We start from the raw sequence: 57,671 nt of genomic DNA, 5'->3' as shown, positions 1-57,671 counted from the left end.
TCGTCGTGCCCCTCTTCGTCCAGCTGATCGAACAGCGCCATGTACTGTTCCGCGTTCCACTCCAGGGACGGCAGCGCCAGGATCACTTCCCGCAGGTGGGCGCCCATGGTGTTGTTGGCCAGCAGCAGATCCTCGACCGGATAGATGTCGGACATGCCCGGCACCAGGATGCGGCAGGCGTAGACGCCGAGGTGCTCGTAGTCGGCGATGTAGACCGGTTGCTCCAGCTCGTGGAAGATGCCGATCAGGTGATCGAACTCCTGCTGGGAGGTGCCACGGAAGTCCCAGTCGGCAAATTCGAAGTCGGACTCCTGCTTGAACAGATCCCAGCTGATGAGACCGGAGGAGTCAATGAAGTGAGTTTCCAGGTTGTGGTGATCCGCCACCTGCTCGTTGTCGAATGACGGCGGCACGAATACGTCCAGATCCTTCAGGCCACGGCCCTGCAGCAGCTCGGTGACGGTCCGCTCGAACGCCACTTCGAAGCGCGGGTGGGCGCCGAAGGAGGCAAAGCAGGTGCCATTGCTCGGGTTGAGCAGCACCACGCAGATGACCGGATAGCGTCCGCCGAGCGAGGCATCGAAGCTGTAGATGGGGAAACCTTCGGCCTCCAGCGCCTCGATGGAGGCCTTGATGCCGGGATAGCGGGCGATCACCTCGCTCGGGATCTCGGGCAGGCTCAGGGCCTCGGCGATGATCTTGTTCTTCACGTGGCGCTCGAACACCTCGGACAAGCCCTGGGTGCGGGCCTCGGTCTTGGTGTTGCCGGCGCTCATGCCGTTGGAGACATAGAGGTTGCCGATGATGTTCATCGGGATGTAGACGGTCTGATGATCGGACTGGCGCTCGAACGGCAGGGCGACGATGCCACGCTCCTCGTTGCCGGACTGCAGGTCCACCAGCATGTCGGCGGTCACTTCGCCGTCCGGGTTGTAGAACTTGCGGGTGAAGCTGTCGAGCAGACCGGCAGGCAGTTGGTCACCCTGGATGGGGAACCACTTCTCGTTCGGGTAGTGGACGAAGTCACCGTTCGCCACCTGCTCACCCAGATAGAAGTCGGCAAAGAAGTAGTTGGTGGAGAGACGCTCGAAATACTCCCCCAGGGCCGAAGCCAGGGCAGCCTTCTTGCTGGCTCCCTTGCCGTTGGTGAAGCAGAGGGCGCACTCTTTGTCCCGGATGTGCACGGACCAGACGTTGGGCACGGGGTTGAGCCAGGAGGCCTCTTCGATATCAAAGCCCAGGGCCTGCAGCTTGGTCTGGAAGCGTTCGATGGAGTCTTCCAGCGCCGCGTCCTTGCCGGGAATAAAAGTGTGGTCGGTCATCACAATATCCTGATTTTTATTGGCTCATGTTCGGTCGCAGATAATAGCATGAGTGGCGGGAAAAGCGGCCAGGACAATCCCATTCCAGGTGCGGGTCAGGGGGCTGTCGGTGGCCTGAATAGGCTGGGTTATTAGCTCTCCTGAACAACATTAAGAAAAAGTAGTTTTTTTTATGTCATGCCGTCGCCCATCATGGGGTCGACTTGTTTCTTCGTGGTGACAAGCATCACGGGCCTGCCCTCCGGGCATGGGGTATGTGGCCTCGTCTGCCGTTATTGCCTTCACCACGGATCATTTATTGGGAGTTGCTATGCCATTCATGACACCACAGATTGATGCCAGGGTGACCAGGCTGGCCCCGGGATTCCGGGCCCTGAGCATTCAGGTCGACGGGGCCAGCATCGTCGATCGCAACGTCGGCGCACAAGCGCTTGCGCGGGCCTGCCAATCCGTCGCGGCGGGCGGTGCCCCCTGGGCACAGGCGCATCTGTCCGCCTGGGGCGAGGTGTTCAAACGCTTCGGTGCCAAGCCCCAGCGCACCCCCTGCTCGGCACAGGCGCTGCTCAAGCGGGTGCAACGCGAGGGCAGCCTGTCCTGCATCGATCCCGTCGTCGATCTCTACAACGCCATCAGCATCGAGTACGCCATCCCCGTCGGTGGGGAGGATCTCACCGCATATGAAGGGTCGCCCCGGCTGATCATTGCCGATGGCACCGAGCTGTTTGACACCATGAAGGAGGGGGCCCCTGCCCACGAGACCCCCGAACCTGGCGAGGTGGTCTGGTGTGATGACAGAGGCGTGACCTGTCGCCGCTGGAATTGGCGTCAGGGGACCAGAACCCGGCTCAGTGCTGAGTCCGGGCAGATGTGGTTCATTCTGGAGAGCTTGCCTGAAATGCCGCTGGCGGCACTGCAGGAGGCCGGTGATCGGCTGGTAGAGGGGTTAAGGCAGATGATGCCGGGCGCCCGGATAGAGAGCGTGCTGATAGGAAACCCCGGCGGGGCATGAGGAGAACATAATGGCCACCCTGGGTGGCCATTTTTATACGTGCTGGTGGGACGTCGTGGGACGAAGCTTCCATCTCGTTATCAGCCGATCAACTTGAGCCCCAGGATACCGCCGATGATCAGCAGCAGGCAAAGCACACGGGCCAGGGTGGCCGGTTCGTTGAACAGCCAGATCCCCATCAGCACGGTACCGACCGCGCCTATGCCGGTCCAGACCGCGTAGGCGGTGCCAAGGGGCAGCTGCTTGACCGCCATGGCGAGCAACAGCACGCTCACCCCCATGGCAGAGAGAGTCAGCAGGGTAGGGAGGGGACGGCTGAAACCGTCGGTGTACTTGAGGCCGATGGCCCAGGCGACCTCGAACAGGCCGGCCAACAGCAGGAGTAACCAGGGCATATGAGTATTCCAGGCGGGGCAGGGTCGTCCCTGCGAGTCAAGAAGGCCTTGGGGTCGTCCCCAGGGGGCAGTGGTTGCCAGTCGGACATCATGATGCCTGACCGATGGGGAGTCCGCCAAGCGCGGTAGCCCGGAACCCATGGTTATTGCGGCAAATGACACAGAATATTGCGCAATTCGACTTGCGCCCGTCGCCACAATCCGTAATGTGGACAGACGCATTAATTACACATCATGCTTGTGACCAATTTGTGAACGGCCCCCCGTCCGGCAAGGGATCACGGCATATGAGACTTCATTTTTACAGCAGCTATCCAGGGTAGGACATTATGAAAAAAGTTGGTTTGGTCGGTTGGCGTGGCATGGTGGGTTCGGTACTGATGAGCCGGATGCAGGAAGAGAAGGATTTTGCCCGCATTCAACCCACCTTCTTCACCACCTCCCAGGCCGGTGAGGCCGCCCCCAATTTCGGCGTCGATGCCGGCACCCTGCAGGACGCCTTCGATATCGAGGCGTTGGCCGCGCAGGAGATCATCATCACGGCTCAGGGTGGCGACTACACCAAGGATGTCTATCCCCGTCTGCTGGCCGCCGGCTGGCAGGGTTATTGGATTGATGCCGCCTCCTCCCTGCGCATGGAGAAGGACGCCGTCATCATCCTGGATCCGGTCAACGGCGACGTGATCGACGAGGCGCTGGACAAGGGGATCAAGACCTTCGTCGGCGGCAACTGCACCGTCAGCCTGATGCTGCTGGCCCTGGGTGGCCTGTTCAAGGCCGATCTGGTGGAGTGGGTGAGCGTGGCCACTTATCAGGCCGCATCGGGCGGTGGCGCGCGTCACATGCGCGAGCTGGTCACCCAGATGGGGCTGCTGCGCGACGAAGTGGCGGTAGAGCTGGCAGATCCTGCCTCCGCTATCCTCGACATCGAGCGCAAGATCACCGAGAAGACCCGCTCCGGCACCCTGCCGGTGGACAACTTCGGCGTACCGCTGGCCGGTGGCCTCATCCCTTGGATAGACACCAAGCTCGACAACGGTCAGAGCCGCGAAGAGTGGAAGGGGCAGGCCGAGACCAACAAGATCCTCGGTATCGAGAACGCCGCCATTCCGGTGGATGGTCTGTGTGTGCGCATCGGTGCCCTGCGCTGCCACAGCCAGGCCTTCACCATCAAGCTGAAGAAAGATGTGCCGCTCCCCGAAATCGAGGCCCTGCTGGCCGCCCACAACGACTGGGTCAAGGTGATCCCCAACGATCGCGACATCACCGCCCGCGAGCTGACCCCGGCCGCCGTTACCGGCACCCTCAGCATTCCGGTAGGCCGTCTGCGCAAGCTCAACATGGGCCCGGAATACCTGGCGGCCTTCACCGTGGGTGACCAGCTGCTGTGGGGCGCCGCCGAGCCGCTGCGCCGCATGCTCAACATCCTGCTGGCGCGCTGACAGGGATAGCTCGCAAGAGCACACAATAAGGAAGGCCTGGCCTTTCTTATTGTGTCGACATATCGAGCGACATAAAAAACGGCATCCTTGCGGGATGCCGTTTTTCAATTTATCCAGTTTGACTCTTACATGTTCTGTGCTTCGTTTGGCACGATGACAGAGGCGTGATTTCCTTTCGGCCCCTGCTGCAGTTCGAAGTTGACTGCCTGACCCGCTTTCAAGGTCTTGTAACCTTCCATTTGAATCGTGGAGTAGTGAGCGAAGATGTCTTCACCACCGCCTTCCGGACAGATAAACCCAAATCCTTTTGCGTTGTTGAACCACTTGACTGTTCCGGTTGCCATACATCTACATCCTTTTATTGATTACCCTGAAGTCGTTGAGTAACCTGCGCCAGCCTTATATAACTAGAGCATCACCCCGTAGCAGACGGGCGCCGATTAGCAAGTAACCAATCTAGTCCAACTTTTAAGCGAGTCAAGAAGTTGTTAACAACCGATGTGATCTGGTTAACAAGTCTATTGACAATCTTGAGCGAGACGGTAGTAATCTAGAGGTACCAAAGCGCAATTATGAGCAAGCAGAAAGAACTCTTTGCTAATGAAGAGATTGCAGAAGCAGAGAAAACGAAGCTGCAACCGCCACCCATGTACAAGGTCGTCTTGAACAACGATGACTACACACCGATGGAGTTCGTGGTGGAGGTGCTGCAAAGGTTCTTTGGTATGGATCTGGAGAAGGCCACTCAGGTCATGCTGAGCGTGCATTATAGTGGTAAGGGAGTCTGCGGCACATTTACCGCCGAGATTGCCGAGACCAAAGTGGTCCAGGTCAACACCTATTCACGTAACAACGAACATCCACTGCTATGTACCATGGAAAAGGCTTGAATCTGATGACTTGATGGCGATAACGACACCGCATTGTGGCTGTACTGAGGGGAGGTGCCTATGTTGAACAAAGATCTAGAAAAGACGCTGAACGAGGCTTTCAAGCTGGCCCGTGACGAGCGCCACGAATTCATGACCGTCGAGCACCTGTTGTTAGCCCTGCTGGATAACAGTTCAGCCCATGAGGCGCTGAATTCGTGTGGTGCGGATGTGGAGCAGATGCGCAAGGAAATACGCGCCTTCATCAATCAAACGACCCCGCTCATCCCCCGTGATGACGAAGACAGAGAAACCCAACCGACCCTTGGCTTCCAGCGCGTGCTGCAACGTGCCGTGTTCCATGTCCAGTCGTCGGGCAATACCGAGGTGAGCGGTGCCAATGTGCTGGTCGCCATCTTCAGCGAGCAGGAGTCCCAGGCCGCTTACTTCCTGAAAAAAGCCGAGATCAGCCGGCTGGATGTGGTGAACTTCCTCTCCCACGGGGTGCGCAAAGACAGCAAGCCCGAGAGTGGCGGCAATAATGCCGAGTCCGATGACGAGGTCTCCTCCGCCCAGATCGAGAGCTTTGCCACCAACCTCAACCAGCTGGTACTGGAGGGGCGCATCGATCCGCTGATCGGTCGCGATCAGGAGCTGAGCCGCACCATTCAGGTGTTGTGCCGTCGCCGCAAGAACAATCCCTTGCTGGTGGGGGAGGCTGGTGTGGGCAAGACCGCCATCGCCGAGGGGCTCGCCTATCGTATCGTCAAGGGTGACGTGCCCGAGGTGATAGCAAACAGTACCATCTATTCTCTGGACATGGGTTCCCTGCTGGCAGGGACCAAGTACCGTGGTGACTTTGAGAAGCGTCTCAAGGTGCTGCTCAAGCAGATCGAGCGTCAGGAAGGGGCCATCCTCTTCATCGACGAGATCCACACCATCATTGGGGCGGGTGCAGCCTCTGGCGGTCAGCTGGATGCGGCCAACCTCATCAAGCCGCTGCTCTCCAATGGTCTGCTGCGCTGTGTGGGGTCAACCACCTATCAGGAGTATTCCCAGATCTTCGAAAAAGATCGGGCTCTGGCGCGCCGCTTCCAGAAGATCGACATCGTCGAGCCGAGCATAGATGACACCACCCGCATCCTGATGGGGCTCAAGAGCCGTTATGAGTCTCACCATGGCGTGCGCTACACCGTCAAGGCCATCCGCGCTGCGGTCGAGCTCTCCGCCAAGTACATCAATGACCGCCACCTGCCGGACAAGGCCATCGACGTGATCGACGAGGCGGGGGCGGGGCAACGTCTGCTGCCGGTCAGCAAGCGTAAAAAAGTGATCAATGTGCCGGAAATCGAGGCCATAGTCGCGAAGATTGCCCGCATCCCGGAGAAATCAGTCTCCTCCTCCGACAAGGAGGTACTGAAGAACCTGGAGCGCAACCTCAAGATGGTGGTGTTCGGCCAGGACAAGGCCATTACCGTATTGACCGACGCGATCCGACTGTCGCGTTCCGGCCTTGGCAACGAGCGTCGCCCTGTGGGCTGCTTCCTGTTTGCCGGCCCGACCGGGGTGGGCAAGACCGAAGTCACCCAGCAGCTCGGCAAGGCGCTCGGGGTCGAGGTACTGCGCTTTGATATGTCCGAATACATGGAGCGCCATACCGTCTCCCGCCTGATCGGGGCGCCTCCCGGCTATGTGGGCTTCGAGCAGGGGGGCTTGCTGACCGACTCGGTGCTCAAGCATCCCCATTCGGTGGTGCTGCTGGACGAGATCGAGAAGGCGCATCCGGATGTCTTCAACTTGTTGCTGCAAGTGATGGACAACGGCACCCTGACGGACAACAACGGACGCAAGGCCGATTTTCGCAACGTGATCCTGGTGATGACTACCAACGCGGGCGTGCAGGAGACCCAGCGCAAGTCCATTGGCTTCCAGCAGCAGGACATGAGTCACGACGCCATGGCGGTGATCAACAAGACGTTCAGCCCGGAGTTTCGCAACCGGCTCGATCACACCATCTGGTTCAACCATCTGGACATGGCGGTGATCCATCAGGTGGTCGACAAGTTCATCGTCGAACTGCAGGTACAGCTGGATGCCAAAGGGGTATCACTGGAGGTATCTGAAGAGGCGCGCCACTGGTTGGCCGAGAAGGGTTATGATCGGGCAATGGGTGCAAGACCCATGGGACGGGTCATTCAGGAGCACCTCAAGAAGCCGTTGGCCAATGAGATCCTGTTCGGCTCACTGGTCGATGGCGGAGTAGTGAGAGTGGAGCTGGTGAATAACAGCCTCAGCTTTGACTTCCAGGTCAATGTTGAAGCTGTCTCTCACTAAATGTGATTGAGGCCAGAAACGACAAAAAACCCCAACCGCGAGGCTGGGGTTTTTTGCTGAATTCCTGGCTTAGCGAGAGCGGAAAACAATACGTCCCTTGGAGAGATCGTACGGAGTCAGAGCCACCGTTACTTTGTCCCCAGTCAGGATACGGATGTAGTTTTTGCGCATCTTGCCGGAAATATGAGCGATAACCACGTGACCATTTTCCAGTTCCACACGGAACATGGTATTGGGCAAGGTTTCGAGAATGGTACCCTGCATCTCAATACTGTCTTCTTTAGCCATTGAATCCTCTTGATAAGCCACAACAAAAAACCGCTGGATCATGCCGGATTTAAGGCTATGTGTAAAGTTTACTCGGGCTTGGTGTCGATATTTTTCCATTCTCCCTGCACCAGCAGCTCGTGGGGAAGGTACTGGCGCTTGTAATTCATCTTGCGGCACGCCTCCACCAGATAGCCCAGATACAGCCAGCTGCGACCGGTGCGCCTGGCCAGTTCCAACTGGCTCAGAATGGCAAAGGTGCCCAGAGAGCGGTCGGCATAATCGGGATCGAAAAAGGTATACATGGCGCTCATGGAGTGGGGGAGCAGGTCCGTGGTGGCCACCCCGATGAGGCGTCCCTCCTTGCGTATCTCCATGTAGAGCGGTGGCATCCAGTCGCAGTGCAGGAATCCCTTGTACTGGGTGCGGCTCGGTGGGTACATGCTGCCATCGTGGTGGCGCTCGCGGATGTAGCGCTCATAGAGCTGGTAATACTCGGGTTTGTCGTCGTAGCTCAGCACCAGCTCGAGATCCCGGTTCAGCTGACGAACGCGTTTCTGGCCGCGGTTAGGCACGAAACGCTCGCTGTGGATGCGCAGTGACTGGCAGGCGCTGCAGGCCGGGCAATGGGGGCGATAGATGTCGTTGCCACTGCGCCTGAATCCCGCCGTCAGCAGCCGCTCGTAACCGGCCGCATTGAGCAGCTCATGATCCATCAGTACCAGCAACTGCTCCTGCTCATGGCCGAGGTAGCTACACGGGTGTCTGGGGGTCAGGCCTACCTTGAGGATCACTTCTTCGGTCATAGGCTGATTCTCCTCTGCTGCCAGCAACCGTCTTGCAGTGGTTGCTTGATCAGGCTCGCCAATGTGGTCAGAAACCGGCTTCTTGGCCACTCCTGGACTCCCAGGGTGGCCAGGAAGTCGTTCTGCATCTGGCAGTCGATGAGGGCACCCCCATGGCGTGCGAAGTGGCGACAGAGCGCCACCATGGCCAGTTTGGCGCCGTTATCGATGCGGCTGAACATGGATTCACCGCAGAAGAGGCGGCCAAGGGAGAGACCATAGAGCCCCGCCTGCAACTGACCATCCTGCCAGATCTCGACGGAGTGGGCATGGCCCAGGCGGTGCAACTGCCGATAGGCGTCGATCATGGGGGCGCTTATCCAGGTGCCGCTGGCGCTGCGACGGGGGGCGGCGCAGGCCGCTATCACCTCATCGAAGGCATGATCGATGGTAATGTCGAAGGGGGTGCGGCGCAGATACTTCTGCAGGCTGCGCCCTATGTGCAGCTCATCGGGCACTATCACCCCCCTGGGATCCGGCGACCACCACAGCAGCGGCTGATGTGGCTCATTCCACGGAAAGATCCCGCTGTGATAAGCTGCCAGCAAACGGGCAGGGGAGAGATCTCCCCCAATCGCCAGCAGGCCATTGGGTTCTTCCAGCGCATGGCTGGGGGAGGGAAACCAGCACAGCTCATCATCCAGTTCGGTGAGATAGCGAGACATAAGACAGAGGTTCACAGATGAAGGCCATTATCCTGATAGTATCCAGCTTGCTGGGCTTTGTCACGGCGCCCGCCTGGGCTGCACCCTACGAGCGCAATACGGCTCGCCCCGTCGATCAGGTGGTGTTTGGCCAGGTGGACACGGTGCGCAACATCACCCAGCGCCAGGTGCTGGAATCCGAGCATACCGGCTGGAAAACCCTGGGTGGCGCCGTGCTGGGGGGACTGCTTGGCAACCAGTTTGGCGGCGGTCATGGGCGGGAGATCGCCACCGCCGTGGGGGCACTGGCGGGGGCTGCTGCGGTGCAGCACTACCAGTCCGGTGGCAGCGTGGTGGAGAACCAGCTGGTGGAGCTCTTGATCCGCAATGAACAGAACGGGCTCATCAACGTTATCCAGGACTACGATCCGGCCATGGTGTTTGCGAGCGGAGACAAGGTGCGCATCCTCTATTTCAGCGATGGGGTGCGGGTCGACAAGACCTATTGAGGAAACCCGTGAGCGGGTAGAGTGCAATCAGAAGGGGGAATAACCCGGCGGCCGCAAGGGGCGCCGGGCGGTACTACACGGAGTGTCTCTTTCGAGACTCGCTCAGGCGTCCTGGCAGACTATTTTGTCGCGACCTGTGTTCTTTGCCTGATACAGCTGGCGATCTGCCTCACTCAGCGCCTCGTCCATGGAGAGCCGCCCGACCTTGATGACGCCAAAGCTGGCGCGCACAAAGAGCGGTACTTCCCGTGACAGCGGCTGCTGACGCAGCTGTTGCCGCAGCCCTTCCAGCCGCTTGAGCAGCACGGGAACCGGACAGTGGGGCACCATCAGGGCAAACTCCTCGCCACCGAAACGGGCTATCATGGCATCCGGGAAGAACTGGGTGAGCAGCCGGGTCAGGTGGCAGAGCAACTGATCGCCGATGGCATGGCCCCAGTGATCGTTGACCTGCTTGAAATGATCCACGTCCAGCACGCACAGGGCGAGCTGCGCCTGCTGACGTTGATGCTCTTCGAACCACTTCTGCCCCTCGTTGAACCAGTAACGCCGGTTGTAGAGCCCGGTCAGGTAGTCGCGGTTGGCCGATTCCTGGATGTTGTTGAACTGCTCGAGCGCCTCCAGATTGTGGCTGACCCGGCACTGCAGCTCCTCGGGCTCGAACGGCTGGTTGAGAAAGTCGTTCGCCCCCTGCTTGAGGTAGCGGGCAGAGAGGCCGTGCTTGTCCGACACCGAGATGCCGATGATGGCGAGCTGCTGCTTGCTGTAACGCTCACGCAGCATCCGCACCAGGCTGATGCCGTCTATCTCCGGCATGTAGTAATCCACCAGCATCAGGCGAATGGCCGGGTGCTGCTCGAGCAGGGCCAGGGCATCCCGGGCGCAGGTTGCCTCGTGCACCAGCAGCAGCTGTTTGCGCAACTGGGCAGCGGTGCGATGGCGGGAGGTGCGGGAGTCATCGACCACCAGCACCTCGATAGCCTGATTGAGGTAGAGGCGGTGCACCAGGCTGACGGCGTATTGCAGGGAGTGGCGTGAATCCTTCATCACGTAATCCAGCACACCGGCCTCCAGCCAGGCTTCCCGTTTCTCCTCGCTGATGTCGGCGGTGAGGATCACCACGGGCAGACCACGTTCCAGCAGCACATTGACGGCTTCTCCACTCGGGGCATCCGGCAGGGTGAGATCCACCAGGGCGACCACGTACTCTTCGCCCTGACAGTCGCGGGCGCCTTCAAGGGTATCGAACGCATCAATCTCCAGCCCGGTTTGTTGCGAAATGGCCTGAGTCAACATGCGGCGAATCGTCAGGCTGTCTTCCACAATCAATATTTTCCGTTTCATCCGGCTCCTTAAAAGAAAAGGGCATGCCACTTGGCATGCCCTTTATATCCTTGTGCTTATTGTGCGTCCAGATATCGCTCGGCATCCAGGGCTGCCATGCAGCCGGTACCGGCTGAGGTGATCGCCTGACGGTAGACGTGGTCGGCCACGTCGCCGGCGGCAAACACGCCCGGGATGCTGGTCTGGGTCGCGAACCCTTCCAGGCCGCCACGCACCTTGAGGTAGCCGTTTTCCATCGCCAGCTGGCCTTCGAAGATCTGGGTGTTGGGCTGGTGACCGATGGCGATGAAGACCCCCATCAGCGGCAGCTCGGAGGTGGAGTCGTCCCGGGTGCTGCGCAGGCGCACGCCGGTCACGCCCATGTTGTCACCCAGCACCTCGTCCAGGGTCTGGTGAGTGTGCAGCACTATGTTGCCGCTCTCGACCTTGTCGTGCAGACGTTTGATCAGGATCTTTTCGGCGCGGAACTCGTCGCGGCGATGGATGAGATGCACCTTCTTGGCGATGTTGGCCAGATAGAGCGCCTCTTCCACGGCGGTGTTGCCGCCGCCGACCACGGCCACTTCCTGGTTGCGATAGAAGAAGCCGTCACAGGTGGCACAGGCGGAGACGCCACGGCCCTTGAAGGCCTCTTCGGAAGGCAGGCCCAGGTACTTGGCGGAGGCGCCGGTGGCGATGATCAGCGCGTCGCAGCTGTATTCACCGTTGTCACCCTTGAGGCGGAACGGGCGCTGGGTCAGCTCCACTTCATTGATGTGATCAAACAGAATGCGGGTATCGAATTTTTCCGCATGCTCTTTCATGCGCTCCATCAGGGCCGGGCCGGTCAGCCCTTCCGCGTCCCCTGGCCAGTTTTCCACCTCTGTGGTGGTGGTCAGCTGACCACCTTGCTGCATGCCGGTGATGAGCAGGGGATTGAGGTTGGCGCGGGCGGCGTAGACGGCGGCGGTATAACCCGCCGGGCCGGAGCCCAGGATCAGCAGTTTGCTATGAGTAACTTGGCTCATGATGTGATTTCCGAGACGTGATGAGTTTGCGCGATTGTAGGTAATTCGTGATCCGGGGTCAAAGGCCAGGGCATCGATTGTGGCAATCGCCAAAGAGAGGAAAGGATGGCTGGATTTGAGCCATAAAAAAACCGCCCATCGCGGGCGGATTTTCACTCATCGACGCTCCCTGGCGGGGGCGGGATCAGTTCAGCAGGGTCAGGGGATCCGTGTAGGCCAGGTTGTGCGCCACGGCGACCTCCTTGCAGGTGATCTTGCCCGCCATCACGTTCAGGCCGTGCAACAGGTGGGGATCACTGAGCAGTGCGCCGCGATAACCCTGTTCCGCCAGCTTGATGATGAAGGGCAGGGTGGCGTTGTTGAGGGCCACGGTGGAAGTGCGGGCCACGGCGCCCGGCATGTTGGCTACGCAGTAGTGCACCACCTCGTCGACGATGAAGGTGGGATCCTCGTGGGTGGTGGCGTGAGAGGTCTCGACGCAGCCACCCTGATCGATGGCCACATCCACGATGGCGGAGCCCGGCTTCATGCGCGCAATGTGGTCACGGCTGACAAGTTTTGGCGCAGTGGCGCCCGGTACCAGCACGCCGCCGATGACCAGATCCGCCGCCAGCAGGTGGCGCTCCAGGGTCTCGCGATTGGAGTAGACCACCTTGGCCGCCCCCTGGAACTCGCTGTCGAGACGACGCAAGGTGTCGATGTTGTTGTCGAGTATGGTCACGTCGGCACGCAGGCCGATGGCCATGCGGGCTGCGTTGGAACCCACCACGCCACCACCGATGATCACCACCTTGGCCGGTTCGACGCCGGGTACGCCGCCGAGCAGCACACCGCTACCGCCGCGGGACTTCTCCAGCGCCTGGGCACCGGCCTGAATAGACATGCGTCCGGCCACTTCCGACATGGGGGCCAGCAGGGGCAGGCCGCCACGGCCGTCGGTGACGGTCTCGTAGGCGATGCAGACGGCGCCGCTGTCGACCAGCTCCCGGGTCTGGGCCAGGTCTGGCGCCAGGTGCAGGTAGGTAAAGAGGGTCTGGTCCGGGCGCAGCATGGCGCGCTCGACCGCCTGGGGCTCCTTGACCTTGACGATCATCTCCGCCTTGGCGAAAACGTCTGCCGCGGAGGCCAGAATTTCGGCTCCGGCAGCCAGATAATCTGCGTCACTGAAGCCAATGCCATTTCCTGCGCCGCTTTGGACGAAAACGGTATGGTTTCGTGCTGTCAGTTCACGTACACTGGCCGGAACCATGCCTACGCGATATTCATGGTTTTTTATTTCCTTAGGTACACCGATAATCATGCTATCCCTCGTCTATCGATTGGTGGTTTATGTTGCCCAGATGTTAAGCAACATTTGCGCCTAGTATATTCAGGTATTGACAGGATTTGTGACCATTATTATAAAATGACTGGTGATTCTTACCAAAAAATAGCCAAAGGATGGAATTAAATGATGGAAGCTAAGAGTCGGCTAAAGGATTTGGACAGGATTGACCGCAACATTCTGAATGAACTGCAAAAGGATGGCAGGATTTCGAACGTTGAGTTGTCCAAACGAGTTGGCCTGAGTCCCACACCGTGTCTGGAACGGGTTCGTCGCCTCGAGCGTCAAGGCTATATCGAAGGATATGCCGCTATTCTGAACCCTCATTATCTGGATGCGTCTCTGCTGGTGTTCGTGGAAATTACCCTCAATCGTGGCGCCCCCGACGTGTTCGAACAGTTCAACAAGGCTGTTCAGGTGCTCGAAGAGATCCAGGAGTGCCATCTGGTGTCAGGTGATTTCGACTATCTGCTCAAGACCCGCGTCAGCGACATGTCGGCCTACCGCCGCCTGCTGGGGGAAACCCTGCTGCGTCTGCCCGGCGTCAATGACACTCGCACCTATGTGGTGATGGAAGAGGTCAAGCAGAGCAGTCGTCTGGTGATCAGCACCCGATAAGCGGGATTGTGCTGTGACTTGCATGCACCACGACGAGTCACGATAGTCAGAAACGAGCGGCCGGTCCGCTCGTTTCTTCTTATTACTGTATTCATGGCCCCGCCCTCAGGCACTGGCTGACAATCGGTGGGCTTTTCAGGGATACTAGGCCCCCTATCCCCGCATTACATGTTTTCAGAAAGGAGCCGGAGTTTGGCCGATAAAAAGCTGTTTACTCCTTTGTCAGGTACGCAACGGATCTTCGAGGCCGTCTTGATCGCCATCACGCTGATGGCTGCCTATCTCTTGCTTGCCCTGTTGACCTACCATCCCGCCGATCCCGGTTGGTCCCAGACCTCCTGGCAGGGAGAGGTGAAGAACCTCGCGGGCAGCGCCGGTGCCTGGCTCGCCGACATCACCATGTTCACCTTCGGGGCCTTCTCCTATCTGGTACCTCCCCTGGTGGTACTGCTCGGCTGGAGCCTGTTCTGGCGCCCGAGCCGGCTGCTGGAGGTGGACTATCTCACCCTGTCGGTGCGCATCATCGGCTTTGTCTTGACGGTGCTCGGGATGTCCGCCATCGCCAGCATGAACTTCAATGACTTGCAGAATTTCTCCGCAGGCGGCCTGGTGGGGGATGTGATCGCCTCCGCCGTGGTGCCCCTCTTTGGTGGGGTCGGGGCCAACCTGATGTTGCTCTGCTTCGTGGCCACCGGCATCACCCTGTTCACCGGCTGGTCCTGGCTCACCATAGTCGAGCGGATCGGGGCCACCTGCACCGGCAGCGTCAGCGCCATCTACCATTTCCCGACGACCCTGGGTCGCTGGCTCACCGGCGGCTGGCGCCAGCCCCGTTTTGAGGGGCCGGATCCCCTGCTGGAGGGGGGCGTGGGCGCCCTCGATCTCGACGACGAAGAGGACGAGCCCCATAGCAGCTGGACGCGCAACCCCAAGGCCAAGGGGAGCCAGAAGTCAAAATCTGACGAATGGCTGCCGGAGCTCGATGACGACACCTTCCAGTTCGATCCGCAATTCGATGATGAAGAGGACGAGCCGGCGCCCGTGGCCAGACCCAAGCGCGCCGCCGTTGCCAATGCCCGCCGTCAGCCGGCCCTGGCCGATGACGGGGATGACGAACTCGATCTGCCCTGGGCGGAAGGGGAGGAGGCTGCCGCGCCTGCGGTGGTCGCACCGGTCAAGCCCAAGCGTCGCCCCCAGCCCGCCATGGCGCCGCTGCCGAGCATAGAGCTGCTCGACCGCCCGCCCGCCAAGACCCAGATGATGAGCAAGGACGAGCTGGACCGCATGGGCCGGCTGGTAGAAGCGAAACTCGCCGACTACAACGTGCAGGCCAAGGTGGTCGGCGTCTATCCGGGCCCCGTCATCACCCGCTTCGAGCTGGATCTGGCGCCGGGCATGAAGGCGAGCAAGATCACCAACCTCTCCCGGGATCTCGCCCGTTCCCTCTCCGCCAGCAGTGTGCGGGTGGTGGAGGTTATCCCGGGCAAGACCTTTGTCGGCATCGAGCTGCCCAACCGGGTGCGCCAGACCGTCTACCTGCGTGAGACCCTGGACTGCGAGGCCTTCTCTGGCAGCCACAATCCGCTGACCATGGGGCTGGGGCAGGACATCGCGGGGGAACCCGTGGTGGTGAACCTGGCCAAGATGCCTCACCTGCTGGTGGCCGGTACCACTGGCTCGGGCAAGTCGGTGGGGGTCAACACCATGATCATCTCCATGCTCTACAAGTCGACGCCGGACGATCTGCGCTTCATCATGATCGACCCCAAGATGCTGGAGCTCTCTGTCTACGAAGGGATCCCCCATCTGCTGACCGAGGTGGTCACCGACATGAAGGATGCCGCCAACGCCCTGCGCTGGTGCGTGGGCGAGATGGAACGTCGCTACAAGCTGATGTCCGCAGTCGGGGTGCGCAACCTCAAGGGTTACAACGACAAGGTGCTGGCCGCGGCCGCCGAGGGCGAGCCCCTGCGGGATCCCTTGTGGCGTCCGGGTGACTCCATGGATCAGATGCCGCCTGAGCTGGAAAAACTGCCCCACATAGTGGTGGTGGTGGACGAGTTCGCCGACATGATGATGATCGTCGGCAAGAAGGTGGAAGAGCTCATTGCCCGTATCGCCCAGAAGGCGCGGGCAGCCGGTATTCACCTCATTCTCGCGACCCAGCGCCCCTCGGTGGATGTGATCACCGGCCTCATCAAGGCCAACATCCCGACCCGGATCTCCTTCCAGGTGTCGAGCAAGATTGACTCGCGCACCATCCTGGATCAGGGCGGCGCCGAATCCCTGCTCGGCATGGGGGACATGCTCTACATGCCCGCCGGCACCTCCAACCCGACCCGGGTCCACGGCGCCTTCGTCGATGACCACGAGGTGCACAAGGTGGTGGCGGACTGGAAACTGCGCGGCGAGCCGAACTACATCGAGGAGATCCTCTCCGGTGAGTCGGATGGCGAGGGCGGTGGCGGCGAGTACGGCGGCGGTGGTGACGAGGAGCTGGATCCCCTGTTCGACGAGGCGGTCGCCTTCGTGGTGGAATCCCGCCGTGGCTCGACCTCCAGCGTGCAGCGCAAGTTCAAGATTGGTTACAACCGGGCGGCGCGTCTCATCGAGCAGATGGAAAACCAGGGCATCGTCAGCTCTCCGGGGGGCAACGGCCAGCGCGATGTGCTGGCACCGCCCCCGGTGCGTGATTAAGCCTTCATATCATCCTGGCCATGTCTGCGGACATGGCCTTTTATCTGGCCCTCTTCAACGGGAATCGCGATGAAAAAAGCATTATTGATGGGTTCTGTACTGTTGCTTGCCAGCAGCCAGGTGTGGGCCGATGCGGCCAGCGATCTCAAGCAGAAGCTGACGGGTGTCAGCCTGTTCTCGGCCAAGTTTGCCCAGACCGTCTATGACAGCAAGGGCAAGGAGCTGCAGAAGGCGAGCGGCACCCTGCTGGTGCAGCGCCCCAACCGCTTCAACTGGCACACCACGACCCCGGACGAGAGCCTGATCGTGGCGGACGGCAAGGATGTGTGGGTCTATGACCCCTTCGTCGAACAGGTCACCGCCCTCAAGATGAAGGATGCGGTACTCAACACCCCCTTCGTGCTCATCGCCGGCAATGATGTCGGGCTCTGGAAGAACTACGACGTGACCCAGGAGGGGGACGTCTACACCGTCACCAGCCGCAACAAGGACGAGCTGATCGCCTCCTTCCGCATCACCTTCGACCGTCAGAACAACATCAGCCGGTTCGACGTGAAAGAGGCGCAGGGGCAGTGGAGCGAATTCACCTTGAGCAGCTTCAACCGCAAGCCGGTGCTCAAGGGCAACGAGTTCGTGTTCAAGACGCCTGCGGGGGTCACGCTGGACGATCAGCGCTGATGAGCAGGCGGTCGCTGGATTTTTCGCCAGTGCGTCTGTCAACGGCGGCGGGCGTGACGCAGGGGGTCAATACAGATGAGTAACCTCTTATTGGATTTCTCGTCGGACTTTCGTCCGCTGGCGGCCAGGATGCGGCCGCAGAACCTGGATCAGTACATAGGCCAGCAGCACATCCTGGGGGCTGACAAGCCTCTGCGCAAGGCGATCCTGGCGGGGCACTGCCACTCCATGATCCTGTGGGGACCGCCCGGCACCGGCAAGACCACGCTGGCCGAGCTGATGGCCCACTACTGCCAGGCCGAGGTGGAGCGGCTCTCCGCGGTCACCTCCGGCATCAAGGAGATCCGCGCCGCCATCGACAAGGCGAAGGAGAACAGCTGGCGCGGGGTGCGCACCATCCTCTTCGTGGACGAGGTGCACCGCTTCAACAAGAGCCAGCAGGATGTGTTCCTGCCCCACATCGAAGACGGCACCATCACCTTCATCGGCGCCACCACCGAAAATCCCTCGTTCGAACTCAACAACGCACTGCTCTCCCGGGCCCGGGTCTACCTGCTCAAACGGCTGGAGGAGGAGGACATCCTCGCCATGATCGATCAGGCGATGACAGACCCCCGTGGCCTCAATGACCCCAGCCTCACCTTTGCCCCCGGCGTCAAAGCGGCGCTGGCCAAAGCCGTGGATGGGGACGGGCGCAAGTCCCTCAACTACCTGGAGATCCTGGCCGACATGGCCGAGGCCAATGGGACAGGGGAGAGGGTGATCGACAGCGCCCTGCTCGCCGCCGTGGTGGGGGAGCACGTGGCGCGCTTCGACAAGGGCGGCGATCACTTCTACGACCTCATCTCGGCGGTGCACAAGTCCATTCGCGGCTCGGCGCCGGATGCGGCCCTCTACTGGTATGCCCGCATGGTGAGTGCCGGTTGCGATCCCCTCTATATCGCCCGCCGCTTGCTGGCGATTGCCTCGGAAGATGTGGGCAATGCCGATCCCCGTGCCATGCAGGTGGCGCTGTCTGCCTGGGACTGCTTCCACCGCATAGGTCCGGCGGAAGGGGAGCGGGCCATCGCCCAGGCCATCGTCTACCTCGCCTGCGCTCCCAAGAGCAATGCGGTCTACACCGCCTGGAAGGCGGCGCTCAATGACGCCAAAAACCTGCCGGACTTCGAGGTGCCGCCGCACCTGCGCAACGCCCCCACCAAGCTGATGAGCGAGCTCGGCTATGGCGCCGAGTACCGTTACGCCCACGACGAGCCCGGCGCCTATGCCGCCGGCGAGGAGTACTTCCCGCCAGAATTGGCCGGCAAGCACTACTACCAGCCCACCGATCGGGGCCTCGAGAAGCAAATCACCCAAAAGCTCGATTACCTGCGCGAGCTGGACCGGCAGAGCCCGCGTCAAAGAGACAAGTAAAGACACGTTGTCCGGGCAGCATGGCGATCCCTCGGATCGGCGAAGATAAGCCTGCCGATGCCGTCAAACTTGGCAAAAACGACAGCAATACGCCCTGTTCGGGCGGGGGGGCGGTCTGCTACACTGCCCCTCTGACCCCGCTTGTCTTGGCCTTGCACCATCTTCTTGATTTAGAAGGCCCGATTCCGAAGACATAGGGGTGCGCCAACCGACGTTAACTTCCGGATCTGTTTTCTCGCCAGGGCGGATGACCCAGGCCCAGATCCCATTAAAAAAGTAGGTAAACCATGCTGGATCCCAAATATCTGCGCAGCGATATCGAAGAAGCTGCCGCTCGTCTGGCGACACGTGGCTACGCGCTGGACGTAGCGGCTGTCAATGCTCTGGAAGAGAAACGCAAGGATCTGCAGTCCCGTACCCAGGAGCTGCAGGCCGAGCGCAACGCCCGCTCCAAGTCCATCGGTGAGGCTGCCCGTCGCGGCGAAGATGTGGCTCCGCTCAAGGCCGAAGTGACCAAGATCAACGACGAGCTGGAGACCAGCAAGGTCGCGCTCGAGGCTCTGCTGGCCGACATCAAGGCCATCTCAGACGCCATCCCCAACCTGCCGAGCGACACCACCCCGGTGGGCCGCGACGAGAACGACAACGTGGAAGTACGCCGCTGGGGCACCCCGCGCGAGTTCAGCTTCCCAGTGCGCGATCACATCGATCTGGGTGAAGCGGCCAAGGGCGTGGACTTCAAGAACGGCGTCAAGCTCTCCGGTGCCCGTTTTGTGGTGATGAAGGGTCAGATTGCCCGCCTGCACCGCGCGCTGGCGCAGTTCATGCTGGACCTGCACACCCTGCAGCACGGCTACACCGAATGCTACGTGCCCTATCTGGTGAACCCGGACAGCCTGTACGGCACCGGCCAACTGCCGAAATTCTCCCAGGACCTGTTCAACACAGGTATCGAGGGCGAAGGGGAAGACGAAGGCAAGGTGCGCAAGTTCTCCCTCATTCCTACCTCCGAAGTGCCGCTCACCAACATGGCCCGCGACGAGATCTTCGACGAGCAGGAACTGCCCATCAAGATGACCGCCCACAGCCCCTGCTTCCGCTCCGAAGCCGGCTCTTATGGCCGTGACACCCGCGGCCTCATCCGCATGCACCAGTTCGACAAGGTCGAGATGGTCCAGCTGGTGCACCCGGAGAAGTCCTGGGATGCGCTGGAAGAGATGGTGGGTCACGCCGAGAAGGTGCTGCAACTGCTGGAGCTGCCGTATCGCGTGATGGCGCTCTGTACCGGTGACATGGGCTTCTGCGCCGCCAAGACCTACGATCTGGAAGTGTGGCTGCCGGCCCAGAACACCTACCGCGAGATCTCGTCCGTCTCCAACTGTACCGACTTCCAGGCGCGCCGCATGCAGGCCCGCGTGCGTGTCGACGGCAAGCCGCAACTGCTGCACACCCTGAACGGCTCCGGCCTGGCGGTAGGGCGCACCCTGGTGGCGGTGATCGAGAACTACCAGCAGGAAGACGGCCGTATCGCCATCCCGGCGGCGCTGCAGTCCTACATGGGTGGCCTGACCCACATCGGCTAAGTCCCCCTTGCTCAGCACAACGCCATGGCCATGCCATGGCGTTGTGCATTTGGGCGCCAGTCGCCCTCTCGGCAGGGGACGAGAGTGGTCTCTTTCGGCGCTCAGTTGAACCTTTAACACATTTTTATCAAGCATTGCGCAATCGTTTTTGTTAGACTGCGCCGCAATTTCGCAGGACATCTTTTTCTATGGTCTGGATTGATTACGCCATCATCGGCATCGTCGGTTTCTCTGCCCTCATCAGCCTGGTGCGCGGCTTCCTGAAGGAAGCCATGTCCCTCGTCACCTGGTTCGTCGCCTTTTTCATTGCCAGCCATTTCTATCCGGATCTCGCCGTCTACTTCACCTCTTTCTCCGACGCCATGGTGCGCAACGGCCTCGCCATCGCCGCCCTGTTCGTGGCGACCCTGATCCTGGGGAGCGTGGTCAACTACGTGGTGGGCCTGCTGGTGGAAAAGACGGGACTTTCCGGCACCGACAGAGTGTTGGGGGTCTGTTTTGGCGCCATTCGCGGGGTACTGATCGTCAGTGCCCTGCTGTTTTTCATGGATACCTTCACCAGCCTCTCCCAGAGCGACTGGTGGGTGGCGTCCAAACTGGTTCCCGAGTTCAAGCCGGTGATCCAGTGGTTTTTCGGGTTCATGCTGAACTCGTCCAGTTTTCTTCAACAGGTACAGTGACTTCGAGGTAGCAAAGACATGTGCGGTATTGTCGGTATAGTTGGCACCACCCCCGTCAATCAGGCCCTCTACGACGCCTTGACGGTGTTGCAGCACAGGGGACAGGATGCCGCCGGGATCGTGACCATTGACAGTGGAAACTTCCGGCAACGCAAGGCCAACGGCCTGGTGAAGGATGTGTTTGAAGTGCGCCACATGCAGCGACTGAAGGGGCATATCGGCATAGGACATGTCAGATATCCCACCGCAGGCAGCTCCAGTGCCGCTGAAGCCCAACCCTTTTACGTGAACTCTCCCTACGGCATGGTGCTGGCCCATAATGGCAACCTCACCAACGCCAAGGATCTCAAGGAGCAGCAGTTCAAGGTGGCCCGCCGCCACATCAATACCACCTCCGATTCGGAAGTGCTGCTGAACGTGCTGGCCCACGAGCTGGATCTGTGCGACAAGATGGCGCTGCGGCCGGAAGACATCTTCTCTGCGGTGCGCAAGGTGCACCAGCAGATCCGCGGCGCCTATGCGGTGGTCTCGCTGGTGATTGGCCACGGTCTCATCGGCTTCCGCGATCCCAACGGCATCCGCCCGCTGATCCTGGGTCGTCGCGCTGACGAGCAGGGCCAGGTGGAGTACATGCTCGCCTCCGAGAGCGTGGCGCTTGACGCCATCGGTTTCGAGACGGTGCGTGACGTCGCTCCGGGCGAGGCCATCTACATCACAGAGCAGGGCCAGCTCTTCTCCGAGCAGTGTGCGGAAAACCCGCAGATGAGCTCCTGCATCTTCGAGTACGTCTACTTCGCGCGCCCCGATTCGTGCATCGACAAGGTCTCCGTCTATGCCGCCCGTCTCAACATGGGCCGCAAGCTGGGCAAGAAGATTGCACGGGAGTGGGAAGATCTCGACGTGGACGTGGTCATCCCCATCCCCGAAACCTCCTGTGACGTGGCGCTGGAAATCGCCCATACCCTGGGCCTGCCTTACCGTCAGGGCTTCGTGAAGAACCGCTACATAGGTCGTACCTTCATCATGCCGGGCCAGACCCAGCGCAAGAAGTCGGTGCGTCGCAAACTCAACGCCATCAGCTCCGAATTCAAGGGCAAGAAGGTGTTGCTGGTGGATGACTCCATCGTCCGTGGCACCACCTCCGAGCAGATCATCCAGATGGCCCGTGAAGCAGGGGCGGCCAAGGTCTATTTCGCCTCGGCGGCACCGGAAATCCGCTTCCCCAACGTCTACGGCATCGACATGCCCACCGCCAACGAGCTGATCGCCCATGGCCGTGAAGTGGAAGAGGTGTGCAAGTTGATCGGCGCCGATGGCCTGATCTTCCAGGATCTGGAAGATCTGGAAGAGGCGGTGCGGGAGATCAACCCCGAGCTGCGCCACTTCGAGACCTCGGTGTTCAATGGCCACTACGTGACCTCGGACGTGGATCAGGGTTATCTGGACCACCTGAACGCCCTGCGCAGCGACGACAACAAGGCGGTGCGCGAGTGGCAGGAAGGGACCAGCAACCTGGAGATCTTCAACGAAGGCAGTTAAACGTTTTCTGACTGTCGTCGACATGAAACAGAGATGGAGGCCCGGGCCCCCATCTCTGTTTTTGTCTCTGTCGCAAGCCGCCCCTTACTCTGCGGGGCGGCCCTCAGGCCAGATCTTCCCCGTTGCTGGCGATGACCTTCTGGTACCACCAGAACGACTTCTTGCGCCTGCGCGCCAGGGTGCCCTGGCCGGCATCGTCCCTGTCCACATGGACGAAGCCGTAGCGCTTGCTCATCTCGCCGGTGGAGGCGGAAACGAGATCGATGCAGCCCCAGCTGGTGTAGCCCAACAGCGGTACCCCGTCTTCGATGGCATCCCCCATGGCGCGGATGTGCGCGCGCAGGTAGTCGATGCGATAGTCGTCCTCTATCTCGCCATAGGTGTTGATCTCGTCCACGGCTCCCAGGCCGTTCTCCACCAGGAACAGGGGTTTCTGGTAGCGATCGTACAGGCTGTTCATGGTGATGCGAAGGCCGAGGGGGTCTATGCCCCAACCCCACTGGCTCACCTCGATGTGGGGATTGCGCAGGGACTTGACCACGTTGGCGGCGCTGGTGTTGCCCGCATTCATGTCGGCCGAGGCGCAGCGGGAGGCGTAGTAGCTGAAGGAGACGAAATCGACGCTGTGTTTGAGGATCTCATCATCCTCCGGCGCCTTGACGAGCTGGATCCCCTTCTCGCGAAACACCCGGGCGGCATAGGCCGGGTAGGCGCCTCTTGCCTGCACGTCGATGAACAGCAGGTTCTCACGCTCCTTTTGCAGCGCGGCCCAGACATCTTCCGGCTTGCAGGAGTAGGGGTAGAAGCTGCCCCCCGCCAGCATGCAGCCCACCTGGTTGGCCGGGTTCACCTCGTGGGCAATTCGGGTCGCCAGGGCGCTCGCGACCAGCTCGTGGTGGGCGGCCTGGTATTTGACCTGCTCCTGGTGCTCCCCTTTCTCGAACACCAGGCCGGCGCCGGAGAAGGGGCTGTGCAGCAGGATGTTGATCTCGTTGAAGGTGAGCCAGTACTTCACCAGGCCGTCGAATTGCTCGAAGCAGGTGCGGGCATAGCGGGTGAAAAAGTCCACCATCTGGCGGTTGCGCCAGGAGCCGTACTCCACCACCAGGTGCATGGGCACGTCGAAGTGGCACAGGGTCACCAGGGGCTCGATGTTGTACTTTCTGCACTCCTCGAACAGCGCCCGGTAGAAGGCGATGCCCTCGGGGTTGGGTTCTTGCTCGTCGCCGTTCGGGTAGAGCCGGCTCCAGGCGATGGAGGTGCGAAACACGGTGAAGCCCATCTCGGCCATCAGGGCGATGTCTTCCTTGTAGCGGTGGTAGAAATCTATGGCCTCGTGGCTTGGGTAGAACTCGTCATCCCGCAGGGTGAAGCGCTTCTCCTGGCCAAGCTTGACCGCCATGCGGTTGGCGCCATGGGGGATCATGTCGACCGTGGTCAGCCCCTTGCCCCCCTCGCGATGGCCGCCTTCCGCCTGGTTGGCGGCCAGGGCGCCGCCCCAGAGGAAATCCTGGGGAAATCTGGTTATCGACATCGGTTACCTCTTGTCATGTCGGATGATTTGAATTCACAGGCTGGTGGCCGGCTGGCCCGGCATGGCCGCGTCGGCCTGGGCTGGCGTCTGGGGTGCCTGCTCCTGTACCGGTATGTCTTCAAAGCCCATCACCAGGGTCAGCACGAAGGAGAGCACCACGGAGAGCGCCATCACGGCGAACACCCAGGCGATGCTTATGGGGTTGGCCGGATCGAAGAACTGCACGCTGGTGAAGAGCCCGGGGGCCGCCATGGAGTGGCTGGCGAGCCCGGCCATGCCCGCGACGGCGCCGCAGATGAAACCGCTGATGAGGCTGGCGATGAGGGGGCGCTTCAATCGCAGGGCGACGCCGTAGAGGGCAGGTTCGGAGATCCCCGCCATGATGGCGGAGGCGGCCGCCGCCAGTGCAGTCTGGCGCAGCTCGGGGTTTTTGGTGCGCCAGGCGACGGCCAGGGAAGAGCCGCCGAGGGAGAGGTTAGCGCCTATCTCAGAGGGCATCACCATGCCTTCCTTGCCGGTCTCGGCGATGGTCTGAATGATGGTCGGGGTGAAGACGCGGTGCATGCCGGTCATCACCAGCAGAGGCCAGAGCGCGCCCATGATGGCCACCGACAGCCAGCCCAGGTAGTCGTGGACCGTGTAGACCAGGCCCGAGATGGCGGTGCCAATCCAGATGCCGATGGGGCCAATGAGCAGGATGGCGAGCGGCGCCGCAATCAGCACTATCAGCATGGGCTTCAAGAAGTTCTTGGTCACCGCCGGGGTGATGCGATCGATCCAGCGCTCTATGTAGGAGAGGCACCAGGTCATCACCAGGGCCGGGATCACTGTGTAGGTGTATTTCACCGCGGTGACCGGGATCAGGGCGAAGGTCACCTGTTCACCCTCGGCGGCCCTGGCCATCAGCTCGATGAAGCTGGGGTGCACCAGCACGCCGGCGATGGCGATGGCGAGCGACATATTGGTCTTGAACTTGACGGCGGCGGAGGCGGCCACCATCAGGGGCAGGAAGAAGAAAGCGCCGTCACCGGCCACCGCGAGTATGGTGAGGGTCGAGGAACCTTTCTCCAGCACGCCGGTCATCTCCAGCACCATGGCCAGCAGCTTGAGCATGGAGCCACCGATGATGGCCGGGATGAGCGGCGACATGGTGCCGATCAGGGCGTCGAGGATGGCGGCGCCCATGCGGCGCAGGCTGAAACCTGGCTTGGCCGCTGGCACGTCTCCCTGTGCGCCTTCCGGCAACTGGGCAAGCACCTCGCGATAGGCGTGGGAGACCATGTTGCCGATGATCACCTGGCACTGGTTATCACTGCTGACCACCCCAAGTACCCCGGCAGTGGCCTTGAGCATTGGACTGTCCACCTGGGTGGGGTCTTGCAGCACGAAGCGTAGGCGCGTCATGCAGTGGGTCACGGCGATTATGTTGCCGGTTCCGCCGAGGGCCGTGATGACCTTGCCGGCCAGGGCCGCGTAGTTCTTTGACATCTAATCGTATCCTTTTTACCAAATGAGGCCTGTCGAACCCCGTCATTGACGACGGGAAGGACGGGAATGAAACTGCATTGTGGAACCGGTTCCACACAGCATGCTCAGTTTCATACTCACAGACAAGACGGTCGCACCGCCATTGTGCAGAAGCGTGAATGGGATCACTGAAAGGGGGGGCTGCGCCCATTCTCGTTAGCACAAGCGGGTCCCGTGCAGTACACTGCGGCCCGTCGAGAAGAGGGGAAGATGATGACGACTATGCTGGAGGTGGCGAAGCGGGCAGGGGTGTCGAAGGCGACTGTCTCCCGGGTACTGTCGGGCAATGGTTATACCAGTCAGGAGACCCGGGATCGGGTGTTCCAGGCCATAGAGGAGAGCGGCTATCGCCCCAACCTGCTGGCCAGGCAGCTGGCCACCAAAAACACCCAGACTCTGGGCTTGGTGGTGACCAACACCCTCTATCACGGCGTCTATTTCAGCGAGCTGCTCTCCCACGCGGCGCGGCTGACCGAAGATCGGGGCCGCCAGCTGATCCTGGCCGACGGCAAGCACAGCGCCGAGGAGGAGCGACAGGCCATCCAGTACCTGCTCGACTCCCGCTGTGACGGCGTCATCATCTACCCGCGTTTTCTCAGCGTCGAGGAGATGGACGAGCTCATCGAGCAGCACTCCCAGCCCATCATGGTGCTCAACCGGCGGCTGCGGCGCCACCCGGCGCACTGCGTCTACTCCGATCAGCAGGCTGCCGCCGCGGCCGTGGTGGAGAGGCTGGTCGGGATGGGGCACAGCGACATCGCCTTCATCACGGGCTCGGCGGATTCCCCCACCGGCATGGAGCGCCTCGCCGGCTACCGCGAGGCCCTTGCTCTGCACGGTATTCCCGTGCAAGAGGCGCTGATCGCCCCCGGCAAGTGGACGCCCGCCTGCGGCGCGGCCGCCGTCTCGACCCTGCTGGCGCGCGGGATGAGCTTCACTGCCCTGATCGCCAGCAATGATGACATGGCGATCGGTGCCATCAAGCAGTTGCACGAGTGCGGCGTGTCGGTGCCGGAGCAGGTCTCCGTGGTGGGGTTCGACGACATCGCCCTGGCTCCCTACGTCATTCCGTCGCTGGCCAGCGTCAAGATGCCGGTGACCGAGATGATCCAGGAGACCATCAGCCGGCTGATCACCATGGTGGAGGAGGGGGAGCCCGAGGCGCTGCCCTCTTTCAGTGGCAAGCTGGTCCGGCGCGATTCCCTCAAACGCCTGCTGGAGTGAGGCTGCCTCTGTGCTGGGCAGGCGGGGCGGGATCCGTTAGCATGGGCCCCCTTCGCGGGCTTCGCCCGCCGTATCAAGCCGCATCAAAATATGCCAATCAAGACCAACCAGAGAGTACAAGAGTTCAGATGGATGACCTGCTAGCCCCCGTTCGCCAGTTCCTGTATTGCGAGACCCCGGATGAGTGGGTGGAGATGGCGCGGGACCCCGCCCAGTTGCCGACCCTGCTCATCGATCACGCCAACTGCGAGAACAAGGCCGCCCTGACGGCCCACAGCCTGGTGCGCCGCTACTGCCTGCCCAAGGAGAAGCGGCACCTGCTGCCCAAGCTCGAATTTTACCGTGAGCTGGACGCCATCCCCGAGAAGGCCGAGATCCTCGGCAAACGCACCATGGGCGAGTCCGACAGAAGCGTGTTCGCCGAGCTCGAACGCAATCCCCTGCTGTTCCCCATGGTGCGGCTCATTCAGGAGGAGCTGCACCACTTCGAGCAGGTGCTGGAGATCATGCAGGCCCGCGGCATCCCCTACGGCCCCGTCACCGCCTCCCGCTATGCCCGCAGCCTGCTGGCCCACGTGCGCACCTACGAGCCGGCGGCCGTGGTGGACAAGATGATCATCGGCGCCTACATAGAGGCGCGCTCCTGCGAGCGCTTTGCGAAGATTGCCCCTCACCTTGACGAGGAGCTGGGCCGCTTCTATGTCTCCCTGCTGCGATCGGAGGCGCGCCACTACCAGGACTATCTGGCACTGGCTGAGCAATATGCCGGGGAGGATATCAGCGAGCGGATCGCCTTCTTTGGTCGTCTCGAGGCCGAGCTTATCTGCTCACCGGACCCGCAATTCAGGTTCCATAGCGGCCTGCCTGTCAGATCTGACAGTTGTTGAGCCCAGAGGGGCTGCCTACTATCTCGGTGTTCCTACTACGAGCGACGCAATCACTTTTTTGAGCGCAATCCCCCGGCGACTGATGTGACATCAGGCCGGGTTTTTTTATGCCCGGCCCATGGGCCTGAGGGGGAACGGCTGGGGATCAGCGGCGGTATTCGTTGTTGTAGTTCTGGATGAGGCGGCGGGTCACGTCGTGCTGGGGATCGGCGAAGACCCGCAAGGTCTTGCCGCGCTCCACCACCCGGCCCTCGTGCATCACCAGCACCTCGTCGCTGATGTGGCTGACGATGCCCAGATCGTTGGCCACCAGCACATAGCTCAGCCCCATGGTCTCCTGCATCTCCAGCAGCAGGTTGATGATCTGGGAGCGCACCGAGATGTCCAGGGTGGAGAGCGCCTCATCCGCGACCACGATTTTCGGGTTGAGGATCAGCGCACGCGCCAGCCCCACCCGCTGCTGCTGACCGGCGGAGAGCATCTGTGGGTAGAAGAGGGCGTGATCTGCCAGCATGCCCACCATGCGCAGGGTCTGGATCACCTTCTCCCGACGCTCCTCCTCGCTCAGGGCCGTGTTGAGGCGCAGCGGCGTCTCCAGGATCTGGCCGACCCGAATTTTTCGGTTGAGCGAGGTGTTGGGGTCCTGGAAGATCATCCGCAGCAGCTTGCAGCGGGTCTGATAGTCACCGTGAACCAGGGGCTGCCCCTCGATGGCGATCTCGCCGCCGCTCGGCTCTATCATGCCGGCCAGGATCCGCGCCAGCGTGCTCTTGCCCGAGCCTGCCTCCCCGACGATGGCTAGGGTCTGGCCCACCCCGAGATCAAACGACAGGGGCTTGATGGCCTCCACCGCCTGGCGCCGAAACAGGCCGGTGCGGTTCTGATAGGTCTTGCACAGGCCCCTGACCTGCAACAGGGCGGGTTCGATCACAGGCTTGGCTCCTTCATGACAACATTCACGTTCAGGCTCATTTCTTTGGCTCTTCCATGTTCAAGGGGAAGTGGCAGCTGGGGCATGGATGTCCCTTGGCCTAGCTGATTGGGCATGGAATGGTGATGACTCGGGTTCATTTCTTCGGCTCTTCCATGTTCAAGGGGAAGTGGCAGTTTAGAAATGGATGTCCCTTGGCCTTGCTGATTGGGCATGGGCTGGTGATGACTCGGGCTCATTTCTTCGGCTCTTCCATGTTCAAGGGGAAGTGGCAGCTAAATTGGTGTCCCTTTACCTTGCTCATCAGCGGGGTCTGCACGCACTGCTTCTGGGCATAGGGACAGCGGGGGCCGAGGCGGCAGCCGATGGGCAGGTGCTGCAGGGGGGGGATCACCCCGGGCAGGGTCTCGAGCCGGGACTTGTGGCGCACCAGCTTGTCGAAGTCGGGAATGGACTTGAGCAGGGCATCCGTATAGGGGTGACGGGGGGATTCGAGGATCTGATCCCGGGTGCCCACCTCCACCATCTGGCCGCAGTACATGATGTTGATGGTGTCGGTCAGGTTCGCGATAGCGGCGATGTCGTTGCTGATGATGAGGATGGTGGTGTTGCCCAGCTTGTTCATCTTGTCCAGCAGCCGCAGGATCTGGGAGTGGGTGGTGGACTCCATGGCGCTGGTGGGTTCATCCGCCACCAGCAGCCGCGGCTGATTGGCGATGGCCATGGCGATCATCACCTTCTGGCACATGCCGTCCGACAGCTCGTGGGGATAGGCCCGCATCACCTTGCGGTGATCCTTGACCCCGACCCGGTGCAAGAGGGCGATGGCCCGCTTCTTGCGCCACTGGAAGCGCTGCCAGAACTTGCCGGCGAAGGCGCTGGTGGGAATGGCCTCTTCCAGCTGGGTGCCTATCTCTTCCGAGGGGTCGAGACAGCTGATGGGGTCCTGGAAGATCATGGCGATCTCGCGGCCCATGATGCGACGCCGCTCCTTGGGGGCCATGGTCAGCAAGTCCATGTCGTTGAAGCGCATCCGGTCGGCACGCACCGTCCAGTTGTCCTTCTGGATGCCGACGATCACCTTGGCCACCAGGCTCTTGCCCGAGCCCGATTCTCCTACCAGGCCGCGGATCTCCCCCTCGTTCAGGGTCAGGCTGACCCTGTCCACCGCCTTGACCTTGCCCTGGGGAGTGTCGATCTCGATGGTCAGGTTGCGTATATCAAGCAAGGGCATGATGATTTCCCCCTTTTAACGGCGCGAGGGTGACTGTATCGGCTCGTGACGGCTGGGCCTGAACGCTGTACCGGCGTGAACCCGGAACCATGAGGCTGCCTCTCTTCAATGATACCCCCATCAGTCGTTCCCCTCTTTAAGCGCTTCGCGAATGCCTTCACCCACCAGGTTGGTCACCAGCACGCTGAACAGGATGGCCATGCCCGGCAGGGTCACCGTCCAGGGGGCCAGATAGATGAGATCGCTCGAATCCGCCAGCATGGCGCCCCACTCCGGCTGGGGTGACTGGGCCCCGAGGCCGAGGAAACCCACCGCCGAGATATCCAGGATGGCGGCAGAGAGGGTGCGGGTGGTCTGGGTCACCAGGGTTTCCACTATGTTCGGCAGTATGGCCAGACGCATGATCCGCAAGGGGGGCGAGCCGTCAAGGCGGCTTGCGATGATGTACTCCTTCTGCATCTCGGCGTGGACGGCGTTGTAGGTCGCCCGGATGAAAGGCGGTATCAATGCCAGCGTGATGGCGATCAGGGTATTGAACAGCCCGGGCCCCAGGATGGCGACCACTATGATGGCCAGCAGCAGGGAGGGGATGGAGAGCAGGGTATCGAGCAGGTGATGGAGCACGCTCGACTTCACCCCCTTGCTCATGCCGCCGAGGATGCCGATGGCGGAGCCGACGAGGAGCGCTATCACCACCACCAGCAAGGCGTTGCCGAAGGTGAGGCGGGCCCCCACCACCAGGCGGGAGAGGATGTCGCGGCCCAGATCGTCGGTGCCGAGGAAGTAGTCAATGTTCCCCGTGCTGGCCCAGGAGGGGGCCAGCAGCAGGCGGCCGCTGTGCTGATCATCGATGCCGTAGGGCACCACCAGGGGGCCCACCAGGGTGATGAGCAGCAGCAGGCCGAAGCACCAGAGCCCCCCCATGGCCAGCGGATTGCGGCGATAGGAGGCCCAGGTCTGCTCCAGGGGGGAGAGGATCTTGAGCTCCGGATAGATGTTCGATTTATCGTGCATGATGCAGGCTCCAGCCCTGGCCCCAGTTCAGGCAATAAGCGAGTTCAGTCTTGTTTTGCATAGAGTTCTTTGCGTCGTGCCGGATACATGATGGTGGTCAGCAACTCGGTGCTGACGCTGATGAAGATGACGAAGCTGGCCACCACCAGGAAGGCGCCGCGGATGGCGGCATAGTCCTGCAGCGCTATGCTGCTCACCAGCCAGCGGCCGATCCCGGGCCAGTCGAACACCACCTCGGTGATCATGGCGGAGGTGAGCACGCTGCCGAGCTGCAGGCCGAGCAGCGGCAACACCGGCGGCAGGGCATTCTTGAGGCCGTGGCGCCAGACGATCTGGCGGCGGGAGAGGCCGCGGCTGGCGGCGGCCTTGATGTAGTTCTGCTTCATCACGTCGATGAGGGAGCTGCGCACGTGGCGGATCACCTCTGTGGTGGGCACCACGGCTAGCACCAGAGACGGCAGCACCAGGTGACGCAGGGCGTCATGCAGCGCCGCCTCGCGCCAGGGCTCCTGGCTCATCAGCACGTCGACGATGGCGATCCCCGTGATGGAGGGAACGTCGTAGAGCAGGCTGATCTGACCCGAAGAGGGCAGCCAACCGAGATCCAGGGAGAAGAACATCACCATCAGCAGCGCCAGCCAGAAGACGGGCACGGCGTAGCCGATGAGGCCGGCGGCCATGATGGAGAGATCCAGACCGCGCCCCTGATAGAGGGCCGCCAGGGTCCCGAGCGGGATCCCCACCAGCAGCGAGATGGTAAAGGCCGCGAGACAGAGGGTCAGGGTCGCCGGGAAGTAGTGGCGGATCTCGTCCAGCACCGGCAGGCCGGAGACGCTGGAGAGGCCGAAATCCCCTTCGACGATGCGCTGCAGAAAGTCAGGATAGCCGTGCCAGAAGTCCAGCACCTGGCCGATGAGGCGAAACTCCAGCAGATAGGCCCCCAGCGTCAGCACCAGCAGGGTGATCACCAGCAGGGTGATGCGGCGCAGAATATAAAAAAACATGCTTATGCCTCCGCGTGCGGGTGCGTCGATGGGAAGGGAGGCCAGATGCCACCTGTGGGATGGATGTCAGCCATGTTCACTCCCGATGGGCCTGGTTGAAGGTGGTGCCGCCAAAGGGCATGAGGGTCAGCCCCTGGATGTCGCTGCGGCTCACCTGGGTGCGCAGGGCATGAGCCAGCGGGATGAGCGGCAACTGTTCGTTGAGCAGCGACTGGGCATAGTAATAGTTGCGCAAGCGGAACGCGAGTTGCGGGGTGGTTACCGCATCGTCCAGCAGTTGATCGAAGGCGGGGCTGCACCAGCGGCTGTAGTTGTTGCCCCGCTCGACGGCGGCGCAGCTCAGCAACTGGCGGAAGAAGTTGTCCGGATCCGCGTTGTCGGCGATCCAGCCGGAGAGCAGGCTGTCATATTGTCCCTTGGCGAGCCGGGTCTCGATGACCGGCCAGGCCTGCTGCACTATCTTGAGCTTCACCCCTATCTTGGCGAGATCGCTGCGCATCAGCTGGGCGGTCTTGAGGCCGTCCGGGTTGTAAGGGCGGGCACCGGGCTGCACCAGTACCTGCATCTCGAACCCGTTCGGGTAGCCAGCATCCCTGAGCAGCTGACGGGCGAGCGTCAGGTCTGGCTTGCGCTGGGTCAGGGAGGGGTTGTAGCCCCAGGAGAGCGGCGGCAGCAGGCTGGCGGCAGGCTGGCCGGTCTCGAAATAGACCGCCTGCAGCAGGTTTTGCACGTTGATGGCGCTGGCCAGCGCCTGGCGCACCTGTACCTTGTTGAAGGGGGCCTTGCGGGTGTTGAGGGCGAGGAAGGCGACGTTCATGCCCGACTGTACCGACAGGTTGAGGTGAGCGTCCCTGTCGATCACCGACAGCTGGCTGGCGGAGGGGGTACTCATCACGTCGCACTCGCCGGTCAACAGCTTGGCGAGCCGCTTGGACGACTTGGGGGTGATGTCGTAGATGAGCTGCTCAATCTTCGCCTCGCCGCCCCAGTAGCCAGGGTGGCGCAGGTAGCGCACGAACTCGTTGTGACGGTACTCCTTGAAGCTGAAGGGCCCGGTACCTATGGGTTGGCTGTCCAGCAACTCGGGGGTGCCGGCCTTGTCCATCTGCTCGCCATATTCGGCCGAGAGCACGATGGCGTAGTCGCTGGCCAGGGTCGCGAGGAAGGAGGCATCCGGCCGGTTCAGCTCGAACACCACCTCATGGGGGCCCTTTTTGTAGACCCGCTTGATGAGGCTGGTCAGCCCCAGACTGTGAAAATAGGGGTACTCGCCACCCGAGATGCGGTGGAAGGGATGCTGTTCGTCCAACAGGCGATGATAGGTGAACAACACGTCGTCGGCGTTGAAATGGCGTGTCGGATTGAACCAGGGGGTGTGATGGAAGGTCACGCCCTTGCGCAGGGTCAGGGTATAGGAGAGGCCATCTTCGCTGCTGCGCCAGTGGGTGGCGAGGCCCCCCTCGATGCTGAGGGTATTGGCATTGACCTCGAGCAGGCGATCGTAGAGCGGGCGGGCGCTGGCATCCAGGGTCGCCTCGGCATTGGCAAGCTGCGGGTTGAAGGATCTGGGCGCCCCGTCGGCACAATAGATGAGCCCGGTCCTGGAGGCATCGTCTTGTTTCTGACAGCCGGTGACCAGTACCAGGAGACTGAGCAGCAGTGGTGTGAGCATTCTCATGTTGGAACCATGTTTTCAGACAGAGTTGCCCGCCAGAGGGCGAGCGCGTTGCGGGATCCTGTCGGGCAGGGACTCCCATCGGGATGTGCGAACATCCCGTTCGTCAATTCCCTCGAGCAGCTGGCATTGGCTCCTGAAGGGGGATGGCTCGGGGTCAGTCGTTGTCCGCATTGCCATTGTTATCATCCCCGTCGAGCAGCTGGTATTTACGCAGCATGCCCCTGAACTGGTGGTAGCTCAGGGTCAGCAATTGGGCGGCTTTGCGCTGATTATACTGGGATTGCTGCATCGCTTGCTTGAGTAAATTAATCTCGTACTCCGCGACCGCCCCCTTGAGATCCAGCGGCAGGCTGATGGCCTGGGGGCCGCTTGTCGAGGCCGCCTCGCTGGCAACCGGGGACGGGGTGCCGGTCCGGGGGCGCCAGGGGGAGTCGAAGGGGTTGATCACCAGCTCCGAGAGCGGCAACTGCGGGTTGCCCTGACGATACAGGCTGCGCTCCACCACGTTCTTGAGCTCGCGCACGTTGCCGGGCCAGGGGTAGTCTTGCAGCAACTGGGTCGCCTTGCGGGAGAAGCCGGCAAACAACGGATACCCCAGCTCCCGGGTCATGCCGTGGGCGAAGTGCTCCGCCAGCATCAGTATGTCCTCCCGTCGCTCCCGCAGCGGGGGCAGGGTGATGACATCGAAGGCCAGCCGGTCCAGCAGATCGTGACGAAACTGTCCCCGGGCCGCCAGCTGCGGCAGATCCTCGTTGGTGGCGCACACCAGGCGCACATCCACCTTGAGCGCCTTGGCACCGCCGACGCGCTCGAATTCACCGTACTCGATGACCCGCAGCAGCTTCTCCTGCACCCGGGCGCTGGTGGTGGCCAGCTCGTCGAGGAACAGGGTGCCGCCATCGGCTCGTTCGAACCGGCCCTGATGACGCTTGGCGGCGCCGGTGAAGGAGCCCGCCTCGTGGCCGAACAGCTCGGTTTCCAGCAGGCTCTCGCTCAAGGTGGCGCAGTTGATAGTGACAAAGCTTTGATCCCAGCGATCCGAGAGATAATGTAGGCGGTGGGCGATGAGCTCCTTGCCGGTCCCCCGCTCGCCGATGATCAGCACAGGTTTGCGCAGGGGGGCGAGTCGCGAGGTCTGCTCGATGATTTCTAGAAACGCGTTGGACTCACCCAACAGACTTTCCGTGGCCGTGGTCATCCTGATCCCTGTTCGTTGAAAAATCTGGTTAATCTTACCAAAAGTTGGTTATTTTTATCATCTCTTGTTCCGGGCATCTTGAAACTCATGGAGAGTGCCCATATAAATCAACAAGTTAATTATTGTTCCAGATTGGCACACAAGTTGCCATTGTCAATGGAGAAACAACCCAATGCCCATCACAGGAGTAGAACCATGAGTATTTTTTCCCGCCTGGCCGACATCATCAATTCCAATCTGACGTCCCTGCTCGACAAGGCCGAGGATCCCCAGAAGATGGTGCGCCTGATCATCCAGGAGATGGAAGATGAACTGGTGAAGGAGCGCTCCAACCTGGCCCGCTTCCTCGCCAACCAGAAAGAGATCGGCCGTCAGGTCAGCCGCCATCAGGAGCGGGTGAACGAATGGCAGGCCAAGGCCGAGCTGGCCCTGACCAAGGGGCGCGAGGATCTGGCCCGTGCCGCCCTCATAGAGAAGAACAAGCAGAGCGAGTTGGCCGAGGCGCTCTATCGCGAGCAGCAGGCGGTGGACAGCGGCATCGACAAGCTGGGCGACGAGATCCGCCAGCTGGAAGCCAAGCTCGAAGACGCCCGTGCCCGCCAGAAGGCGATGGCCATTCGCAGCGAAGCGGCCAGCAGCCGCCTGAACGTGCAAAGCCAGGTGGCCCGTGGCGACAGCCAGGCCGTGGTCAGCAAATTTGAGCGCATGGAGCGTCGCATCGACGAGATGGAAGCCCGTGCCGATCTGGGACAGTCCGACAAGGCGCTGGCCCAGCAGTTTGCCGAGCTGGAAGCGGACGATCAAATCAGCAAAGAGCTCGAGGCCATGCGCCAGAAGTTGGGTCAAGGCGATACCACGCCGAAACAGGGGGAGTAACAGATGGAAGATCTGCTGGGTGTATTGATGGTTCCCATGGTGGTCTTCATGGTGGTGGTGGCCCCCATCTGGCTTGTGCTGCACTACCGCGCAAAGGGACGCATTGGCGCCGGTCTTGCCGATGGCGAGCGTGAACAGCTGCAGGGGCTGCTGGTGCGTGCCGAGAAGATGCAGGAGAGAGTCGGGGCCCTGGAGTCGATTCTGGATGCGGAAGTGCCGGGCTGGAGGAACAAGGTATGACACAGTGGAGCAAAGAGGGGCGCAACCTCTATCGTGATCCCCAGCGCGGCAAGATAGCCGGGGTCTGCGCCGGCCTTGCCGACTACTTCGGGGTGGAGACCTGGATAGTGCGACTGCTGGCCATCAGCGGCCTCATCTTCGCCGGTTTCATCACCTTCACCGCCTACATAGCCGCCTGGTTTCTGCTCGACAAGAAGCCAGTTACCCTCTACGCCCAGGAGGATGCCGATTTTGCCGAGGTGCGCATGAAGGCGCGCAGTTGGCAGGCCGGTGTCACCCCCCATCAGGCGCTCGGTCGCATCGCCCAGGAGCTAGACGCGCTCGAGCCTAGGGTGCAGCGTCTCGAGAAGCTGGTGACCTCCAAGGAGTTCACCCTGCAGCGCGAGTTCAGCAAACTCTGAGTACCACAGGGCTGCGGGGCCATGGCCCCGGCCCTTATCCCCATGGTTCGGCTGTGACAGGAGAAAAAGACCCGCCTTGATACGCAACAAACTCGAACAGTCATGGTCTGTGCTTCAGCACAAAGCCTTTGAGGTGGTGAACCGGGCTAGGGATCGCCACATCCGGCTGGCGGTCACCGGCCTGTCGCGCAGCGGCAAGACCGCCTTCATCACGGCGCTGGTGAACCAGCTGGAGCACGCCGCCATCGACGGCCGTCTGCCCCTGTGGGATGCCCATCGTCAGGGGCGGATCCTCGGTGCTCGCCGGGTTCCCCAGCAAAACGCCCACATCCCCACCTTCCCCTACGAGCGGGGCCTCGATGCCCTGTTTGGTGATCCCCCCGCCTGGCCAGAGCCGACACGTGGGGTGGCCGAAGTGCGCCTGGAAATCCGCTACCGCACCCGCCACCCCTTGCGCCGGCACCTGGGGGAGATCTCCACCCTTTATGTGGATCTGGTGGACTACCCAGGCGAGTGGTTGCTGGACTTGCCGCTGCTGGATCTGAGCTACGAGCAGTGGAGCGAGCAGGTGGCAAACCAGTTGCGTCGCCCCGAGCTGCAGGCCCTGGCCGCCGACTGGCTGACCCCCGGCTGGCAGGCCGAGCAAGCCTTCGAGGAGCGGCCAGCGAGCGAGCTGGCGGCCCGTTACACCGACTATCTGCATGCCTGCAAGCAGGAGCTCGGGCTGCACCTCATCCAGCCGGGCCGTTTCGTGCTGCCGGGGGAGTATGCCGGGGCGCCGCTGCTGCAATTCGTGCCCTGGGTGTGGGACAAGCCAGCCCGGGAGCCCGCCGATGGCACCCTCTACGCCACCTTCAAGCAGCGCTTCGAGCAGTACAAGCAGCATCTGGTGCAGGGCTTCTACGAGCAGCACTTCGCAGGCTTCGATCGCCAGATAGTGCTGGTGGACTGCCTGGCGCCCCTCAACGCCGGGGCCGCCAGCTTTGGTGACATGCAGCAGGCCATCGCCCGCATCATGGAAAGCTTCGCCTATGGCAAGAGCAACTGGTGGCGCCGGCTGTTCTCCCCACGCATCGACAAGCTGTTGTTCGTGGCGAGCAAGGCCGATCACGTCACCCCGGAGCAGCACGCGCCCCTGGTCTCCTTGCTCCAGCATCTGGTGAGCAGCGGCCGGGGTCAGGCCCGCTTCGAGGGGATAGAGACCGAATGCCTGGCGCTGGCCGCCATCAAAGCCACCGAGGTGGGCAAGGGGGTCGCGAATGGTCGCGAGTTCCCGGCCATTCGCGGCACCAGCCTCGCCGGGGAGCCGCTCTTGCTCTTCCCGGGGGAGGTGCCACCCCATATTCCACCCGTTCAGTGGTGGAACACCCAGGGCTTCGATTTTCAGGCATTTCGCCCCATGCCCATGAGCGCCCATCAGGCGCTGCCCCATATCCGGCTGGACGCGGCACTGGAGTTCTTGCTCGGGGATCACCTCGAATAACCGGCGCCGCACCAAGGAGCAGACAACAAGATGAACGATCAGACAACACAGAAGGTGCCGCTGCAAGGCAAGGTGATCCTGGAGCCGACCCTGTCGGTGGCGAGCGAGACGCCGCCCCCGGCACCGGCCCAGCGGCTGGAAGAGGAGAGCTTCGAGCGACTCGAGGCGCTGGACGAGCTCACCGAGGTCGAACCCGCGCTCACTGTCAGGCCTCGCCGTCGTCATCGCCTGCTGGCCTGGGGGTTGGGGGCGGTCGGTCTGCTCTCCCTGGGCCAGTTTGGCGCCTTTCTCTACGACCAGTTTCTCACCACCCCGCTCTGGGGCGGCGCCTGGCTGCTGGCTTCGGGTCTGGTGGCGGTGGGCACGGCCGGCGTGGTCGGGCGCGAGTGGCTGCGGCTGCGCACCCTCAAGCGGCGCCAGGATGTGCGCTCAAGGGCCGAAGATCTGCTCGCCCATCAGGGGGTGGGGCAGGGGCAGGCATTCTGCGAGGCCCTGGCCGAGAAGAGCTGCGACAAGGGGCGGGAGGGATATAGCACCTGGCTGGCCCAGCTCGATGAGAGCCACAGCGATCGGGAGGTGCTGACCCTCTACAGCCAGCTGGTGCTGGGGGAGCGGGATAAACTCGCCCAGGCCCGGGTCGCCAAGTGGTCCGGGGAGGCCGCGGTGCTGGTGGCCCTGAGCCCGCTCGCCACCGTCGACATGATGCTGATGCTCTGGCGCAACCTGCGGATGATCGAGGACATCGCCGATGTCTACGCCATCGAGCTCGGCTACTGGAGCCGCATTCGCCTCATCCGCCAGGTGTTTCGCAACATGCTCTATGCCGGCGCCACCGAGCTGGTGACCGAGGTGGGGATGGACTTGCTGGGGGCCGAGCTGACCGCCAAGCTCTCCGCCCGCGCCGCGCAAGGGGTGGGGGCCGGCCTGCTCACCACTCGCCTTGGGCTGCGCACCATAGAGGCGTGCCGCCCGCTGCCCTGGTGTGCGGACGAGAAACCCAGGCTCGGGGAGCTGCGCAAGCGGCTTGTCGGCCAGCTGGCGGGCTATCTTCGCAAGTCATAGTGCCATTCAAGGGCGGGGATCACCCTGCCTGATCTCTCCCCGTGCGGGTCGTTTGCGCCACCACAGCGCCCCGGGAAAGTAGATTTGGATGTCACAAATTATTTACATCTGTGGCAGGCAGCCGACCTCGGGGTCGGCTGCTTTTTTGATGGGCAAGCCGTTACAGTGATCCTGAAGAGCAACGACAAGGAGCCTCTAGGGGCAGGAGATGACAGGGATCATGGCAAGTAGCTACACAGCACACCAACCGGACGAGCAGGGCGTCATCCACTACTCGGAGGAAGAGCAGGGGACCTGGCAGATCCTGATCGCGCGCCAGCTCGCGGCGCTCGAGGGCAAGGCCTGCGACGCATACAGGGCGGGGCTGGCTCGGCTCGCACTGCCTCGGGATCGCATCCCGCAACTGGGGGAGATCAACGCCGCCCTGACCCCCGTCACCGGCTGGTCGGTGGCCGCCGTGCCTGCCCTCATCTCCTTCGATCGCTTCTTTGCCCTGCTCGCTGATCGCCAGTTTCCGGTGGCCACCTTCATCCGCCGCCGGGACGAGCTCGACTACCTGCAGGAGCCCGACATCTTCCACGAGATCTTCGGCCACTGCGCCATGCTGACCAACCCCGCCTTCGCCCACTTCACCCACCTCTATGGCCAGCTCGGGTTGAACGCCAGCAAGGAGGATCGGGTCTATCTGGCGCGGCTCTACTGGTTCACGGTGGAGTTCGGGCTGGTGCAGGAGGGCGATGACCTGCGCATCTACGGCGGCGGCATCCTCTCCTCCATCGGCGAGACCGCCTATGCCCTTTCCGGGCAACCGGTGCTGCAACCTTTTGATCTGCTGGAGGTGCTGCGCACCCCTTATCGTATCGACATCATGCAGCCCACCTATTTCGTGTTGCCGAACCTGGCGTGTCTCTACCGTCTGGGGCCACAGGAGATCATGGCGGCGGTGGCCGAGGCCCGTCGCCTCGGTCTGCGTCCGCCCCGTTTTGCCCCGGCCCCTGGCCGGCAGGCGAGCTGAACCCGTTTTCAACCCATTCCACAACATGATTGATGAAAGGAGTCCCGAATGTCTGAACTGGCAACCCAACGGTGCGAAGCGTGCCGCGCCGATGCCCCCAGGGTGACCGAGCAGGAGCTGAGCGAGCTGATGCACGCCATCCCCGACTGGCAGCCCCTGGTGGTGAACGGCGAGCTGCAACTGAGGCGCGAATTTGCCTTTCGCAACTTCAAGGAGGCGCTGGCCTTCACCAACCGGTTGGGGGAGCTGGCGGAGGCCGAGTTCCACCACCCGGCGATCCTGACCGAGTGGGGCAAGGTGACCGTCAGCTGGTGGACCCACAAGATAGGCGGCCTGCACCGCAACGACTTCATCATGGCGGCGCGCACCGACGAGTTGATGACGTAACCGCGGCTTGACGCGAAGAAACAGGGCCTGCCCGGTGAAAACGGGGCAGGCCCGCATTTTTATGGGGGAGCGCTCGCACTGGCGGGATCGAGTCTGTATCATCAGGCTATTCAGAATGTTAGCTAGGAAGTGTGTGCCGAATGCGTCTTGAAGTCAGCTGTGAAGACCGTCTGGGCCTGACCCGGGAACTGCTCGACCGACTGGTGGAGCACAACATCGATCTGCGCGGCATCGAAATCGATACCTCAGGCATCATCTATCTCAATTTCCCCGAGCTGGAGTTTCGCGATTTCCAGCATCTGATGCCGGAGATCCGCCGCATTCCCGGCGTCTATGACGTCAAGACCATCCCCTACATGCCCTCCGAGCGAGAGCATCACGAGATAGAGGCCCTGCTCAAGGCGCTGCCGGATCTGGTCTTCTCCCTCGACAGCAAGGGACGGGTGACCCAGGCCAACCAGGCCGCCCTCACTACCCTGGCGCTGCCGCCGGAAGAGGTGCGCGGTGTGGCGCTCGCATCCCTGGTCAAGGGTTTCTCCTTCGCCCGCTGGCTGGAGGCGAGCGAGATCAAGCCCCAGACCTGCAAACTCAGCCTCGGCGGTGAGGAGTACCTCGGCGATCTGATGCCGTTGTTCGTGGCAGAAGAGAAGGGGAAGCAAGCCCTGGCCGGCGCCGTGGTGGTGCTCAAATCCGCCCGCCGGGTCGGCATGCACTTCAGCGCGCTCCATGCGGTGGAGGTGGGGGGCTTCGAACACCTGCAGGCCGAGAGCCAGAAGATGAAGGAGGTGCTGGCCCAGGCCGCGAAACTCGCGATGCAGGACGCCCCCCTGCTCATCGTCGGCGAGACCGGCACCGGCAAGGAGCTGCTGGCCCGCGCTTGTCACGGTGCCAGCCTGAGATCCAGCCACCCCTTCATGGCCCTGAACTGCGCTGCCATGCCGGACAACGTGGCCGAGAGCGAGCTGTTTGGCTACGCTCCCGGCGCCTTTGGCAACAACACCGAGGGCAAGCGCGGGGTACTGGAGCTGGCGAGCGGCGGCACCCTGATGCTGGACGAGATCGGCGACATGTCACCCCATCTGCAGACCAAGTTCCTGCGGGTGCTGCAAGACGGGGTCTTTCGCCGGGTCGGGGACGAGCAGGAGGTGAGGGTCAACGTGCGCTTCATCTGCACCACCCAGAAGCAGTTGCTGGATCTGGTGCACGAGGGCAAGTTCCGGGAAGATCTCTACTACCGCCTCAATGTGCTGAGTCTGGCGCTGCCCCCCCTGCGTGAGCGCAAGGCGGACATCATGGCGCTGGCCCAGAAGTTCGTCTCCCGCTTCGCGAGCGAGTTGCAGCGCCCGCGCCCGCGCTTTACCCGCAACATGGCCGAGTACCTGACCGCCTACCGCTGGCCCGGCAACGTGCGCCAGCTGCGCAACTGCCTCTACCGGGCCATGACTCTGCTGGAAGGGGACGAACTCGGCCCCGAGCACGTTGACTTGCCGGTGGCGGCGGATGCCATGCCCCTCATCGACGAGTGGTTCGAAGGGGGGCTCGACGAAGCGGTGAAACGCTTCGAGAGCCGGCTGCTGGAGCGGCTCTACCCGGCCTTCCCCTCTACCCGCCAACTGGCCAAGCGGCTCGGGGTCTCCCACACAGCCATCGCCAACAAGCTGCGCGAATACGGGATTGGTAAAAAGTAACTCCGAAGGCGGTGTGTACCCAGGACGCCCCTCCTGGTGTGGGCGGTCGCCATCGCTGCGACGCCAGATGACGCAGCCGGTGTGTGTCCGGATGGGGAGCCGCCGCGCGGCTGGTAAGCTCGGTGCGACTCCTCTCTGGCACTCCCTTCATGGGCGTCGGCCCATCCCGGTACCGACGTGGATTTAAGCGCGGGCATCATGCAGTTGTTTTGTTTCATCCGGATTTCCATGTGGTTGCTGCCACTGTGTTGCATGCTGGCACTGGCCAACGTGGCAGTGGCCGCGACCTCGGCCGAGATCCGCAGCGACATGGTGCGTCAAACCGTGCTCGATATCCTCAGCTACACCCGTTGGCCCAGCGAGCCTGCCACACTGCGGCTCTGTGTCGCCGCGCCCACGGCATATGCGGCGTCGCTGCTGACCATCAGACAACAGGCCAATGGTCGCCCGGTCGATGTGCATCGCTACGAGCTCGACGACGAGGCGTTGTTTCGGCGCTGCGATGTGATCTATCTGGGAGTGCTGACCCCCGAGCAACGCCTCGCCCTGTTCGAGCGTCTGCATGGTCACGCCATCCTCAGCATCAGCGAGCAGAGCCGCGAGTGCATCGCCGATGCGGTGTTCTGTCTGCAGGCAGGGGAGCGGGTGCGCTTTCGGGTCAACCTGGATGCGCTGGCCCGCAGCGGCGTGCGGGTGCACCCGGCCGTGCTGAAGCTCGCCAGGGCGGATGAGGACGCGCGATGACAATCAATCACGCAAACCCTCGACTCACGCTGCGACAGAGCCTGGGGCGTACCCACATGATGATCTCCCTGACCGCCGTCTGCATGGCGGGCCTCTTCCTGACCATCACGGCGCTGCTGGCCCTGCGCCTCTATGCGGATCACAACCTCAAGCTGGTGGCGCGTGCCATCAGCTACACCACGGAGGCGGCCGTGGTGTTCGATGACAAGGATGCGGCCAAGGATGCCCTGGAGACTATCACCTCCCGGGAGGACATCGCCAGCGCCAGTATTCTGCTGCCCGACGGTCAGGTGCTGGCGAGCTGGCGGCGGGACATCACGACCCCCTGGACCAGCCTGGAACAGCAGTTGGCCCGCTTGATCCTGCCGGGGCAGGTGGAGCTCTCCATGGTGCGGGAGAACAAGGAGATTGCCCGGGTCCACCTGGTCGGTCACGGACAATACCTGTTGCGCTTTCTCTTGCAGACCCTGATGGCGACCCTGGTGTGCCTGTTGCTCAGCATCCTGGGGGCGCTCTATGTGGCGCGCCGGATGCAGCGTTCCATCACGGCACCCCTCAAGGCCCTGACCGAGGTTGCCTACAACGTCAGCCGCCAGCGTGCTCTCAAGCAGCGAGTACCGGCGGCCAACATCGCCGAACTGCACGCGCTCGGGGAAGACTTCAATTCCCTGCTCGACGAGCTGGAGGCCTGGCAGGCTCACCAGAAGCGAGAGAATGCCAGCCTGCTGCACCAGGCGACCCATGACCCTCTCACCGGTCTGCCCAACCGGGCGCTGTTCGAGGCGCGGCTGGAGCAAGCCATCCAGGCAGGACACACCCGGCATGAGCGGTTTGCCCTTCTCTATCTGGATTGCGACCGCTTCAAGCAGATCAATGACAACCTGGGCCATGCCATAGGTGACGAGGTGCTCATCGCGCTGGCGCGGCGGGTGCAGCATCAGCTCAGGCCCATGGATCTGGTGTGTCGATTGGGAGGGGATGAATTTGTCATCCTGCTCTCTCCGGTGCATCAGGAGAGTGAGGTACACGAGGTGATGATGCGGATCCAGCAGGCGATGACCACTCCTGTGGTCTTGAGCGATGGCCGCCATCTGCAGATAGGGGTGAGCGTCGGCTCCGCCCTCTACCCCGAACAGGGGGGGACGGCAGAAGCCCTGTTGCAATTCGCCGACGGTGCCATGTATGAATCCAAACGACAACGCAGGGAGGGAGCCGGAGACCATAAGACAACCACTTGAAATTGAAAATAATGAAAGGACAAGAACAATGACTTTTTTCAACCTGATGAGAGCGGGTCTGTTCGCGCTCTTGCTCGGTGGGCTGGCGGCTTGCCAGAGCGCGCCCAAGGGCCTCACCGAGCAGCAGATCGCCGCACTCAAGGAGCAGGGGTTTCACCTGACCGACGAGGGCTGGACCCTGGATATCTCCAACAAGGTGCTCTTTGCCAACAACGTGGGGGCCCTCAATCCCGGCACCCGCCAGGTGGTGGAAGCCTTGGGCAGGGCCCTGATTGAGGTGGGGCTGAACCGGGCCCGGGTGGACGGTCACACCGACTCCAACGGCGAGGCGGCCTACAACCAGCAGCTCTCGTTGAAACGGGCCCAGTCCGTGGCCGAGGTGCTGGCATCTGTGGGCATGCCTGCGGCCAACCTGGACATCCGTGGACGCGGGGAAGAGGCGCCCATTGCCGATAACGGCACCGCCGCCGGGCGGGCGGAGAACCGCCGGGTCGCCATCATCATCGACAACGGCTGATCGGCCAACGCCCTGCATCAACTGCTATCATCCGGTTTTCCGGATCCCTTCGTTCGTTAGCCCGAATGCGTGTGTGCCACCACTCTCCTGGCGGAGAGTGGCTCTCTTCCTGCCACTCCTTCAGCATGATCCCGCTCTACATATTTTCTCGCACCCAGATAGCGGAGGCGATGACGCTTTCTCAATGTCCCTGACTTGATCCAGCACAACACGGAGATCAACTGATATTCGTTATCATTTGCATTATTTCCAGACGGTAACCTGCCAGTGATGACGCCACTATTCACCCCGACCATGACGGGGCTCGCCACCCCGGATCCCCTGAAGTTCGCCTTTGGCGCCAAGACCTCGGCCCATGCCAGCCGGGGCGGCGCAGCTCCCTTGACGCTGGACGACGCCGGTTGGCGAGCCTGGTGGCAGCGGCCGAGCGAGGCCCAGGAGCGGGCGCTCTATATTCATGTTCCCTTCTGCCGCAAGCGCTGCAGCTTCTGCAATTTCTTCGAAAACGGCGCCAACCCGGCGCGCATGAGCCACTACATGGCGGCCCTGTGCGACGACCTGCAACGGGCCGCCGAGTCTCCCTTTGGCCAGAGTCGCCCCTTCTCGGCCGTCTACGTGGGGGGCGGCACCCCGACCGACATGGCGGCGGCGGATCTGGGGCGACTGGCCAGGGCCATTCGCGCCTTCCCCCTGACCCCGGATGCGGAGCTGACCCTGGAGGGGCGGCTCAACGGTTTTGATGATGTGAAGTGGCAGACGGCCCTTGCGGGGGGCTTCAACCGCTTCTCGTTCGGGGTGCAGAGCTTCAACACAGCAGTGCGCCAGCAGGCGGCCCGTTTCGACGACAGGGAGACACTGCTCGTCCGACTGGGGGAGCTGACCCGGGATGACGAGGCGGTAATTGTTGCCGATCTTATCTTCGGCCTGCCGGGGCAGGATGATGCCCTGTGGCGCCAGGACATCGCAGATGTGATGGCCAGCGGCGTGCACGGGGTGGATCTCTACCAGCTCATCCCCATGCAGGGCACCAATCTGGAGCGGGCGCAGGAAAAGGGCCGGCTCGGCTGGTGTGCCGATGGCCAGCAGCGGGCGGCCATGTATGCCTATGGTGCCCACACCCTGGAGCAGGGGGGCTGGCAGCGGCTCTCCTGCAGCCACTGGCGGCAAGGCGAGGCCGAGCAGAGCCGCTACAACCAGATGGCCAAACGCGGCGCCGAGATCCTCCCCTTCGGTGCGGGGGCGGGGGGCAACATCCATGGCCACGGCCTCATGTATGGCCGGGATCTGGCGGCCTGGCATGAGGCGCTGGCGGCCGGTCAGCGTGCCCCCGGCATGGTGATGAGGCCCAATCCCAGCGCGTCCATCGACGGCCTGCTGCGCGGTGGCCTCGATACCGGCTGGCTTGCCCTCGGGCGCTTGCCGCCTCCCTTGCGGGCGCATCTGCTGCCGCTCTTTGAACGCTGGCAACAACACGGCCTGGCCGAGCTGACCGGGGAGATACTGGCGCTGACCCTGGCGGGGCGCTTCTGGAACGTCAATCTGCAGGCGGGTCTGTTCGAGTATCTGCAGTCAAATCCCCTGGGAGGGGAGGCGGCAACCCCTGCCGCTCATCCGGGCGGGGCCCGGCATCATTCGCGGGGGTAACGGGCAGGGGCAAGAGAAGAAGGAAATGAAAGGGGGCCGCTTGACGGCCCCCTTTCGTTATTGGTTGTTCACGTCCTCCACCCGCACCCGCAGCGCCCCCTCTGCGAGCGTGGTGACCAGTTGCTGGCCCGGGCTCACCTGGGCGGCGCGGCTGATGACCTCGCCACTGGGGGTGCGGGTGATGGAGTAACCCCGCCCCAGGGTGGCCAGCGGGCTTATCCCGTCGAGGCGCGCACTCAGCATGGCGAGGCGGTGGGCGGCGAGATCCTGGCGCTTGTTCATCAGGGTATGGAGCCGCTCTTGTGCCAGCTGGTGGCGACGCTTGCCAGCGGCCAGCAGTTTTTCCGGGCTCCTGGCCTGCAAGCGCAGTTCGAGGTTTGCGAGGCGCCGCTCCCCCTGATGCAGGCGCAGATTGAGCAGTTGCTGCAGGCGGCCGGACAACTCGTCCAGACGCTGGGACTGCTGCTCCAGCCGGCGCTTGGGATCCTGGTGGTCGAGCCGTTTTTGCAGCAGCGCGAAGCCGTGGCGGGCGGCGGTCTGGCGCCGGGAGATGGCCTGCACCAGGCGCTGCTTGAGGTGCACCAGGCGCTGGGCGCGGGCGCTCCTGTCCGGTGCCACCAGCTCGGCGGCGGCGGAGGGGGTGGGGGCGCGCAGATCGGCGGCGAAGTCACTGATGGTGACGTCCACCTCGTGGCCCACGGCGCTCACCACCGGAATGGCGGAGTGGGCGATGGCGCGGGCCACCGCCTCCTCGTTGAAGCACCAGAGATCTTCGAGCGATCCGCCGCCGCGGCCGACGATGAGCACATCCACCTCGGCGCGGCGGTTGGCAAGAGTGATGGCCGCGACGATCTGGCCGATGGCGGCGCTGCCCTGCACCTGGGTCGGGTAGATGAAGACCGGGAGATCCGGGGCGCGGCGCCCCAGCACCGTCAGCATGTCGTGCAGGGCGGCGCCGGTGGCCGAAGTGACCAGCCCCACGGCGCGCGGCTCGCGGGGGAGCGGGCGCTTGCGGCCCTCGTCGAACAGCCCCTCGGCGCCGAGGCGGCGCTTGAGCTCCTCGAAGCGCAGGGCCAGCATGCCGTCCCCGGCGGGTTGCATGGATTCGATGATGAGCTGGTAGTCGCCCCGGGGCTCATAGAGGGAGACCCGCGCCTGCACCAGCACCTGCATGCCATCTTGCGGCCGGAACGGCACCCGGCGGTTGTTGCCCTTGAACATGGCGCAGCGCACCTGGGCTGAGATGTCCTTCAAGGAGAAGTACCAGTGGCCCGAGCTTGGCATCGCCAGGTTAGAGAGTTCCCCAGTCAGCCACACCAGCCCCAGATCCTGCTCCAGTATCATGCGCACGGCGCTGTTGAGGCGGGTGACGGTGAAGATCTGCTGTTGCCTGCTCTGGCTGGATTCGTCGAGGTGGTTCAAGGCTGGCCCTGCTGCTGTGTCCGCCGGGGCGGGGAGAAAACGATGGGGCATATCTTACCCCAGTTCAGCCCATCCGCCGAGTCCATGTCTGTGGCAGCAGCGGCATCTGGCACCAGTTTGGCTGTGCCAGACGCCGAGCCATGGGGTCCGGCAGATGGCAGTTAGCTCTGTGGCTGCGCCTTGGCCGGTTTGGCGGCCTTGCTCGGGCTCACCACCAGCCAGACCGCGAGACAGACGATGGCGCCGCCCGCCACGAAGCCGCCGGTGAGGGTCTCGCCGAGCACCAGATAGCCCCACAGTATGCCAAAGGGCGGGATCAGGAAGGTGACCGTCAGGGAGCGCAGGGGTCCGATATCGGCGATCAGCCTGAAGTAGATCAGATAGGCGAGGGCGGTGCAGATGAAGCCGACCGCGAGCACGCTGGCCCACACCTCGGGCAGGGCCCAGTTGACGGTGGGGCCTGTCACCAGGGTGTAGCCGAAGAAGGGGAGCAGGAAGAGGCAGGCACCGAGCTGGCTGCCAAAGGCCACCAGCTTGGCGTCGAGGCCGCCCCGCTCGCTGATCCAGCGCCGGGTGAGAAAACCGGCGCAGCCATAGCAGGCGGTGGCGATGAGGCAGGCCAGCACGCCGATGGCCAGCTGACCACTCAGGTCGACCTCCCCCGTGGTGGTGGTGAGCCCTATGCCCATCAGCCCCAGCATGACGCCGCTCCATTTGCGCAAGGTCAGCGTCTCGTTGAAGAAGGAGAAGCCGATGAGGGCCCCCATCAGCGGCGTGGTGGCGTTGAGGATGGCGGAATAACCGGCGGGCAGCCAGAGCGCGGCGATGGCGTACATCAGGAAGGGCACGCCTGAGTTGATGATGCCGAGCACCATGATGGACTTGAGCTTGCCCTGAAACAACATGGGAGTGCGCAGCAGCAACAGCATGGCGGCGAGCCCGACCAGGGCGAAAAAGACCCGCAGGAAGGTGGTGTTGACCGAGCCGAAGGCGGGCGCGGCGATGCGCATGAACAGGAAGCTGGCGCCCCAGATGGCCGCCAGCGCCAGCAGCCGCACGTAATCCGATGTTCTCATCTTCTCTCCCTGAATGAACCGCCCTGCTGCCCGAGATGGCAAGGGGCCTTGCATCATGGCGGCAAGCGCCCCCAATGGCAACGGCCCAGAGCAGTAGGAAAGGCGCTGATAAGGTTCCCCGATGTGACCGCCACGGGCGGCGCGTCTATATCCTCCGGGTGGGGGACTTCCCCTTCACTCCCATACAAAGAAATGAAAGCGCTATCAATCACATACAGCCAATGGTGAGGTCGACGCCGGTCACATTTTGCGCGTGTTTGCCATGAGTCGGTCACTCGGGACTCTAGACTGGTCGGGCTCATCCGAAGGCGGGACGTTGCGGATGGGGGAATGCCTGGGTACACAGGCGTCACACACAAAACAATGAAAATAAAGGACTATCAATGGCTAGATGGATACTCGCGGCCGGATTGTTGGGAACCCTGATCACGGCGCCGAGCACGGCGGCGGAATGGTTCTTCCGGGGCACCGCGAATGGATGGGCGGCGACCGCCATGACGTCGACGGACGGCGTCAACTTTGATACCTGCCAGCGCTTCGTGAGCGGGGACGCCAGCGGCGGCCCGCGCTTTAAAATCGACCGATACGGCAACTGGCAGCAGAGCTACCCGAGCGCCGACTACGCGGTCACTGCCAATACCTCCTATCAGATCCGCATCCATGCCGGCACCCAGGCCATCACCACCACGGCGGTGGCGAGTTGCGAGGCCGCGGGGTTTACCAGCACGCTGCCGCAGCTCAACGTACGCGGTACCTTCAATGGCTGGGCCAGCCTGCCCATGACGCTGGTGGCGGATCACCTGTGGCAGGCCGACGCCTACATGGATGGTAAGACCAACCAGCGGCTCAAGTTTGATCAGGCGGGGGACTGGACCATCAACTTCGGCGACAGCAACGGCGACGGTGTGCTGGAGCGCAGTGGCGGCGACATCCTCTGGAGTGGCACCGGCAATGTTCGCTTCCAGGTCAACGATCAGACCCAGGCCTACAGCATCACGGCGCTCGGGGACGACAACCAGCCCCCCATCGCTGTCATCACCCCGGGGGGCACCCTGAATGTCGCTGTGGGGGATGCCGTGACCTTGAGCGGCAGCGACTCCACGGATCCCGACGGCCAGATAGCGAGCTATCTGTGGAGCAGCGGCGAGACCACGGAGAGCATCAGCGTCAACACAGCTCAGGCGGGCACCTTCACCTATGGCCTGACGGTCACCGACGATCAGGGCGCCAGGAGCAGCAGCAGCGTGAGCCTGGTGGTTACCGCCCCCCAGACCGGCGGCAGCTGGTACTTCCGCGGCACCCCCAACAACTGGGGGCTCACCCCCATGACCAGCGAGGATGGCACCACCTTCTGCACCGAGCAGGCCTTTGGCAGCAACAACCCCCGCTTCAAGATTGACCACAAGGGGGACTGGACCGAGGCGTATCCGGCCCAGGATTACCTGGTCAGCGCCAACACCAGTTATCGCATCTGCTTTGACAGCCTGCGCAAGGCCATCGAGGTGGAGACGCTGGCCGGGGCCGATCTGCAGGCCCCCACGGTGACGGCCACCCCGTCCCCGGGGAGTTATGTGGACAGCCAGTCCATCACCCTGGGAGTGAGCGACGATCAGGACAGCGCCCCCGCCGTGCATTTCACGACGGACGGCAGCCAGCCCACCACGGCATCGGCCCGCTATGCAGGCCAGCCCCTGCTGGCGAGTGACAAGGGGAGCGGCACCGATCTGGTGATCCGCACCCTTGCCATCGACGCCAGCGGCAATCAGCGCGAGCAGCGCTTCGAGTACCGTATCGGCGAGCAGGGGGTGGCGAGCGGCGATTTTCGCGCCGAGAGCATCTACTTCCTGCTGACTGCCCGCTTCTATGATGGCGATGCCAGCAACAACTACTACAACCGGGATCGCTACAAGGCGGGGGATCCCCAGTGGCGTGGCGACTTCAAGGGGTTGATCGCCAAGCTCGACTACATCAAGGATCTCGGCTTCACCGCCATCTGGGTGACGCCGCCGGTGGAGAACCGCTCCGGCCTCGACTACCACGGCTACCATGCCTACGACTTCTACCGGGTCGATCCCCGTCTGGAGTCGCCGGGGGCGGGTTACCGGGAGTTCATCCAGGCGGCCCACGCCAAGGGGCTCAAGGTGATCCAGGATGTGGTGCTCAACCACTCGAGCCAGTACGGCCTGCGCGGCAAGACCTGGATCGATCGCCTGCCCGTCAAATACTACGTACCGGCGGGGTCGAGCCAGGGACTCATCAACAATGGCCCCTATCAGGGCAATCTTGGGGATTACGCCAGCGCCAATCGCTGTGACGACGACAACCCGGCGGCGCCCGACTGGTACAAGGCCCGCTGCCAGTCCGATCCGGCGGGCACCCAGCCCCTGGTAGATCCCAAGACCGGCGCCACCGTGCCGAGCGCAGGCTACAACCCAAACCGCTTCTTCGGCATCGACGCCCAGACCCTGGATCCCGCCTGGTATCACCTGGACGGTTTCATGTCAGGCGGTGACTGGGAGAGCCCGCTTGCCCTGCAGCGCAAGCACATGGCGGGGGACTGCATCGATCTCGCCACCGGCAACCAGAACGTCAAGGACTACCTCAACGGCGCCATTCGTCAGTACCTCGACATGGGGGTGGATGCGATTCGCATCGATACCTTGAAACACATCGAGCGGGACGAACTGCTGACCTATGTCCATGACTGGCAGGCCCACAAGCCGGGGCTGTTCGTCTTTGGCGAGAACCTGGTCAAGGGCACCGGCTGGGGCTCTGAGCTCGCCAACGACAACGCCTCGGCGGTGATCCGCCCCTGGTGGTACACCCGCACCACGGCCAACCCGGCCAATCCCCGTGCAGGGGGCGATTCCGGCCTCTCTGTGCTGGACTTCTCGCTGTTCTCCACCTTCCGTGACAACGTCACCCGGGGGAACTTTGGCGGGGTAGGGGGGATCTTCGCCATGGACTGGGTCTATGGGGATGCCACCAATCTCATCACCTTCTTCCAGAACCACGACGTGGGGCCGGACAACGACTTCAAGTACCGCTACGGCGGGGAAGAGGGCAATGCGGCCATGACCTACAACCTGCTCTGGACGGCGCGGGGGATCCCGACCCTCTACTACGGGGAGGAGGTGATGTTCCAGGCCGGCAAGCCCCAGGACATCGACGGGGCCACCATGACGGTGGATCAGACCGGCCGCGCCTACTACGGGGACGTGCTGGACAACCCGGCCACCCAGAGCCACCCGCTCTACCAGCACATCAAGCGCCTGAACCAGATCCGCAAGGCGGTGCCCGCCCTGCAGAAGGCGCCCATGAGCCAGGTGAACGAGTGGGGTAGCGGCATCAGCTTCGTGCGTGATCTGAGCGCCGAAGGCAGCTACGCCGCCGTGGGCCTCGCGGCCAACTCGGCCCAGCAGATAAACCTGACCGGCCTGAAGAACGGCACCTACACGGACGCGGTGACCGGCGCGAGCCAGAGCGTCAGCAGCGGCAGTCTGAGCTTCGCGGTGCCCGCCTATTCGGCCCGAGTCTGGGTGCTGAATGGCCCGGGCAAGGTGGGGGTGGACGGCAAATACCTCAAGTAAGGAAACGCCGTCGCCCTGTGCAGCGAGTCGGCCTTCGGGCCGACTTTTTTATGGCGCCGAGGCATGAAGCGGGGGGATGAGAGCAGGCGCAGGTCGCGTCGGGCGAGGCAAGCGCAGGGCCCAGAATTGCACGTCTTTGGTGCAACTGCCCCGATGTGGTGCATTTCCTTGTTGTTTGCCCTTGAACCCAATTCCGCAGAAACATGCCGTATCACCCCCATGGCTCCCTCCTGATGGGCATCTTACATGCTTTAAAGTGGCATTTTATCGGCATGATCCACCGAATAAACGGGTTAATCAGGAATGACCGCGACATGTTTTTGAGTGGATTGGGTAAACATGCTGATCCGGCGCAGGGGTCGATCCCTGAATTGGTATGTTCCATCTGTTTCTTGATGATTATACGGAATTTAAATTCGATTTTTTATGGTATCTCGGACTCTTGTTTTGATTGGCGCTCTTTTTGCTGTGACTTGTCATGCCCATGATGGCGATGTCAGGGGCAGGGGGCCGCAAGGTCGGGGGTTGGTGTCAGCAGGTTGAATGCACCGCCGCCATCCGTGCCGGAGCGGCCTGGTTTTCGGGCAAGGGACGCCACAATCAATTGGTGTTAAGGAGTCATATGGAAGGTGAAATGACCATGCAGCCACTATCTGTAAACAAGGGGCTGGCCCACACCCTCAAGGATGATGTCTACGGCATGGTGCTTGGCGTCATGTTTATTGCAGTCGGCCTCAATCTGCTCAAGTGCGCCGGCATGATCACCGGCGGCATCGCGGGCATAGCCCTGCTGCTCGCCCATGTCAGCAGCCTGCCCATAGGGGTGCTCTTCTTTCTGGTCAACCTGCCCTTCCTGGTGTTTGGTTATGTCACCATGGGGCGGGCCTTTATGGTCAAGACGCTGATCGTCAACGTCGCCCTCTCGGCCGCCACCCAGGCGGTGCCGCTGCTCTTGACGGTGAGCTATGTCCACCCCCTGTTTTCGGCCCTGGTGGGGGGCACCTTCCTCGGTATGGGGGTCTTGTCCCTGGCCCGCCACAACGCATCGGTGGGGGGCATAGGCGTGGTGACGCTCTGGTTGCAAAGGCGCACCGGCATCAACGCGGGAAAGAGCCAGATGGTGCTCGATGTGCTGGTATTTGCCCTCTCCCTGCTCACCCTGCCGCTCTCTCTGCTGCTCTGGTCCACCCTGAGCGCGCTCGCCATGAACGCCATGCTGATTAACTGGCACAAACCCGGTCGCTACCAGGGGGGCTGAGTGGTGGCCCCCTGCGGGGCGCGGGGGAGGGGAATTGTTAAAAAGTGACCCAACGGGCGCTTCACGGGCATTTGGCTGCCAACGGCAAAAAAGATCATCTTGTCGCGAAAAAAGGCATGGTTACGCCTGAATTTATTGGTTTTTTGCCCCGTTGGTCGTATTAAATCGGGCTACGCCATAAAAAATTCAAAAAACTTCTTTACCACTGGCCAATGCATGAGTAAAATTTGTCGGCAATATTTTACACCCCCACTCCTCAACGGTGAGATATTGCCATGCTCAGGATTGCCAAAGAAGCGCTGACCTTCGACGATGTACTGTTGGTTCCAGCACACTCCACTGTTCTTCCGAATACCGCCGACCTGCGTACCAAGCTCACGTCTGCTATCTCCCTGAATATCCCGATGATTTCCGCTGCCATGGACACAGTGACCGAAGCCCGTCTGGCTATCGCACTGGCCCAGGAAGGCGGTATCGGCTTCATTCACAAGAACATGTCCATCGAGCAGCAGGCTGCCGAAGTGCGCAAGGTCAAGAAGTACGAGAGCGGCGTGGTCTCCGACCCCGTCACCGTACGCCCTGACATGACCATCGCCCAGATCAAGGAGCTGAGCCACAAGAACGGTTTCGCCGGTTACCCCGTGGTAACTGACGGCAACCAGCTTGTCGGCATCATCACCGGCCGTGATGTGCGCTTCGTGATCGATCTCTCCCAGACCGTTGAACAGATCATGACCCAGAAGGATCGTCTGGTCACCGTGCGTGAAGGGGCCCCTCGCGAAGAGGTGGTTGCCCTGATGCAGAAGCACCGTATCGAGAAGGTGCTGGTGGTGAACGCCGACTTCAAGTTGAAGGGCATGATCACCGTCAAAGACTTCCAGAAAGCCGAGCGCAAGCCGAACGCCTGTAAAGACGAGCGCGGCCGTCTGCGGGTCGGTGCCGCCGTCGGTGCCGGTGCCGGCAACGAAGAGCGCGTCGCCGCCCTGGTGGAAGCCGGTGTGGACGTGCTGCTGATTGACTCCTCCCATGGCCACTCCCAGGGCGTGCTGGATCGCATCAAGGCGACCCGTGATGCCTATCCTGACCTGCAAATCATCGGCGGCAACGTCGCCACCGCCGCTGGCGCCAAGGCGCTGGCCGCCGCCGGCGTCAATGCCGTCAAGGTCGGTATCGGCCCGGGCTCCATCTGTACTACCCGTATCGTGACCGGTGTGGGTGTGCCCCAGATCACCGCCATCTCCGACGCCGTCGACGCCCTGGAAGGCACCGGTATCCCGGTGATTGCCGATGGCGGCATCCGCTTCTCCGGTGATGTGGCCAAGGCCATCGCTGCTGGCGCGAGCTGCGTCATGGTGGGCTCCATGTTCGCCGGTACCGAAGAGGCACCGGGCGAGATCGAGCTCTACCAGGGCCGCTCCTTCAAGTCCTACCGCGGTATGGGCTCCCTGGGCGCCATGTCCAAGGGCTCCAGCGACCGCTACTTCCAGACCGACAACGCCGCCGACAAGCTGGTACCGGAAGGGATCGAAGGGCGCGTGCCGTACAAGGGCCGCCTCAAAGAGATCATCCATCAGCAGATGGGCGGCCTGCGCTCCTCCATGGGCCTGACCGGCAGCGCCACCATAGACGACATGCGCACCAAGGCCGAGTTCGTGCGCATCTCGGGCGCCGGGATGAAAGAGTCCCACGTGCACGACGTGACCATCACCAAAGAAGCCCCCAACTACCGGATGGGCTGATAAAACGGGGCCCTGCGCCCCGTTTTTCCACCATTTTTTTATCCCATGCTTTTTGTGACAACATCAGCCTGATGCAGGAATAAAATGACTAAAGACATTCACGCCCACCGTATCCTTATCCTGGATTTTGGTTCCCAGTACACCCAGCTCATCGCCCGTCGCGTCCGTGAAATCGGCGTCTACTGCGAGCTGTGGGCCTGGGACGTAACCGAAGAGCAGATCCGCGAGTTCAATCCGAGCGGCATTATCCTCTCCGGCGGCCCGGAATCCGTGACCGAGGCGGGCAGCCCGCGCGCCCCCGAGTTCGTGTTCAATGCCGGCGTGCCGGTGTTCGGAATCTGCTACGGCATGCAGACCATGTCCGAGCAGCTCGGCGGCAAGGTGCAGTCCTCCAACCTGCGTGAATTCGGTTATGCCCAGGTCGAAGTGCTGGGCCACTCCGGCAAGACCAGCGCCTTGCTGCGCAACATCGAAGACGCCATCGCCGACAACGGCCATGCACTGCTGGACGTCTGGATGAGCCACGGCGACAAGGTCACCGAGATCCCGGCTGGCTTCACCACCATAGCCCAGACCGCGACTTGTCCCCATGCGGCCATGGCCGATGAGGCCCGTCGCTTCTACGGCGTGCAGTTCCACCCGGAAGTGACCCACACCCGCCAGGGTGCCCGCATGCTGGAGCACTTCGTGAAAGAGATCTGCGGCTGCGAATGCCTGTGGACCCCGGCCACTATCATCGACGACGCCGTCGCCCGCATCCGCGAGCAGGTGGGTGACGACGAGGTGATCCTGGGCCTCTCCGGCGGCGTGGACTCCTCCGTGGTTGCCATGCTGGTGCACCGCGCCATCGGCGATCGCCTGACTTGCGTCTTCGTCGACAACGGCCTGCTGCGCCTGAACGAAGGCACCCAAGTCATGGAGATGTTTGGCGATCACTTCGGCCTCAAGATCGTCAAGGTCGATGCCGAAGAGCGCTTCCTGTCAGCTCTGGCAGGCATCGACGAGCCGGAAGCCAAGCGCAAGACCATAGGTCGCGTCTTCGTGGAAGTGTTCGACGACGAAGCCAAGAAGCTGAAGAACGCCAAGTGGCTGGCGCAAGGCACCATCTACCCGGATGTCATCGAATCCGCCGCCAGCAAGACCGGCAAGGCCCACGTCATCAAGTCCCACCACAACGTCGGCGGCCTGCCGGAAGAGATGAAGATGGGTCTGGTGGAGCCCCTGCGCGAGCTGTTCAAGGACGAAGTGCGCCGTGTCGGCCTCGAACTCGGTCTGCCCTACGACATGCTCTACCGTCACCCCTTCCCGGGTCCGGGTCTGGGTGTGCGCGTCCTTGGCGAAGTGAAGAAAGAGTACTGCGATCTGCTGCGCAAGGCCGATGCGGTCTTTATCGAAGAGCTGCGAAAGGCAGACCTCTACAACCAGGTCAGCCAGGCGTTCGCCGTCTTCCTGCCGGTGCGCTCCGTCGGCGTCATGGGCGATGGCCGCAAGTACGACTGGGTTATTGCGCTGCGTGCCGTCGAGACCATCGACTTCATGACCGCCCACTGGGCTCACCTACCGTACGACTTCCTCGGCCACGTGTCGAATCGCATCATCAACGAGATCAACGGCATCTCCCGTGTGGTGTACGACGTCTCCGGCAAGCCGCCCGCAACCATTGAGTGGGAATAAAAGGCGTGGGAATAAGCGGCTAACGCCTCTCCCAGCGGTAACGCAAAACTGTCAAAAAGGCGCCCTTGAGGCGCCTTTTCTTTTTCCAATCGTTTGCGAGAAAGTTTTGCTCCTGGCGAAGGGGATAGAGGCCCTGTTGCCAACGTTGTCGTGGTGAGTGCCTGGGGCGATCGGCAGAGTGTCTCGGACTTGCAAGAACGCGTTGCATTGGTGCCTTGCTATGGCGTTGCTAGTGGGACCCTAGGTGTATTTCATCACAAATTTGTTGATGTCCGACCAGGGGCTTGTGGAAGGTGCTTCAAGTCCATCCAGGAGCGCTTGCTGTCACGCAGTTGGTGGGCGAGTGACTTCTTGCTGGCCCAAGACGCTATCAAGAGGGCTTTCTTCCAGCAAACAGTCTTCTGTGTGGATGATCTTGTTTTATCAACGGGTCGAAGGAGCCACAGGACATAGGATGCCCACGCTCCGCTGCACCACCGTACTCGAATTGGCTGTTCAACATCCTACCGAGAAGTGACAGGTGATAACTAGATCTGTATAGACAAGGATTAGCTCGATTAATGGAAAGATGAACATATCATTATTTTGTCTGCCGCAATAAGCTTGTAAACCGTGTGTAGTTCAGTTGAAATGAATGAACTTCAAGGCGCCATCACAGAACTCCAACACCAAAGCATCACTATGTATAGGCTGTTGAATGATGAAAATGACTTGAAAAATTTTCGTCTGTGTGTTTTCGATTTTTAAGGGGGCGTTAATTCCGTATCATATGATAAAGACAATCACTTCTCTAAGGAAGGTGCGAACAAGTCCCTGATATGAGATCATGTTTGTCATCTGGAGCCATGGAACAGGGTTCATCATGAG

Annotated in this window: 49 protein-coding genes (1 of these 49 running past the window's edge); 30 read left to right on the top strand and 19 right to left on the bottom strand. The window is 62.1% G+C overall.

Annotation, left to right across the window (positions count from 1 at the left end; genetic code table 11):
- A protein-coding gene (gene ycaO / locus PG898_RS05560) for a 30S ribosomal protein S12 methylthiotransferase accessory factor YcaO (protein ID WP_043132116.1) crosses the window boundary here: on the bottom strand, nt 1-1,322 show its 5' portion. Its footprint begins 439 nt before the window's first position; the window shows 1,322 of its 1,761 coding nt (coding positions 1-1,322); it begins with the start codon at nt 1,320-1,322; its stop codon lies beyond the left edge, outside the window.
- Between the two features lie 310 nt (nt 1,323-1,632).
- Here ycaO and PG898_RS05555 point away from each other — a divergent pair, with 310 nt between their 5' ends.
- Nucleotides 1,633-2,331, top strand: a complete 699-nt coding sequence (locus tag PG898_RS05555; protein WP_043132114.1) for a B3/B4 domain-containing protein — start codon at nt 1,633-1,635, stop codon at nt 2,329-2,331.
- 80 nt (nt 2,332-2,411) lie between these two features.
- On the opposite strand, the gene sugE is transcribed toward PG898_RS05555, so the two are convergent.
- Nucleotides 2,412-2,726, bottom strand: coding sequence for a quaternary ammonium compound efflux SMR transporter SugE (sugE, locus tag PG898_RS05550; RefSeq protein ID WP_043132113.1), 315 nt, complete (start codon nt 2,724-2,726; stop codon nt 2,412-2,414).
- Nucleotides 2,727-3,055: 329 nt separating this feature from the next.
- On the opposite strand from sugE, the gene asd reads away from it, so the two are divergent.
- Complete coding sequence (asd, locus tag PG898_RS05545) at nt 3,056-4,168, top strand: aspartate-semialdehyde dehydrogenase (RefSeq protein WP_043132112.1); 1,113 nt, start codon at nt 3,056-3,058, stop codon at nt 4,166-4,168.
- 125 nt (nt 4,169-4,293) lie between these two features.
- On the opposite strand, the gene cspD is transcribed toward asd, so the two are convergent.
- Nucleotides 4,294-4,512: a cold shock-like protein CspD gene (gene cspD / locus PG898_RS05540; protein WP_005300025.1), complete on the bottom strand. Its 219-nt coding sequence runs from the start codon at nt 4,510-4,512 to the stop codon at nt 4,294-4,296.
- Between the two features lie 228 nt (nt 4,513-4,740).
- Between cspD and clpS the strand changes: the two genes are divergently transcribed.
- Together clpS and clpA are read left to right on the top strand one after the other, a co-directional pair.
- The gene (clpS, locus tag PG898_RS05535; protein ID WP_005325410.1) at nt 4,741-5,058 is read left to right on the top strand and encodes an ATP-dependent Clp protease adapter ClpS; all 318 of its coding nucleotides are present in this window, start codon (nt 4,741-4,743) and stop codon (nt 5,056-5,058) included.
- 60 nt (nt 5,059-5,118) lie between these two features.
- Nucleotides 5,119-7,371 (top strand): ATP-dependent Clp protease ATP-binding subunit ClpA, encoded by a 2,253-nt coding sequence (gene clpA, locus PG898_RS05530; protein ID WP_043132110.1) that lies wholly within the window; start codon nt 5,119-5,121, stop codon nt 7,369-7,371.
- Between the two features lie 69 nt (nt 7,372-7,440).
- Here clpA and infA read toward each other — a convergent pair whose 3' ends face one another.
- From infA to aat, 3 genes are all read right to left on the bottom strand, one after another.
- Complete coding sequence (gene infA, locus PG898_RS05525) at nt 7,441-7,659, bottom strand: translation initiation factor IF-1 (protein WP_005300033.1); 219 nt, start codon at nt 7,657-7,659, stop codon at nt 7,441-7,443.
- 68 nt (nt 7,660-7,727) lie between these two features.
- Nucleotides 7,728-8,444 carry an arginyltransferase gene (locus PG898_RS05520; RefSeq protein ID WP_042650310.1) on the bottom strand — a complete coding sequence of 239 codons (717 nt, stop codon included), beginning with the start codon at nt 8,442-8,444 and terminating at the stop codon, nt 7,728-7,730.
- Nucleotides 8,441-9,148 (bottom strand): leucyl/phenylalanyl-tRNA--protein transferase, encoded by a 708-nt coding sequence (gene aat / locus PG898_RS05515; protein ID WP_043132108.1) that lies wholly within the window; start codon nt 9,146-9,148, stop codon nt 8,441-8,443. The genes PG898_RS05520 and aat overlap by 4 nt, the downstream gene beginning before the upstream one ends.
- A gap of 17 nt (nt 9,149-9,165) precedes the next feature.
- Here aat and PG898_RS05510 point away from each other — a divergent pair, with 17 nt between their 5' ends.
- Nucleotides 9,166-9,636 (top strand): glycine zipper 2TM domain-containing protein, encoded by a 471-nt coding sequence (locus PG898_RS05510; protein ID WP_043132106.1) that lies wholly within the window; start codon nt 9,166-9,168, stop codon nt 9,634-9,636.
- 102 nt (nt 9,637-9,738) lie between these two features.
- On the opposite strand, the gene PG898_RS05505 is transcribed toward PG898_RS05510, so the two are convergent.
- The 3 genes from PG898_RS05505 to ald form a co-directional block, all read right to left on the bottom strand.
- A complete protein-coding gene (locus tag PG898_RS05505) occupies nt 9,739-10,980 on the bottom strand; it encodes a diguanylate cyclase (RefSeq protein ID WP_043132104.1) in 1,242 nt (413 codons plus the stop codon).
- Between the two features lie 56 nt (nt 10,981-11,036).
- On the bottom strand, nt 11,037-11,987 hold the full coding sequence (trxB, locus tag PG898_RS05500; protein WP_043132103.1) for a thioredoxin-disulfide reductase: 951 nt from the start codon (nt 11,985-11,987) through the stop codon (nt 11,037-11,039).
- A gap of 184 nt (nt 11,988-12,171) precedes the next feature.
- A complete protein-coding gene (gene ald, locus PG898_RS05495; RefSeq protein WP_043132101.1) occupies nt 12,172-13,287 on the bottom strand; it encodes an alanine dehydrogenase in 1,116 nt (371 codons plus the stop codon).
- Between the two features lie 150 nt (nt 13,288-13,437).
- Between ald and lrp the strand changes: the two genes are divergently transcribed.
- The 7 genes from lrp (at nt 13,438) to purF (ending at nt 22,519) form a co-directional block, all read left to right on the top strand.
- Nucleotides 13,438-13,929, top strand: a complete 492-nt coding sequence (gene lrp, locus PG898_RS05490) for a leucine-responsive transcriptional regulator Lrp (RefSeq protein WP_005300047.1) — start codon at nt 13,438-13,440, stop codon at nt 13,927-13,929.
- 192 nt (nt 13,930-14,121) lie between these two features.
- A complete protein-coding gene (locus PG898_RS05485) occupies nt 14,122-16,626 on the top strand; it encodes a DNA translocase FtsK (RefSeq protein WP_043132100.1) in 2,505 nt (834 codons plus the stop codon).
- Nucleotides 16,627-16,695: 69 nt separating this feature from the next.
- Entirely contained in the window at nt 16,696-17,304 is a 609-nt protein-coding gene (gene lolA / locus PG898_RS05480) for an outer membrane lipoprotein chaperone LolA (protein WP_043132098.1), read from the top strand.
- A 75-nt stretch (nt 17,305-17,379) separates the two neighbouring features.
- On the top strand, nt 17,380-18,717 hold the full coding sequence (locus tag PG898_RS05475; RefSeq protein ID WP_081934585.1) for a replication-associated recombination protein A: 1,338 nt from the start codon (nt 17,380-17,382) through the stop codon (nt 18,715-18,717).
- 287 nt (nt 18,718-19,004) lie between these two features.
- Entirely contained in the window at nt 19,005-20,300 is a 1,296-nt protein-coding gene (gene serS / locus PG898_RS05470) for a serine--tRNA ligase (protein WP_043132095.1), read from the top strand.
- 188 nt (nt 20,301-20,488) lie between these two features.
- Nucleotides 20,489-20,980 (top strand): CvpA family protein, encoded by a 492-nt coding sequence (locus PG898_RS05465; RefSeq protein WP_005325372.1) that lies wholly within the window; start codon nt 20,489-20,491, stop codon nt 20,978-20,980.
- 18 nt (nt 20,981-20,998) lie between these two features.
- Entirely contained in the window at nt 20,999-22,519 is a 1,521-nt protein-coding gene (gene purF, locus PG898_RS05460; RefSeq protein WP_005325371.1) for an amidophosphoribosyltransferase, read from the top strand.
- 103 nt (nt 22,520-22,622) lie between these two features.
- Here purF and PG898_RS05455 read toward each other — a convergent pair whose 3' ends face one another.
- Together PG898_RS05455 and ascF are read right to left on the bottom strand one after the other, a co-directional pair.
- A complete protein-coding gene (locus tag PG898_RS05455; protein ID WP_043132093.1) occupies nt 22,623-24,053 on the bottom strand; it encodes a 6-phospho-beta-glucosidase in 1,431 nt (476 codons plus the stop codon).
- Between the two features lie 33 nt (nt 24,054-24,086).
- Nucleotides 24,087-25,541, bottom strand: coding sequence for a PTS cellobiose/arbutin/salicin transporter subunit IIBC (gene ascF, locus PG898_RS05450; protein ID WP_043132091.1), 1,455 nt, complete (start codon nt 25,539-25,541; stop codon nt 24,087-24,089).
- Between the two features lie 249 nt (nt 25,542-25,790).
- On the opposite strand from ascF, the gene PG898_RS05445 reads away from it, so the two are divergent.
- Nucleotides 25,791-26,804 carry a LacI family DNA-binding transcriptional regulator gene (locus PG898_RS05445; RefSeq protein ID WP_270824450.1) on the top strand — a complete coding sequence of 338 codons (1,014 nt, stop codon included), beginning with the start codon at nt 25,791-25,793 and terminating at the stop codon, nt 26,802-26,804.
- A gap of 128 nt (nt 26,805-26,932) precedes the next feature.
- Nucleotides 26,933-27,691, top strand: coding sequence for a tRNA isopentenyl-2-thiomethyl-A-37 hydroxylase MiaE (gene miaE / locus PG898_RS05440; protein WP_043131987.1), 759 nt, complete (start codon nt 26,933-26,935; stop codon nt 27,689-27,691).
- 145 nt (nt 27,692-27,836) lie between these two features.
- Here miaE and PG898_RS05435 read toward each other — a convergent pair whose 3' ends face one another.
- The 6 genes from PG898_RS05435 to pspF all read right to left on the bottom strand — a co-directional run bounded on the left by PG898_RS05435 (nt 27,837) and on the right by pspF (nt 34,750).
- A complete protein-coding gene (locus PG898_RS05435; RefSeq protein ID WP_005325357.1) occupies nt 27,837-28,622 on the bottom strand; it encodes a peptide ABC transporter ATP-binding protein in 786 nt (261 codons plus the stop codon).
- 235 nt (nt 28,623-28,857) lie between these two features.
- Nucleotides 28,858-29,856 (bottom strand): peptide ABC transporter ATP-binding protein, encoded by a 999-nt coding sequence (locus PG898_RS05430; protein WP_005325353.1) that lies wholly within the window; start codon nt 29,854-29,856, stop codon nt 28,858-28,860.
- A gap of 120 nt (nt 29,857-29,976) precedes the next feature.
- Nucleotides 29,977-30,870: an ABC transporter permease subunit gene (locus tag PG898_RS05425; protein ID WP_005325348.1), complete on the bottom strand. Its 894-nt coding sequence runs from the start codon at nt 30,868-30,870 to the stop codon at nt 29,977-29,979.
- 44 nt (nt 30,871-30,914) lie between these two features.
- The gene (locus tag PG898_RS05420) at nt 30,915-31,874 is read right to left on the bottom strand and encodes an ABC transporter permease (RefSeq protein ID WP_043131985.1); all 960 of its coding nucleotides are present in this window, start codon (nt 31,872-31,874) and stop codon (nt 30,915-30,917) included.
- 76 nt (nt 31,875-31,950) lie between these two features.
- A complete protein-coding gene (sapA, locus tag PG898_RS05415) occupies nt 31,951-33,546 on the bottom strand; it encodes an ABC transporter substrate-binding protein SapA (protein ID WP_270824467.1) in 1,596 nt (531 codons plus the stop codon).
- A 160-nt stretch (nt 33,547-33,706) separates the two neighbouring features.
- Nucleotides 33,707-34,750 carry a phage shock protein operon transcriptional activator gene (gene pspF / locus PG898_RS05410; protein WP_043131981.1) on the bottom strand — a complete coding sequence of 348 codons (1,044 nt, stop codon included), beginning with the start codon at nt 34,748-34,750 and terminating at the stop codon, nt 33,707-33,709.
- 195 nt (nt 34,751-34,945) lie between these two features.
- Here pspF and pspA point away from each other — a divergent pair, with 195 nt between their 5' ends.
- From pspA to hutW, 12 genes are all read left to right on the top strand, one after another.
- Nucleotides 34,946-35,626, top strand: a complete 681-nt coding sequence (gene pspA / locus PG898_RS05405) for a phage shock protein PspA (protein WP_041205885.1) — start codon at nt 34,946-34,948, stop codon at nt 35,624-35,626.
- 3 nt (nt 35,627-35,629) lie between these two features.
- Entirely contained in the window at nt 35,630-35,866 is a 237-nt protein-coding gene (gene pspB / locus PG898_RS05400) for an envelope stress response membrane protein PspB (protein ID WP_005300084.1), read from the top strand.
- Entirely contained in the window at nt 35,863-36,267 is a 405-nt protein-coding gene (gene pspC, locus PG898_RS05395) for an envelope stress response membrane protein PspC (RefSeq protein WP_043131979.1), read from the top strand. Before pspB ends, pspC begins: the two co-directional genes overlap by 4 nt.
- A gap of 76 nt (nt 36,268-36,343) precedes the next feature.
- Nucleotides 36,344-37,750 carry a YcjX family protein gene (locus PG898_RS05390; protein ID WP_270824449.1) on the top strand — a complete coding sequence of 469 codons (1,407 nt, stop codon included), beginning with the start codon at nt 36,344-36,346 and terminating at the stop codon, nt 37,748-37,750.
- A 30-nt stretch (nt 37,751-37,780) separates the two neighbouring features.
- Nucleotides 37,781-38,812: a YcjF family protein gene (locus PG898_RS05385; protein WP_270824448.1), complete on the top strand. Its 1,032-nt coding sequence runs from the start codon at nt 37,781-37,783 to the stop codon at nt 38,810-38,812.
- Nucleotides 38,813-39,032: 220 nt separating this feature from the next.
- The gene (gene phhA / locus PG898_RS05380; protein WP_161507252.1) at nt 39,033-39,827 is read left to right on the top strand and encodes a phenylalanine 4-monooxygenase; all 795 of its coding nucleotides are present in this window, start codon (nt 39,033-39,035) and stop codon (nt 39,825-39,827) included.
- A 48-nt stretch (nt 39,828-39,875) separates the two neighbouring features.
- A complete protein-coding gene (locus tag PG898_RS05375; protein WP_171273942.1) occupies nt 39,876-40,214 on the top strand; it encodes a 4a-hydroxytetrahydrobiopterin dehydratase in 339 nt (112 codons plus the stop codon).
- 140 nt (nt 40,215-40,354) lie between these two features.
- The gene (gene tyrR, locus PG898_RS05370; RefSeq protein WP_270824447.1) at nt 40,355-41,902 is read left to right on the top strand and encodes a transcriptional regulator TyrR; all 1,548 of its coding nucleotides are present in this window, start codon (nt 40,355-40,357) and stop codon (nt 41,900-41,902) included.
- A gap of 228 nt (nt 41,903-42,130) precedes the next feature.
- Nucleotides 42,131-42,646, top strand: a complete 516-nt coding sequence (locus PG898_RS05365) for a YfiR family protein (protein ID WP_081805885.1) — start codon at nt 42,131-42,133, stop codon at nt 42,644-42,646.
- Nucleotides 42,643-43,884 (top strand): diguanylate cyclase domain-containing protein, encoded by a 1,242-nt coding sequence (locus PG898_RS05360; RefSeq protein WP_226169384.1) that lies wholly within the window; start codon nt 42,643-42,645, stop codon nt 43,882-43,884. Before PG898_RS05365 ends, PG898_RS05360 begins: the two co-directional genes overlap by 4 nt.
- A gap of 28 nt (nt 43,885-43,912) precedes the next feature.
- Nucleotides 43,913-44,401 carry an OmpA family protein gene (locus PG898_RS05355; RefSeq protein WP_005325315.1) on the top strand — a complete coding sequence of 163 codons (489 nt, stop codon included), beginning with the start codon at nt 43,913-43,915 and terminating at the stop codon, nt 44,399-44,401.
- A 270-nt stretch (nt 44,402-44,671) separates the two neighbouring features.
- A complete protein-coding gene (hutW, locus tag PG898_RS05350) occupies nt 44,672-46,045 on the top strand; it encodes a heme anaerobic degradation radical SAM methyltransferase ChuW/HutW (protein ID WP_270824446.1) in 1,374 nt (457 codons plus the stop codon).
- Nucleotides 46,046-46,102: 57 nt separating this feature from the next.
- On the opposite strand, the gene xseA is transcribed toward hutW, so the two are convergent.
- Entirely contained in the window at nt 46,103-47,467 is a 1,365-nt protein-coding gene (gene xseA / locus PG898_RS05345) for an exodeoxyribonuclease VII large subunit (RefSeq protein ID WP_270824466.1), read from the bottom strand.
- Nucleotides 47,468-47,628: 161 nt separating this feature from the next.
- Nucleotides 47,629-48,543, bottom strand: a complete 915-nt coding sequence (locus tag PG898_RS05340) for a DMT family transporter (RefSeq protein WP_042650403.1) — start codon at nt 48,541-48,543, stop codon at nt 47,629-47,631.
- A gap of 383 nt (nt 48,544-48,926) precedes the next feature.
- Between PG898_RS05340 and PG898_RS05335 the strand changes: the two genes are divergently transcribed.
- From PG898_RS05335 to guaA, 4 genes are all read left to right on the top strand, one after another.
- On the top strand, nt 48,927-52,133 hold the full coding sequence (locus PG898_RS05335) for an alpha-amylase family glycosyl hydrolase (RefSeq protein WP_270824445.1): 3,207 nt from the start codon (nt 48,927-48,929) through the stop codon (nt 52,131-52,133).
- Between the two features lie 640 nt (nt 52,134-52,773).
- Complete coding sequence (locus PG898_RS05330) at nt 52,774-53,391, top strand: YitT family protein (RefSeq protein WP_270824444.1); 618 nt, start codon at nt 52,774-52,776, stop codon at nt 53,389-53,391.
- Between the two features lie 275 nt (nt 53,392-53,666).
- Nucleotides 53,667-55,130 (top strand): IMP dehydrogenase, encoded by a 1,464-nt coding sequence (gene guaB, locus PG898_RS05325; RefSeq protein ID WP_042650401.1) that lies wholly within the window; start codon nt 53,667-53,669, stop codon nt 55,128-55,130.
- Nucleotides 55,131-55,214: 84 nt separating this feature from the next.
- Nucleotides 55,215-56,804 carry a glutamine-hydrolyzing GMP synthase gene (gene guaA, locus PG898_RS05320; protein WP_270824443.1) on the top strand — a complete coding sequence of 530 codons (1,590 nt, stop codon included), beginning with the start codon at nt 55,215-55,217 and terminating at the stop codon, nt 56,802-56,804.
- Nucleotides 56,805-57,671 lie beyond the last annotated feature (867 nt).

The organism is Aeromonas sp. QDB31 (genome assembly GCF_027707605.1).
GTDB classification, from domain to species: Bacteria; Pseudomonadota; Gammaproteobacteria; order Enterobacterales; family Aeromonadaceae; genus Aeromonas; species Aeromonas media.
The sequence above is the reverse complement of the archived record's forward strand: the minus strand, read 5'-3'. Positions and strand labels throughout refer to the sequence as shown.

Excerpts from the sequence above, each read along its gene's own strand:
- ald (WP_043132101.1), bottom strand. The coding sequence starts at position 13,287 with ATGATTATCGGTGTACCTAAGGAAATAAAAAACCATGAATATCGCGTA.
- PG898_RS05375 (WP_171273942.1), top strand. The coding sequence starts at position 39,876 with ATGTCTGAACTGGCAACCCAACGGTGCGAAGCGTGCCGCGCCGATGCC.
- sapA (WP_270824467.1), bottom strand. The coding sequence starts at position 33,546 with ATGCTCACACCACTGCTGCTCAGTCTCCTGGTACTGGTCACCGGCTGT.
- PG898_RS05475 (WP_081934585.1), top strand. The coding sequence starts at position 17,380 with ATGAGTAACCTCTTATTGGATTTCTCGTCGGACTTTCGTCCGCTGGCG.
- phhA (WP_161507252.1), top strand. The coding sequence starts at position 39,033 with ATGGCAAGTAGCTACACAGCACACCAACCGGACGAGCAGGGCGTCATC.
- pspF (WP_043131981.1), bottom strand. The coding sequence starts at position 34,750 with ATGACCACGGCCACGGAAAGTCTGTTGGGTGAGTCCAACGCGTTTCTA.
- PG898_RS05330 (WP_270824444.1), top strand. The coding sequence starts at position 52,774 with ATGCAGCCACTATCTGTAAACAAGGGGCTGGCCCACACCCTCAAGGAT.
- sugE (WP_043132113.1), bottom strand. The coding sequence starts at position 2,726 with ATGCCCTGGTTACTCCTGCTGTTGGCCGGCCTGTTCGAGGTCGCCTGG.
- PG898_RS05430 (WP_005325353.1), bottom strand. The coding sequence starts at position 29,856 with ATGCCCTTGCTTGATATACGCAACCTGACCATCGAGATCGACACTCCC.
- tyrR (WP_270824447.1), top strand. The coding sequence starts at position 40,355 with ATGCGTCTTGAAGTCAGCTGTGAAGACCGTCTGGGCCTGACCCGGGAA.
- clpS (WP_005325410.1), top strand. The coding sequence starts at position 4,741 with ATGAGCAAGCAGAAAGAACTCTTTGCTAATGAAGAGATTGCAGAAGCA.
- PG898_RS05340 (WP_042650403.1), bottom strand. The coding sequence starts at position 48,543 with ATGAGAACATCGGATTACGTGCGGCTGCTGGCGCTGGCGGCCATCTGG.
- PG898_RS05555 (WP_043132114.1), top strand. The coding sequence starts at position 1,633 with ATGCCATTCATGACACCACAGATTGATGCCAGGGTGACCAGGCTGGCC.
- PG898_RS05420 (WP_043131985.1), bottom strand. The coding sequence starts at position 31,874 with ATGTTTTTTTATATTCTGCGCCGCATCACCCTGCTGGTGATCACCCTG.
- PG898_RS05355 (WP_005325315.1), top strand. The coding sequence starts at position 43,913 with ATGACTTTTTTCAACCTGATGAGAGCGGGTCTGTTCGCGCTCTTGCTC.
- hutW (WP_270824446.1), top strand. The coding sequence starts at position 44,672 with ATGACGCCACTATTCACCCCGACCATGACGGGGCTCGCCACCCCGGAT.
- PG898_RS05335 (WP_270824445.1), top strand. The coding sequence starts at position 48,927 with ATGGCTAGATGGATACTCGCGGCCGGATTGTTGGGAACCCTGATCACG.
- cspD (WP_005300025.1), bottom strand. The coding sequence starts at position 4,512 with ATGGCAACCGGAACAGTCAAGTGGTTCAACAACGCAAAAGGATTTGGG.
- PG898_RS05510 (WP_043132106.1), top strand. The coding sequence starts at position 9,166 with ATGAAGGCCATTATCCTGATAGTATCCAGCTTGCTGGGCTTTGTCACG.
- asd (WP_043132112.1), top strand. The coding sequence starts at position 3,056 with ATGAAAAAAGTTGGTTTGGTCGGTTGGCGTGGCATGGTGGGTTCGGTA.
- purF (WP_005325371.1), top strand. The coding sequence starts at position 20,999 with ATGTGCGGTATTGTCGGTATAGTTGGCACCACCCCCGTCAATCAGGCC.
- pspC (WP_043131979.1), top strand. The coding sequence starts at position 35,863 with ATGACACAGTGGAGCAAAGAGGGGCGCAACCTCTATCGTGATCCCCAG.
- PG898_RS05445 (WP_270824450.1), top strand. The coding sequence starts at position 25,791 with ATGATGACGACTATGCTGGAGGTGGCGAAGCGGGCAGGGGTGTCGAAG.
- pspB (WP_005300084.1), top strand. The coding sequence starts at position 35,630 with ATGGAAGATCTGCTGGGTGTATTGATGGTTCCCATGGTGGTCTTCATG.
- trxB (WP_043132103.1), bottom strand. The coding sequence starts at position 11,987 with ATGAGCCAAGTTACTCATAGCAAACTGCTGATCCTGGGCTCCGGCCCG.
- miaE (WP_043131987.1), top strand. The coding sequence starts at position 26,933 with ATGGATGACCTGCTAGCCCCCGTTCGCCAGTTCCTGTATTGCGAGACC.
- PG898_RS05455 (WP_043132093.1), bottom strand. The coding sequence starts at position 24,053 with ATGTCGATAACCAGATTTCCCCAGGATTTCCTCTGGGGCGGCGCCCTG.
- lolA (WP_043132098.1), top strand. The coding sequence starts at position 16,696 with ATGAAAAAAGCATTATTGATGGGTTCTGTACTGTTGCTTGCCAGCAGC.
- ascF (WP_043132091.1), bottom strand. The coding sequence starts at position 25,541 with ATGTCAAAGAACTACGCGGCCCTGGCCGGCAAGGTCATCACGGCCCTC.
- aat (WP_043132108.1), bottom strand. The coding sequence starts at position 9,148 with ATGTCTCGCTATCTCACCGAACTGGATGATGAGCTGTGCTGGTTTCCC.
- PG898_RS05365 (WP_081805885.1), top strand. The coding sequence starts at position 42,131 with ATGTGGTTGCTGCCACTGTGTTGCATGCTGGCACTGGCCAACGTGGCA.
- clpA (WP_043132110.1), top strand. The coding sequence starts at position 5,119 with ATGTTGAACAAAGATCTAGAAAAGACGCTGAACGAGGCTTTCAAGCTG.
- serS (WP_043132095.1), top strand. The coding sequence starts at position 19,005 with ATGCTGGATCCCAAATATCTGCGCAGCGATATCGAAGAAGCTGCCGCT.
- lrp (WP_005300047.1), top strand. The coding sequence starts at position 13,438 with ATGATGGAAGCTAAGAGTCGGCTAAAGGATTTGGACAGGATTGACCGC.
- PG898_RS05425 (WP_005325348.1), bottom strand. The coding sequence starts at position 30,870 with ATGCACGATAAATCGAACATCTATCCGGAGCTCAAGATCCTCTCCCCC.
- PG898_RS05520 (WP_042650310.1), bottom strand. The coding sequence starts at position 8,444 with ATGACCGAAGAAGTGATCCTCAAGGTAGGCCTGACCCCCAGACACCCG.
- PG898_RS05385 (WP_270824448.1), top strand. The coding sequence starts at position 37,781 with ATGAACGATCAGACAACACAGAAGGTGCCGCTGCAAGGCAAGGTGATC.
- PG898_RS05465 (WP_005325372.1), top strand. The coding sequence starts at position 20,489 with ATGGTCTGGATTGATTACGCCATCATCGGCATCGTCGGTTTCTCTGCC.
- guaA (WP_270824443.1), top strand. The coding sequence starts at position 55,215 with ATGACTAAAGACATTCACGCCCACCGTATCCTTATCCTGGATTTTGGT.
- PG898_RS05505 (WP_043132104.1), bottom strand. The coding sequence starts at position 10,980 with ATGAAACGGAAAATATTGATTGTGGAAGACAGCCTGACGATTCGCCGC.
- pspA (WP_041205885.1), top strand. The coding sequence starts at position 34,946 with ATGAGTATTTTTTCCCGCCTGGCCGACATCATCAATTCCAATCTGACG.
- PG898_RS05360 (WP_226169384.1), top strand. The coding sequence starts at position 42,643 with ATGACAATCAATCACGCAAACCCTCGACTCACGCTGCGACAGAGCCTG.
- guaB (WP_042650401.1), top strand. The coding sequence starts at position 53,667 with ATGCTCAGGATTGCCAAAGAAGCGCTGACCTTCGACGATGTACTGTTG.
- infA (WP_005300033.1), bottom strand. The coding sequence starts at position 7,659 with ATGGCTAAAGAAGACAGTATTGAGATGCAGGGTACCATTCTCGAAACC.